The sequence below is a fragment of the Inquilinus sp. genome (assembly GCF_057815775.1).
Window position 1 is genome coordinate 1 of sequence record NZ_JBYRFX010001170.1, and the last position, 45,197, is coordinate 45,197.

Below are 45,197 nucleotides of genomic sequence, written 5' to 3' on the forward strand. Positions count from 1 at the left end.
GCCAGATCGAGATCAGCGACCACGATTATGAGTGGCCCGGTATCGGCGTGGTTTCGGTTACGGGCACGACGCTGATCGGGCTTCCGCTGGGCGTCGATTATTACCCTTACGCGGACATCAGCGCGCGGGGCGACACCGCGCCGACGTTCGGCGCGACCGACACCTATGCCGACGCGATCAACAGCGCGGCAAATCCGCTGCGCATCTACTTGAACCAGAAAGTCCTCGTCCCCGCCTTGGGCAATCCGGACCAGACCGGCGAGGCCGGCGGCGGTGGCTTCGGCGGCGGCTTTGGAGACGTACCGGCATGAGCGACTATTACTGGCCCGACGAGGGGCTGACACCCTTCGCGGTCGAGTTCTATCTCCAGCCGCACACCGGACGCTCGCAAAGCCCGTTCACGCGCCAGCAGAAAACATATGGCCTCTCCGGCCCGCTCTGGGTGGCGAGCTTCCAAGTCCGTGGCGGCTATGACGGAGCGCCCGGGCTTACCGGTGTCGGGCGGGCGATGGATGCCCTGCTTGCACGGCTTCAGGGCGGGCAACACCGCTGCGGGCTTTGGGATTTCCGCCGGCCAGAGATGTACGGGCTGAACGTCGAGGCCATGGGCAATGTCGCCGCTTCGAAGGGCGCGGTGACGATGACGCTCACCGGCCTTGTCGCTGGCGAGACGGTTCTGGCCGGCGACTATATCGGCGGGGACGGCAGGCCGCACATCATCACCGAAGACGTCGAGGTCGCGGTGGACGGAACCGCTGTGGTCGGTTTCGAGCCCGCGATCAATATCGACATGGGGACGGACTCAGTGATCCCCGGCAAGCCCGTCGGCTGGTTCCGGCTCACCTCCGATGAGGCCGGGGCCAATGCCGTGCAGGTCGGCGATGCCGTGGTCTACAGCCTCGAATTTATCGAGGACCCGCTTTTCGCGCCGCCCGAAGAACCCCTGACCACCCTGCTGATCGGCGGGATCGCGATCCTTATCGGCGATACTCTGGAGATTCCGTAATGCCGCAAGAGCTTTACTCCGCGACCATCGCCGGGAACCTAGACGGGACCGAGCGGCTGTGGCTGGGCGACGATACGCTCCCTTATTATCTGACCCTCAACCGGCTGGTCTACAAGAACACGTCCAATCGCTATTTCCTGACCGGCCCGCTGCACATCGACAGCGGGGCGGGCGGCGTGATCTACCTTGGCGACATCGCAGCGCCGTTCTCGATTACGTTTGATGACGCGGGTGGGGAGGTCCTATTTAAGAGCCCATCCTCGTTCATCTTGCAGGCGGACAGCGGCTCTATGCTGTCGAGCAACGGGGTCACGGAATACGTGGGCTGGGATAGCTCTGGTATCAGGGTAAGAGGGCTCAAAATTGCCGACACCAATTTCTCCCACTATTTGACCGTCGCAGTCGGCTCCAACCTCACCGCCAATCGCACCTTCACCCTGACGACCGGCAACGCTGACCGGACGCTGGACATGTCGATCGGGAGCATCACGTTCAGCATCGACGGGACGCTCGCCGGCAATAGCGACGCCATCGTTCCGACCCAGAAGGCGGTCAAGACCTACGTCGATGCGGCCGTCACCGGGCTCATGGATTTCAAAGGCAGCACGGACTGTTCCGGCAATCCGAACTATCCTGCCGCCTCCAAGGGCGATGCCTATGTGGTCAGCGTGGCAGGCAAGATCGGCGGCGCATCCGGCACCTCGGTCGACGTCGGCGATGTCTATGTCGCCTCTGCTGACAATGCGGGCGGCACGCAGGCTTCGGTCGGCACGTCGTGGTTTGTCCTCGAACACAACCTCGCGGGCGTGCTGCTGGCGAGCGGGCTTGGCTCGGTCACTCAAGCGTGGGACGCTGACCTTGACGCGGCGGCGGCGAGCGGGCTTGCCGCGGCATGGTCCGCCACAACTCCGACGCCGACCGCATTCTCCGGCACCTTCACCACCGTCTCGGCCAACGTGCACGCGGTGAAGATCGGCAAGATCGTCCACTTCAACGCCACCGTGACGATCACCACCAACGGAACGGCGGCCGGTTTCATCGACGTTGCGTTGCCCTATGCGTCGGCCAACACCACATTCCCCCATGCGTTCGGGGGCAAGGAGGTCGGCGTGACCGGCACCATGATCTCAGGCGCCATCCTGAACAACAGCACGACGCTTCGGATCAGCAAATATGACGGCACCTATCCGGGCGCGACCGGGCACATCCTCGTCATCAGCGGCACCTACGAGGCCGCCTAGCAACAAGGCCCGCGCTTCGCTATTCAACTCCGATGAAGGTCGCACTCTCAATCCCCTGCCACGGCGACCCGAAACACGACTTCGCGCTCTGCCTCGCCCGCCTCATCAACTTCACGAAGGACAAAGCGCCGCCGCTTCAACTGGAAATCTTCACCTCGCGGTCGGCCAACATATTCCAGTCCCGGCAATGGCTTGTCGACTGGGCGCGGAAATGGGGCGCGGACTACATGCTCTGGATGGACGCTGACCACACGTTCCACCCAGGCTCGTTGCTCAAGCTGCTGAACCGACAAGTGGATGTCGTCGGGGCGATCTTCCGGCGACGGCAAGAGGCGATCATGTCGAACGCCGCGCTGCTTACTGACACGGGCTGGGTGCCTGTTTTCCCAAGCGCAGAGAAAGCGCGGGCGGACGAGATGGAGGAAGTCCACCGCCTCGGGCTTGGCTTCGTGCTGATGCGAATGGACGCGCTGGCGAAAGCTGCTCCGCCGCTGTTCGAGGGCGGGTCCGAGATGAGTGAGGATGTCTCGCTGTGCGACAAGCTACGCGCGGCCGGCGTCAAGATCTACGTCGACCACTGGCTTTCGATGGACATGGGCCATGTTCATGAAACTGTGCTAAGATTTCCGGCCAAGACCATCGCGGTCCCGATACCCAACTAGCTCACCCTCACCGTCCAATTCCAACAGGCTGCTTCGGCGGCCTTTCTGCCGTGAAAGGAGACTGACCATGCGTACCGTATCCGACCGCGAGCGCTTTGCCGACATGGGCGTCGAGCTGGGCGAGGTGAGCCTCGGCTTGCAGGCATCGTCCGCACCGCCTCAAGGGCCGCAGCCCCCGCCTCCCCCGCCGGGGCCGGGCACGCCAACTCCTCCATCTCCACCGCCCAGCCCGCCTGAAGTTCCTGGCGGCCCGTGACATGCAGACCGAGGAAGTCCTCTACTTCGCCGCGATCCTTGTGATCGGCGTCCCGGCTGCTCTGCGGCTCGGGGCATGGCGGCTGCACGTCCGCAATCCCACGGCCTTAGCGATGGTCGTGACGTGGTTCATCGGCCGGGCGATCTATGAAGAGATGGGCTTCGTGACGATGAAGGCGAGAGTCGGTTTCGACATCATCGTCATCGCGGCCATGTTCGTGAAAAACGACTGGCATAAAGGCAGCTACAAGACGGCGCTGTGCCAGTTTGTCGCGTTCGTCTGGTTTGAACGCAGCCCGTGGGACCGGGCCATCCTCGCCATGTTCCCGGCGGTGTGGATCTTCTATTTCCCGATGATCGATCCCAAGCCGCAATACTGGATTCTCTACGGTCTGAGCTTCGCGCAATTAGCGCTCGCCGGATGGGAGAGCCTTTCCACTATGGGACGGACGGCCAACCGCTCCCATGCTGACACGCCGGAGCATCCACCGCCCCGGCTTGATTTTAGCATGGGGCGAGGGGCGTATGGATGAACTCGCACGCTTCCTTGCATCGCTTTGGTCCGTCGAGACGCCCGCGTTCGCGGTGGCGGTTGGCGGAGCGGTGTGGCTTTTCAAGACGTGGCCCTACTGGAAACAGCGGATCAACGATGCGCGCAAGATCGAGCTGGACGCGCACGCGGGCATCCGGGGCGATTTGCTTGAGCGCATCCGTTCGCTCGAAACCCGATGCGATGCTGAGCCCGCGCGCCTTGACGCCGCGATCATGGCTGAGCGTCATCGGTGTGAAGGTGAAATGACAGACATGCGCCGCGACTTTGAAAAGCGGATCGAGGAGCTGATGCGGATCATCACGCAGAACAGCCAGTCCACCGCGCAATATCTCGGGCTTGGTCCGCACGAGCCAGATGGGGAGCGGGACAGATGACGGCCGACCGGCATGGGAAGGGTGGGAACGGGTCGTGAGCGAGAGCTGGACGCTCGAAACGCTGAAGACCCACTTCGACGGGTTGCGCGAGGCCGACCAGAAGGCGGTGAACACTGCGCTGGCGTCCGCGAAGGAGGCTGTGCAGGCGGCCCTCACGGCTTCGGAAAAAGCCATCCTGAAAGCCGAGAATGCCGCCGACAAGCGGGCCGAGGCATCGAACGAAATCCGCGCCGCGATGATCGACCAGCAAAAGAACTTCTCGAACAAGGCCCAGACCGATCTGCAGTTCGCCGCCGTGACGCAGCGACTGGAGGTGATCGAGAAGGCCAGCGCTTCCGACCGGGGCAAGTCAGCGGGCTTTGGTCAGCTCGCGGGGATCATCACCATCATCATCGCCGCCGTGGGATCGCTGCTCGGCATGTTTTTCCTCATCCGTGGAGCAGCGCAATGACCCGCCCTCGTCAAGCTGGAGCGGTGTGGTCAGGCGGCGATCTGGTCGGCGCGAATGTAGATCGGCGGGGGCGGAAGCTTGGCAAGCGTGCGGGCGTAGATTTCCGTGATCGCCATGCACTCTTCTCGACAGGCCCGACACAGACGGTCGATCTCAAGAGGGTGTCGAGCCCCATCAATCAGGGACTTATACTTCTCACCGACGGCCTTCGTGTAGCGACGCGCGTTCGCCAGCAGCTCTTCGCGGATTCCGGCGCAGGGATCGGTCAGTTCGATCTTGGGCAAGTCGCTCGCAACCATCCCCCATCCTTACCCGAAAACCCCTCCCTTTTTCAAGCCGCAAACCGGAGTGAACTGATATGCTGCCCATCGTGAACCTGACAATTCATTGCGCCGCAACACGCGAAGGCCAGAACGTCACTGCCGCCCAGCTCAATGCGGTGGCGGCGCAGCGCTTTGGTCCGGGCTCAAAGTCCTACCACTGGATCGTGCTGCTCGACGGCACGAAGGTCCGCAACATCCCGGACAACGTCCGCGGCATTCACGTCGCTGGTGGCAACACCGGAAATGTGGGCGTCGTTTATGTCGGCGGCGTCGCGACCGATGGCAAGACGCCGAAGGACACGCGGACCGATGCGCAGAAGAAGTCCCTGCGCGAACTGGTGGACGAGTACCGGGCGAAATATCCTGGCATCACCGTTCGCGGGCATCGCGACTGGCCGGGGGTGAACAAAGCTTGTCCCAGCTTCAGCGTAGCCGACTGGCTCGCCGGAACCGCGACATCTGCCCCGTCTACCCATTCCCGCCCGCGCACCCTTCGCAAAGGCGACAGCGGCGAGGATGTGAAGGCGCTCCAGCGCGAGCTTAACATCCCTGACGACGGCATTTTTGGCCCGGCAACGGAGGCAAAGCTGAAGGCTGTTCAGCTCGTCAAGGGGCTGGTTGCGGACGGCATCGCGGGGCCGGCAACATATGCGGCGTTGGGGCTATGAGAAAGCAGGGCTGGCTCGCCGACCTGTTCGCAGGCCCAAACAACGAAAGCTGGGATCTGGGCCGCATCCTGTCCTTCCTCGCCATGCTCCCGCTGTTCGCGTCGGCGGCGTCGAATTTCTGGCGCGGCGAGACGATCGACGTTTCATCGCTCGGTGTCGGCATCGCCGCTGTGGTGACGGCCTGCGCCGTGCTGATCGCGGCCAAGGACTTCACGAACACAAACGCCATTTCGCAGGCCAAGCAGGACGAGACGGCGGCTGTCACGGCGGACAAGAAGCCAGCGCCTGCCTCAAACGTGACGGTGAATATCGAGCCGCCTGACGGAGAAGGGCCATGACCGCCTTCATCGCATTCGCAATGCGCAACTGGAAGCTGGTCGGCATCGGCCTGCTCGTCATCGCGTTCGGTATCACGCTGGCGATCAAGAACGGGCAGATTAGCTCCCGCGACCGGACAATCGAGAAGCAGGGCGGGCAGATCGTCGCTCTGCAACGCGACCTCACGCAATGCCGCGCCAACAAAGTGGCGCTGGAAAACGGGATCAGGGCCCAGAATGAGGCCGTAGAGGCCGCCAGAGCCGCAGGGGCGTCACGGCTCGCCGAACTGGAAAGAAGCGCTGTGGCGGCCCGCGCAGCCGCCCAGGCGGCCAATGCGAGGGCTGCGGCGATCCTCGCGCGTCGGCCTGGTGCCAATCAGTGCGCGGATGCTTTGGATTTAATACGGGAGCAATGACAATGACACAGCCTCAAATCGGCAAGCACCTCGCCACGTTCAATCTGTTCCGCGAGGCCGACGGCTCCCTCTGGATCACATGCGCGGAGGCTCGCGGCGTTCGGGAGGAACTCGGCGCCAGTGGCGCGCCTCTGTACCTTTGCACCATGCAGGCGCTTTACGCCGCCGTTGACGCGATGCGCACCCGAGAGCGTGAAGGAATTGCAGCATGATCCGCTTCACCCCCCTCCTGTTGCTGGCAGCCTGTGGATCGACCACGCTTCCCGAGCCAGTCATAAGAACTATTGAGGTCCGCGTGCCGTTCGACGACCCCGCTTGCGCCCGTGCCGCTGTCGAGCGCCTTGGGCCGTCACCCGCTTATCCGGATACCGACGAAGCGCTGCGGACGGCGCCCAACGTGTTCTCGGGCGTGCAGCTTCTAAAGGCAGGGCGGATACTCAGGATCGCCCGTGAGGCTGCGCTGGGCGGTGCGATTGCCGCTTGTGCTACGCGGCCAGCTCAGCCGTAGTTCAATCGTGGGGGAGGGTGGACAGCCTCGAAAATCTGTGATAGCGCCCATCCATCGCTTATTGCATTTTGGCGAGAAGATGGAGGCGACCATGCACCCCGGCGGCTAAAGCCCGCTCTTCCCGTTGCTTGTGACTAGCGGCCCCTCTTCGCTTCGGTGGACGGGGCCGCCTTCGTGTGTGGCCTCCCCCATCGTGGAAGCGTGCCGTCAGCCTTTGGGGGTGGGGAGGCTCTAGGACGACCAAGCCGCGAAAAGCACGAACGCCACCAACAGCGCCAGCCCGCCCAGCAGGAACGGCCACAACCCTAGCAGCCCGCCAAGGACTGCGCCGATGGCGGGCAGGACGGCCAGCGCCCCGAGATAGCCGAGGATGAAGATCGCGGGCAGAACGACGGCGAGGCGTAGCGCGATATAGGGTCCGTCACTCATCTTCATCTCACCTCGGCTATTTGGGTGGCTGTGCTCGTTGAGCAGCGTCGCGCATCCGACTGCTGACCCACTCTCGAATACTCAAATACTGTTGCGGCAGATGACCCGGCAAGGGCGGCTCGTCAGCGTCCAGGCGCATGAGCCTGATTTCCTCCTCGATGCCCGCGAGGGTGGGCTGCGACTTGCTCACCCCTCCCCTCCATCACCCGGCCCGCTCATCTCAACTCCGCGCGCGGCGATCCAGCCATTCGCGCGTCACCCACGAGGAACCACCTCCCCGTCATGCGGGAGGGTTGCACGCTCAACGATGTCGTCAAAGTCGATGTCCACCACGAAGCCGCCGCCGGGGATGTCGCGGGTTGAGACGTTCGGACCAGTGACGCCGAGCATCTTCTTTGTCACGGCATCCATACGCGCGGCCGCCTCCTCTCCCGTGTACCAATCGTCCGGATTGTCCTCCATCATTTTCTGAATGTAGGCGAAGTCTACTGGCTTTCCCATTTCAGCCTCTCCTTGGCGGCTCGGATACGCGAGTCGAGCGTGTTGCGGTGTATCTTCGATGCCCTCGAAGCGGCGCCAACCGTCCCATGCACGGCCAGCAAATGAAGCGCCTCGACTAGGACCGACAGGGGGCGCTCTTTGGCTTTGCGACCGAGCGGAGTCAGGGGGCCAGTGTGCGGCTTCTTCGCCCTCTGCGCCCGCAATTGCTCAACGCATTCGGCGCGCCGGGCATCCTTACTTCGCCTTTCATGGAACGCCCGCCCCGTGATCGGATATTTCCATGGGATGTTGAAGCGCTGGCGATACTCAATCTCGCCCATGTCGTGGGTACGGCGGGCATGGAGCAAGACCGCCTCATAAGACTTTCCGCATAGCAGGCAGACGACACGCTCGCCGCCAAGATGCGCCTCCATATCCTCTAGCGTCTCGAACGGCTGCGCGGGAAAGCCCGGCAACACGCGCGCGATCATGGCCCGGCGCCTGATTTCACTCGGGCTCACTAGATGCGCTCCCAAACGTTGTGATCGTCGGCCAGCGTGTCGATGAGGCGGAAGCCTTCCGTGCCGGGGATCTCCGCATCGAGTGAAAGCGGCCCGTACTTGGTCGGAAACATCTTCTGTACGCGCTTCGTCATCTCCTTGGCCGGCAACGTTAGATCGTCCTCGCTAAAGTCGCCGCACAGGATGCCGACGATCAAATCCTGGCAGATGTCAGCACGAAGCTCGGGATCGAGATACTTGGGCACCGCAGCGTTGACGCGCCTCATCAGCGCATGTTCCTCGCGCCCGGCGTCGTGGATCAGGAAGGGGTAGCAAATCGCGCCTGTTGGCTGCTGTGCTGGCTTGGGGGCGAAATACTGCCTGACAACGCCGGTTTCATCGCGCCACCTTTTGATGACGGGATAGGACACACCAAAGCGCTCGCTAAGGCGCGCGTTCGTCTCGCGGCCAGCCCACCGGGAAAAGCTTTCCGGAAGCGCCTTGATCTTGCCGCTGACCGGCGTGAAGCCAGCCTCGACGAACCAGCGCATGGCATGGTAGCGGCTGCAATCATAGCGCCCCATTGCCCACGCAATCGTCTTGCCCCCGGCCTCCTCTGCGAACCCGTCCGGCATGGGCTTTGGCGGCTCGCGCAGGCTTTCAAAAATGCGCCATCCGCCAGCGCCCATGTTGCGGCGGCGGTGCGTCACTTCCTGAACGCGCTCCAACATGATCGGGCGCTTGTAAGGAGGCATAAGCTCCCTGACATATTCGCGCAGGCCGGGCATCTCGTCCGTCACCTTCGGGTTGCCCAGAAGGCGCCCGGCGAACGACATAAGTGTTAGATGGGCAGGTGCTTTTTCCGGCCCGCAAAGCTGCGAATAATCAGGGTTCATGGCAAGGCGCTGAGTCATATCGGAGAACGTCGCCTCATGCTCCATGCCGGAAATCATGAAGTTCCACAGACGGTGCACTCGCCCAATCGAGAGGTTGCCACGGTAGAAAAGGAGCGGCCTCAGATACTCCTCGAAGCCGGGGCGGACGATCTTATCGGCAAGCTTGGCGAGCGGAACATGTTTCATCGGGAAATCTCTTCTGCGACATAGCGAACGACATGCTTAGCGGCGCGAACATTGGACGGCTTCACCGTCGAATATCGCGACCCCGGCATTCCCGTTGGCTCATCCCACCGACAGACATTCTCGAAAATCTCCCATGCGTACCGAGGAACGCGCGCTTTAAGACAGGCGAGGACGGCCAGTGATCGACTGTGATCGCGCCCGCCTCCGTCAACGGCGTGCGGCCTATAGCACCGGCTCCACAGGTCTGCACAGCGCGCGATGGCCTTGACATGCTGTGCCTCGAAAAAGCTCTCTGGGTCGTCCAGCCAAGTGTCGATCACATTGTGGTCGATATTCCGGCTGACTCGGAAGTGTCCGTATTCGTCATTGTCGTTGCCCGACATAGGAAGGTAAGCGCTGGTCGTGCGATAGCGGGCGTGCTGCTGTGCCTCACGCTGGACCGTGCCGCGCTCGACGGCGCGCACCTTCACTTTGAGCCTAGCGGCCATCGGTCAATTTGCCCCTTCAGAGTTAGCCATCAGATCACGCGGCATGAGAGCGCCTTTCACTGGTTTTCGAGGCCTGGAGCCAAACTAAGCCCTTGGCCGAAACCGCTTTATGCACTCCTTCCGGGCGCGCCACAACCTCTATAAAACCTAGCATAATCAATGCACCACCGGCGGGTTAGCCAAACGGGGTAGCCAAACACCTTCCTCTACCGCGTCCATCGCCTGATCGGCGCGCCGCGCTTGGTCCGCGTTCTTCGTATAGTGCGCCACCTCCGAATCGGTGCTGTGCCCGGTGATCGACTTGATGAGCTGGTTCGACAGGCCAAGCTCGGCCATCCTGCGCGATGCGGCCTTTCTGAGCCCGTGCGCGGCACAGTGCGGCAGGCCCGCCTTATTGCACTGCCTCCCGAACCAGTTGCCGAAGCTCTCCTTGGTGTAGGGCTTCCCGCGCTCGGACACGATGAAGGTCGGCTTTCCGGACGGGCAGGCCGCCGCCGCCTCCTTCAGCTTCGGGTGCATCCTGATCGACAGGAGCGCATCGGTCTTTAGCTGGCGCACCCTGACATAGCCGGGCTTCTCCGGATCTTCGCCCATGGCGGCCGCATCCGAGCGGCGCTGTGCGGTGTAGAGGAAGATCGCCAGCGCGAGGCGGGCTTTCGAACCTATTTTGTGAAAACGTTCGAACTGCGCGATTTCGGGCTCGGTCCATTCGTGGAAGCCGGACCCTGACACCTTCGGCCCCCTCACCGCCTTGGCCGGATTGTCGCGCCGCATCCCCATGAGGATCGCATAGTCGAACAGGGTCCGCAGCCGCTTCAGCAGGTTGCGGGCTGCCGATGGCGTGTCGCCCATCTTCTCCATGAGCTTCGCGATGTTCTTGGCCGTCATGGTCGCGACGCGCCGCTTGCCGTAGACATTGCGGAACCGCTCCAGCTCGCCTTTATAGGTGCGCCTGGTGCTTTCCTTCGGGATATTGCGCCATGCCGTCGAGCGGTAGAACTGGCTTATCAGGTCGTCGAATGTGCCCGGCGTGATTCGGTCGGCGCCGATGACGAGGTTGCCCGCCTTCCACGCCAGATACTCGGCCATGAACGCGTCCGTGCCCGGCTGCTCGGTGGCGTAGAGCGTCGGCAAGTCCTTCCGGCGGAAGCGGATGCGCAGGCCGCCGTGGCGGTCGCTGAAGCTGCTCGCATAGGGTGGCAGTTCCCGGTTCATTCGAGGGCGAGCCAAGTCAAGCACACCCAATTTGCGCCTTGGCGTCAGTGGCAGCGAAAACGCCGTGAAGGTCGGCTGCTGCGGATTTCCGCGCTGCCAGCGCTTCGTCCTTCGTGGCGAACATTCCTAGATAGAATTGCCTTCCGCCTTTTCCGATGTAGGCTTTCCATCTGCTCGACCGCGCATAGAATTTGACCCCCACCGCCATGGTGTTCATGCGATTTTCTGACCACGTAGCCTCGCGGAGGTTCGAAAACCGATTGTCGTCTCTCTGGCGATTTTTGTGGTCAAGGCACTCATCTGGCCAACACCCTGTCATATAGAACCAAGCGAGGCGGTGAGCGGAATACCTGTTCTGCCCGATCTTGATGAAACGGTAGCCCTTAGCGTGAATGATGCCAGCGACATCGCCTGCTCTACACCCGCCACGGCGACCAACCTTCCACCGGAAAACGCCGGTTTCGGGGCAGTAGTCCAAAAGCTCGCGGAGTTTTTCGGTTGTCAGCATGTCTGCCCTCATTCCAAATCGGCCCATTCGTCATTGTCATGCACCGGCTTTCCGGACTTGGGCAATATCTCGATTTCGCCGTTCGCCCGAATGACGACACGGCCAAGCACCTGCCCCGTGGCGAGGAAGCCAGAGACGGCGCGCTTGATGTCCGCCTGAGTGAACCGAGCGGGCCTACCCACCGCCCACCCCCTGCAGCGCGGCGTCTTGGTCCAACCCCGGCTTGGCGGATTTCTTCCGTGCCGCCTCAAGGACGAGCGTCATCGTGTCCGGGCCAGCCTCGCAGACCAGCCATCCCCAATTCATGATCCGGCGGAGCAATTCGGCGCGCGGCATTTTCTCGGCCTTGGCGAAGGCTGTCACGCGGGCAAACGTCCTCGGCGTGACGTGCATCACCATTTGACGCGAGCGCGCTTCACCGGGCGGCTTGGGCTTTGCGCCGCTCATTGGGTCGCCCCTCGCTTTTGCTGGGCCGGGAAGCCGTGTGCCTGTCCCCAGATGTCCACCATTTGCTGCATGAGCGTTTCCAGCAATCCTTCGGGGTCGTTTGCCTCGCATTTTTCGGACACCGCCTTGTGCACTTCGACGACCGCCGTGCAGGCTCCGCAAAGCACGCCGTAGAAGGTGCCGAGCGTGCCAAGAACCTGATCGTCCTCTTCCTCGGCAAGGTCGATATAGATGTCGCGCAGGATGAAGCGCGCTTTGTTGGTGAGCGCATGGAAACGAGCGCTGTGTTCGATGTCGTCCATCACCCCCGCCCCCTGCTGCTCGCAAAGTCGAGCTGTTCGCGCACCTGCTCAGCCGTCAGAAACACCCTGAACCCGTTGGCGATCGACCACGTTCTGCTGAACGCCCGCTCCTTTGCGTCCAGAGCTGCGAGCCTCGATACCAGGGACGCGCGTTCAGCAGCCCAGCGGTCCAGCCTCGCGGACGCCATGTCGGCGATTGGTGAGGGGATCATGCTGCCCTCGCGCGCAATGCTGCGGCTGTCAGGGCAAGGGCGGGAGTGGCTGCGACTGCCTCCGAATACTGGCCCACCAAAATGTCAGTGATCCAAGTTTCGCCTTTGCCGTATGTGACAGAATCGAAGTCAGGGCTTTCCACGCGAACGAAGCAAAGGCCCGGTACGCGCTCCACCTTTTTGCGAGGACCGCGCACCATCCATTCCCAGCCCTCCGGCACGAGCGACATGGCGGCGTCGAGAGAGGCGGTGTAATGCAGGACGGAATAAGCATTCGCCATTTCGGCGGTCTGGTCGGGCCACCGTTCCAGCCACTCCGGCAGGGTCAGTCCGACCGATTCCTTGTGCGCCGGGCGAGGGCGGTTTTGGTGCCAGTCGTCGGCCGTGTACTCGGCATCGGGCGGGCAGACTGCGCACCAGATCAGGGCATCAATCTCCCGATCCGCCCCAGAAGCAGCCTCAACCCTCTCGGCCAGTGCAAGCAGTTCCGTCACGATTTCTCTCCTCCACACTGCAGTTCGATATTAACCCCATCATGATCGTCGAGCGGTGTCCCGGCTGCGCTGGCGAGGGTGTGGGGGTCGGTGAGGGCTTCATCGATCGCGCTCAGGGCGTCGTCATAAGCCGCGATGTATGCGAGCACTTCTGCATCATCGACCGTGCCGACATTCGGGCCGCTGAAATTGGTGTACGAGGACACCATGACATCCCGGTCATCGGCGATCACCTCGCGGCATTTGCGCAACGCCGCTCGCAGCCGCTCGATCCGGGCTTGGGATGGGTGGTCTGGTGCGGGCCCTTCGGACGGGATGTGCGTGGCGCCACGTTTCGCCAAATCCAACAGCGATTGAGCATCGGCGACAAAGGACGCTCCCAACATCTCCTTGCCCTTATTGATGAAGCGCTCCCAGCGCATGATCAGATCAGCATCGAGCTGCGCCAAAGCCCTCGCCGCAATCTCAACAGCAGCCATCATCGTCTCTCCTGACAAACCAGAGGAAGCCCTTCACGGCGAGGAAGCCGACGATCAGGATCAGTGCGATTGTGCCAGTGCTCATTTGCTCAGTTCTTTCAGGACGGCTAAGAGCTTCGCGCGCTCATCTGGTGTTATGTGTCTTATACTCCTCCGCGTCTGGATTCCGCGCCACCAATCGGCCACGATGCGCTTCCAGGCGATGGGGCCGTACAGGCAGTTCAGGCACCAGCGCACCCCTCGCCAACCGCCTGAGGTTCGGTACACGAAGCGCCAATAGGCCGGGCCGTGCTTCATGTGATCAAATCCTCCTTTGCGTCCGTGACACGGATGTGGGCGGGCTCAATCCTGATGCCGACATACAGACCGGCAGTAGGGGCCAGCGTGAAGATGCGGTTAATCAGTTCGCCGATATCGGCAGCCGCCCTGTTCCGCTTCGCCAAGTCCCTGGGGACCGGGATCATGATGACACCGCCACTACGACAAGAACGACCAGCACCACTACGAAGAGGCAGCCGTAAGTCGGGGCTGACGTATAGCCCTCCGGGTTCCAGCCATATTTCTCCCAGCCGCTCATCGCCCCGCGTCCGACCGCACCACATCAACCGGCTGGGGCTGGAGGGCGGCTTGAAACGTGTCGCGGTAGTTCTGCCAGCCGTCCGCCATCGCGACGGAATCAATGCCGCGCCAGGCTTCGGCTTCTTCATCGGGAGGGCCTTCGGGAAACCGGGCGTCCACGAAGCCGTCGCGATAGCCCTGTCGATATGCCTCACTTCCGGCATCTTCGACGCTCGATGATGGCATTTTGGTGAGGGCCTTGGCATCATTGATTGCGCAAAACAGGAAGTCCCCTCGCTCGCATAGGCGGACTCGGACGACATCAATAATTGCTTGATCCAGCAGCTTCCATGCTGCGTCCAGATTCTCAGCCTCCGGGGCGGCGAGACGCGTGAGGAGGGCGGCTGCTTCGTGGCAATCCGCTGCCGTGATGCCTCTAGGAATGTAGTTTGCGGGGTCCTCACTTCCCAGCCCGCGAGTGCTGGACCGCAGCTTAGCGATCAGCCGCATCACGTCCTCGGCCATAGCGGCGGGGGGTGCTGCGTCGTGCATTGCGCGAACACGGCGCATAAGTTCGTTGCGGCTCGCTCCGTCAACATCGTGAGCGAAGGCCCATGCGGTAATTTCCTGCTCAATCGCATCTACGCTCGGCATCACCCTTGCTCCTCATCCGCCCGCCGAGCTGCCTCGTTGAGCCGTGCTTTGGCGATGGCGGCGAGCGCACGCGCATTGTTCTTGCGAAAGAATTCCTGCGCCTGGGAATCGCTGCCATAGCGGGTGCTTTCGCGCTTCATTTCGCGTTCCAGCGCCTCCAGCAGATCAGGAGCGGCGGATATCAGGGCGGCGTTGGCCTGCAATTCTTCACCGCTGGTCCGGTCGCCAGAAGCGCCCAAGGTGCCAGCAGACCGGTACGTCCACCCGCCTTCGATCATGACGGAAAACCGATTGTTGCTGCCGGTCTCGTCGAGCGCGTAGACCGTGCGGCCTGAGAGGCTCCAAGGCCCCGGTGTATGCTCGCTCACGGCTCTTTCCTTTCGTGCAGATTGATTGCCTCATCGACGCGGCGGGAAAACGCCGCATGATCCTGGCTCAGCCGTCGCGCCGACACGTCGAACAGGACGAGGCCGACAAGGGCTGAAACAGCGGCGGGCGGGTTGTTGGTTGGGCGGTTCACAGCTTCCACCGCGGATGTCCGATTTGCGCGCATTCCTCGCGCGACAGCTTGAAGGTGCGGCCGTTTTGGAGGGTGTAGTATCCGCCCTCACCGCCTTTGCCGATTGCTGTGCCGCTCACCACCGGAGACGCCTTGTTGGCAGCAATGAATGCCTCGGCGCCGGTTTCGACCGATTTGTCGCTCATCTCGTCATCTCCAAAATCAGCGCCCAGACCGAGACCCCAGCCACCAGGCCGAGCGCGATCAACGAGCAGAAAAGCATCCTCGGGCTGGTCATTTCGCCACCCTTTCTGCCCGGCGCTTGGCCCGGTATCTAATGTCGCGCGCGACGCGCAGAGCGTTGTTGCAGGTTCTGCATTCTCGGGTTGGCACCCACGGGATGAGGTTGTCGCCTGAAAGGACGTGGCCGCGCGGACAGTGGGTTTTGCGAGTGTTGAAAAATCGCCTTTTGCTGATCGCGTCTCGGATGTTTTCCGATTGCGTCCCCCACCAAAGATGAGCCGGATTGCAGCAGATCGGATTGTCGCAGGAGTGGCAGGCGAAGTGCTGATCGGATGGGCGATCGCGCCCCGCTATGGTAAGCGAAACCCTTGTGGCGAGAATCTTGACGCGGTTGATCATAGCCGAGCCATATCCCTCGCGGCTCGTCGACCCAGTCCACGGCCAGCATTCATCATCTCCACGCTTGTCGACGCGAGACCAAAATCCCTCGATGACGGCTTGACTAAGCGACCCGCTCACGGCGTCACCAGCCACGCGCCGTAGAACGCGACCCCGTACAGAAGGATGAGGAACGCCCAGGCATAGGGTCGAAGCGCTTCACGCAGACTTGCGCGGGGCACCGGCTCATCGAGATGGACGGGCGGATTGATGCCGCGGTCACCGTTGCGCTTCATGCTGCTCGCCTTTTCTGCTGGCTGTAAATCGCTGGCCGATCCCGCTCCCATTCGTAGACCGGCATCACCTCGCCGCAGGACGCGCAGTACCGATCCGGGCCGAGCGGGGTGTCGCAGCCGTGACAAAGCGTCTCGATCATGTCTTCGAGACTGGCTTTGTGGGCGCTCAACAGCTTGAAGGCCGGGTTGGGGGAGGAGGGGGTCTTAATCATCGCCCCGCGCCTCCTGATACGCGAGCGACCTCAGGGCGGCTGACAGCAGTGCCAGCGTACGCGTGGCTCCGGTTCCGGTAGCCCCCAGACGGTTCTCGTCGAAAAATGCGGCGCGCACCCCAGTCTCACCAACGGCGAAGCGCAGGGTCCGCATCCTCTCTTCAGGGACGAGCGTTATCGCGGCATCCAGTGACGCCGTGAAAGACCTGAGCGGCCCGACATACCCATCCTTATCCGCTGGCCCGAGACGGCCTTTGTAGGGGCTGTCGTCGCAAAGCTTGCGGAAGCGCTCATCACGCTCACCGGGATAGATCGCATCCCAAATCTCGCATTCGAGAGCATAGGATGGCCCGCTCGCCGCCTCGACTTTGGCAGCCAGTTCGAGAAGCCCGTACGCCATTACTCCCTCTCCCCCGCATTGGGGTGGGCGGGTGCGTTCTGTGCGATGCCTTCGGCCCGCGCCCTAGTCGCTGCGCTCCCGGAGCCCTGCGGTCTCCGCCCATTCGGGTGACGGTCGCTATCGCTGGCGCGCATCAGAACGGCGCCTCGAAATGCTCGACCGTCTCACCTGCGATCTGCGGCTCGTCGGCGATGTTGGTTTTCAGGCCAAAGAACTCGGCGAAATACTCGTCGATTTCCTCGTCGGTCGCCGGGCGGACGCTGTGCTGCTGGAAGTGGTTCTGGTGCAGTTCGCCGTTCGACTTGCGAAGGCCAGCATTGCCCGACTGCGACAGTTTCACGACCAAGCCGGGCCGCGCGTCATACTGGACAGGGACCAGAGCGCTGCCGATCACGAAGGGCTCGCGGGCGAGATAGTCCACGCTCACCGCGCGTTTCGGCACGGGGATGCGTTCATCCAGAAGCGCCTCCATCAGGGCGTGAACGTGGCGCTCCTGACAGCCAAAGTCGGCCACCGCCAGAACGCGGCGAACATCGTTGGCGCGCTTGCTCAGCAGCGTGCCATCGTCCGGGAGCGGCTTCTTGTAGCCGGCCTTCTCCGCCCATTCTGCGGTCAGGCGCTTCACGGTGGCGATGCGCTCGGTTACGTCAATTTTCACGGTCGCTCTCCTTGCGCGATGGGATTGAAGCGGGAACCGGCGAGACGCGGCACGCGGCTCGATGCCGTAGGCACGAAAGCCCGGTCGGCTTGCCGACGCGCCGAAATAGTGTGGGACTTCATGATGGTAAGCCGGTGAGACGTGCGTGGAGCCGGTCGCTATCGCGTCTCCCGGTGGCCATCCACGGCAGATGCTTGATGGAAACCACCCGCAGGGCTGGCATATCGATTGTGATCGTGCTGTTCCGGGGCCCGACGATGATTGTGACCGGCGCGGTTGCCCCAAAGAAAGCACTGTCGTTCTCATTGAGCAGCCGGATTGCGTTGCCCGGCGGCACGCCAAGGTGAGCCAATTCCATCGCGACCAGCAGCCGCCGAACCTCGGCGCATCCAAAATAGTGGGTCTTGCCCACTCCGGGCTTTGAGGTTGCGCCCAGCCTGATCAGATGCCTGACCTGCGCGATCAGCGCCGTCACCCGCGTCAGGCTTGGGTCGTAAAGCTCTACGAACACAGGGACCAATTCGGCGAACGTGCAGCGCGGGTTATCGGTCATCTCATCTTCTCCTTCGACCCCGGACGCGGGGAGGAAATGCGGGGGGTGTTGCTGTCGTTCTGGCTCAGTTGAACAGGGCCTCCACGACCTTGCGCAGCTTCCAAGAGTCGGTGAGGTTTTTCGCCAGATGGGCCTGCATCGCCTTGCCGATCTCGACCGGCGCCCCGCGAACCATGTCGGTCGCAGCGGTCACGAACGCTTCCTTGTTCGCTTCCAGTTCGGCCTTGATCTCGGGGATGATTTCGTTCGCGACAAACTCCTGCACCGCCTTCTTGACGGCCTCAGGAAGCTCCCATCCGAACTGGCGCTTGACGCCCTCCAGAAGCGCGTCGCGGACGGTCGCGCGCACCGCTTCCTTGTTGTCCTCCAGCACGGAGGTGAAGAACTCTTCGTTGAGGCCGTCCGACATATCGCGCTCCCAATCTGGGGGCGGGGACCGGCGAGGGGACATTAGGGGAAGGGTGCCGGCCCCGCCTTGCCACCGTGTTCAGCTTTTCCGAACGATATGTCAAGCCCCTCGGTTCAAAAAAATTGAACGCAGGGGTTCGCGCCCTCTGAACGAAGGCGTCAGCTCAGAATCGGGGGAGGGTCAGCCGGTCGCTTGGTCGGCGGTCTGATCGGGCTCACCGCTGCCGGCCTCGCCCATGAACGGGATCGCGACCATGGACTTCACGGCCACGCGCATTTGCTTGAGGGCGTTGGCGTCGGCGGGATGCAGGAGTAGCTCAAACGGCTGTAAGTTAAGCGCTTTTGCTACATCGTTCAGGACATCGCGATTGTAGCGCTGCTTGCCGGTCACAAGGTCCGAGACCTTCGCCTTGGGATAGTCGGTCTCGCGCGAGAGGAATGCCTGGGTTTTCCTCAGCGAGGCCAGCCACTCTTTGAGATACCAGTCCTGCATGTCCAGATTGTACGGAACACGCATTCGGAAGGCGTTCCGTAAAAACTGAACCGGACCGGCTTGACAAGCGTTCAGAAATCCTGAACTATGTCCAGCCATGATGACACTCGCCAAATATCGCGACCTGCACAAGCTCACGCTGGAGCAGTTCGGCGCCCTTATCGGCAAGAGCAAGGGCCACATTCACGCGATTGAGCGGAGCAACCAATGCTCGGCAAAGGTCGCTCTGGATATTGAGCGCGTCACCGATAACGCGATCAACGCGGCAACGCTGAACAATGAGATCGCCGCCGCCCGCCGAGTTGCAGCATGACCGCCAACCCCATCGCGAGCGGGCAGGGGGCGTTGTCTCATCAGGCGAGTACGGTGCTGCGCCTCATCACCCTTGCCGCGAATACCGGCGAGCCGTGCCCGTCCAACAACACGCTGGTCGGTGCGCTCGGATGTTCCAGTGTGTCCGGACCCCCGAAGCTCCTCGACCGGCTCGTCAAGTTGGGCTTCATCAAAATTGAGCGAGGGAGCCAAGCGCGCGTGGTCACGATCCTCGCGACCGGCAAGCGGACGGCTGGCGTAATCAAGGCGCCGCACTTCAGCGCTGGCAAGGGTAAGCCGAAGCAGAGGGCTCCTTACCGGCCCCGCTCTCTGGATTGGGTCCCGCCGAAAAACGACGCGCGCGATCTGGTCCACGTCCATCGCGAGCCGTGTCCCCGCTGCGGCACCCGCGCCGATCATGGCTGCGCACACTCCGGTTCGCGCCTTGCGATGGAGATGTCGCTGTGAGTTTGTGGCTCGCCATTCCCCTGACCCTCGCCATCCCGCTCGGCCTCATCGCCGCAGCCATAGCCCTGTCCGGTCCTCATCGCGCTCCCGATGCGGTGGAGGATGCTGACCGTGCAGTCGCCGAGACTGAGCGGCCGGCACCTCAGCAAGTCCGCGTCCTGCATCCCGACGGCCACTGGCTGGCATACGAGCAAGGTCCCGCCGATCTGGTCCGTGATGATGCCTCTGTCCATGCGGGGAGGCTGTAATGGCGAGCCCGGACACTGTCGTTCCGAAACCGCAGGCGCTCACGGAAGATCAATTCCACGCGCGCTTCCTGCAGGCCCTGTCGCGGCTCATCTCCAATCATGGGGACGGGCAGGTGGCCTTGTGGCTCGGCGTCACCCGTCGCCAGCTCGCCAACATCAAGGGCGGAAGCCTGCCGACAGCCGACAAGATATGGAACCTGCTCGTTCACGACGACAGCGCCCACGACGAGATAGACCGCAGCTACGGCCATCGCAAGGTGCCCGAGAACGCCATCTGCAGCACGGACACCATCGCCGCGCGCATGGCCTCCCTGCTCACCCGGGCGATCGAGGCGGAGCATCCTGACAGCCCGGGCGGACCCGAAGTCATCCTGCAGGAAATCCTCGGCATGGACGAGCCCGTGATGCGCGACGTTCACCGCCGGCTCGGCAACTGGCTGGCGCGGATCGAGGACTATCGCGCGCCGACGATGAGGAGCGTGGCATGAAGTACACCCCCCTCGACCAGCGCCCGCCGAAAGAGCGCCGCGACTTCCTCATCTACTATGCCCGCGTGATGCTGCGCGAGGCCCATGCCCGCCGTGGCTCCAAGGGCAACGACTGGATGCTGCGCGGGGCCGCCCGGGCGCGTCGTGAAGCCGCTGCCATCGATGTGCGGCCGGCACAGGGGGCGTTGTTCACAGCAGAGAGCCACACCCCCGCGCGGATCAGGGGAGGGGGTGAGGGGTGAGTGAGCATGTCATCATTGGGCGCGCCACGCTCCTTTGCGGTGATGCGCTCGAACTCATCCCGACGATTGCGCCGATTGACCACGTCATCAGCGATCCGCCCTACGAGGATGAATTGCACAAGGCGATTGGCCGCATCCGCCGGAACGATGGCCAAGCGATGATCGAGGATCTTGGCTTCGAGGGCATCAACGCCGTTCGCGGCGAGGTCGCACGGCTCTGCGTGGAGGCATCGCAAGGCTGGCTCATCCTGTTCACGCTGGCGGAAGGCGTGCGGGCATGGCGCGATGATATTCAGGCGGCGGGCGGCAAATACGATACCTGCTTGGCATGGGTGAAGCCGGACTCCGCACCGCGCTTCAACGGGCAGGGTGCCGCGAGGGGCTTTGAATGCGCCGTCACGGCATGGTGCAACACCGGCTACCGCTCATGGCGCGGTGGCGGAAAGCGCGGCGTCTACACCCATTGCGTCAACGGCCCAGAGCGCACCGGCCTGCATCCAACTGAGAAGCCGCGCCGCCTGATGGCCGAGATCGTCAACGATTTCACGTTCCCAGAGCAGACGATTTTGGACCCGTTCATGGGGAGCGGCACGACCGGAGTCGCAGCCGTCATGGCTGGCCGTAGCTTCTGGGGCATCGAGAAAGACCCGGCTCATTTCGCGCTCGCCTGCCGTCGCATCGAGGACGCCCAGCGCCAAGGCTCTCTGTTCGGAGCAGCAGCATGATCCACCAGCCCCCGCCCGACGCCGATTTGATCGAGCCGACCTTCAACCACGGCCAAGAGTGGCCCGACGACATCGAGGAAGCCTTCGTCGTGCTCGGCATGGAAAACGCCGCACCGACCTATCGCGTCCAGTTTTATGTTGAGGGGCTGCTGGCGACGATCCGGGCCTTCGAGGCCGAGCGTGACGAGATGCTGGTCCGCGAAGTTCTGCAAGGCTTGGCAGCATGAACGCCCCTCCCGCCGACATGATCGAATATATCAACCGCCGCATCGCGCTCGTGGACGGGCTTAGCGACGCCCTCGCCGCACGCAAGGCTCGCCGTCCCGCAAACCATGCTCGATCGATCAAAGCAGCTCAGACCAGACGGGTGAATGGGATGGCGCATATCCGAGGAGAATTATCGTGACCGACCGACTGGCCGCATTCGAGGCAGCCAAGCGCGACCTCAAGGCCCGCTTCTACGATCAATGGCAAGCCATGTGTGCCGACATGCAAAGCGATCTGAACGAGATCGACCGGCGCTATTGGGCCGGCGAGACCGAACCGTTCGCGCCCATGAAGAAGGCCGCCTGACATGGAGCGCTTGGATCTGACGCGCATCCAGATCGAGGCCATCGCCGCGCATCTGCGTGACGCCTTGGACGATGACGAGCGCGCCTATCTCGATACGCTGGAGGGTGAATCGGACCTGTTCGAGTGGGTCCGCCGCCTGCTCGGCAAGATCGAGGATGACGAGGGCCATGCCGCCGCATTGAGCGAGCAGATCGCGGATCGGACAGCGAGAAAGAACCGGGCCGGCGAGCGCATCAAATCGTCCCGCGAGGCCATCACGGCTCTACTGGAATGCGCCAAGCTGGACAAGCTCGTCCTGCCAGAGGCCACCCTTTCGGTTCGCGACACCGCCGACAAGCTGGTGGTCAACGATCCCGCCGCCGTGCCCGACGAATATGTCGAGCAAATCCCCAAGCCCGTCATGGAAAAGATCAAGGCCGACTTCACCACGACAACCCCCGATTTGCCCAACTGGCTTCGCGTCGAGCCGGGCAGAACCTCCCTGACAATCCGGAGGAAGTAGCGACGCTTTGAACCATGAAACCAATGAAGGAATGAACCATGTCCACCTACGCATCTGACACTGGCGGCAAAGATTTTGCCCCCGTCCCGGAAGGCTCGCATCTCGCGGTCTGCGATATGTTCGTCGATCTCGGCCTGCAAGACTCCAACTATAACGGCCAGAGCAAGACCCAGCACAAAATCTACCTGCGCTGGCAGATTCCGGCCCTGCGGCTGTCCTACGAAAAGGACGGCGTCCAGCATGAAGGCCCGATGGCGATCGGCTCCAAATTCACGCTGTCGCTGCACGAGAAGGCGGCGCTGCGGAAGATCTTGCAATCCTGGCGGGGGAGGGCGTTCACGCCGGACGAGCTGAAGAAGTTCGACGTGACGACGATCCTCGGCAAGCCCTGCCTCATCACCGTGACCCATGCTCCGAAGGAAGGCGGCGGCGTCTACGCCAATGTCGGCGCGGTCGCCAAACTTCCGCCCGGCGTCACGCCCCCGGCGCTGGAAGGTGAAACCCTCCTGTACGACGCCGACAACCTCGGCTCATGGGATCAGCTTCGCCCGTGGCTGCAGGACGCGATCAAGGCGCAGAAGCGGGAAGAGGACCCGCCGGAGGAGCGCGGAACGTCGCAGCCGGCTTATGCGGATGATCTCGATGACGACCTGTCGGACGTTCCTTTCTGATGTTCCGGGCCTGCACCAAATGCGCCGTCACCAAGCCGTTGGGGGACTATTATCGTCATCCCTTCGGCAAGGACGGACATCAGGCAAAGTGCATCGAGTGCGCCAAGGCTGACGTGCGCGCAAATCGTGCGGCCCGGATCGAGTATTATCGTGCCTATGACCGGCGCCGGGCAAAGGACCCGGCGCGGGTCGAGGCCAATGTCGCCTATGCCAAGGCAAATCCTAAGCCCCGCACCGAAAGCGATCCGGTCAAGCGTGCCGCCAGGGTGGCGCTAGGCAATGCGGTTCGGGACGGCAAGGTCAGCCGCCCGCCCGAATGTGAAGTCTGCACCGCTCCCTGTGACGTGCACGGGCACCACGACGACTATAGCAAGCCCCTGGATGTCATCTGGGTCTGCACGGCCTGCCACGCGCTCATTCATGCCTACTGGCGAGCCCAGATGCGGAGCGCCGCCTGATGCCCACCGCCGCCGTCTCTCGCTATTGGGATTGGCTGACGGACGAATGCGTCTGCGGCGCGCCGTCCGAGCAGGTTCACCACATCATCCATGTGAGCTACCAGCGGATCACCAAGGACGATTGGCTCGTCGTGAAGCTTTGCGGGAAATGCCATGCGGAGCTCCACGCGTGCGGCGGCGACCGCGAGTTCGGGCATCTAATGGATGTCGAAATGGTCCACCTCGCGACCCTGCGCCGCCACAATTACGAAGTGAGGGCGCGATGATCGGCCAGACCGTCATCCTCGCCAGCGAGCGCTCCCGTTCAACCGCTCATGGTCTGATCGAGCGCGCCCCGCTTGGCGCCGTCGTCAACATCCGCCCGGCGACCCGTACCACATCCCAGAATAACATGCTCTGGGCCATGCTCAGCGACGTGTCGCGCGCAAAGCCCGATGGACGGACGCACACGCCGGAAATCTGGAAAACGCTGTTCATGGCCGCCTGTGGCCACGCTGTGCAATTCGAGAACGGGCTGAACGGCCAGCCCTTCCCGGTCGGTTTCAGATCGTCGCGCCTCACCAAGGCCCAGATGGGCGAACTTATCGACTTCATTGATGCCTGGGGCACGGAACACGGCGTCCAGTGGTCAGACGAAAGGGCAGCGGCATGATCGTCGAACTGCCTTGGCCTCCCCGCGAGCTCAGCCCGAACGCCCGGGTGCATTATCTCGCCAAGTCCCGCGTGACCAAAGCCTATCGCGAGCAGGCTTACTGGATCACCCGGAACAGCGCCGCGCAGGGCGTTGCGCCCGAAGGCCCGATCACGCTCAGTTTCGCGTTCCAGCCCCCCGACCGGCGCCGCCGCGACCTCGATACGATGCTGTCCAGCGTCAAGGCAGGGATCGACGGCATCGCCGACGCCCTTGGGGTGAACGACGTTCGCTTTGAATACGCCCTGAAGCGCTCCGATCCGGTCAAGAACGGTCGCGTCGTCATCGTCATAGGGGAGGGGTGATGGTCACGACCAGGACCTACCGCCAGAGCTGGATCGACAAGGTTGGCTTCTACGGCCCCGCAGACCGCTGGCCACCGGAGGCCGTGGCTTTGGCCTTCGCTATGCGCGCGGACAACAAGTCCTACGGGCAAATCGCGATAGCCGTTGGCCGCACACCTGATGCGGTGGCGGCCAGATTGAGAGGACGTAGCATGAAGCCATACCAACGTGCCGTGCAGCGAGAAGAGAAGGCGCCGCCTGTCGAGCGGCTTGCGATCATGGGCGATAATGAGCGCTTCGTTTCCGCCCTTCGCCGTGCCGGGGCACATGTCAGCGAGCGCCCTGTGGAGATGTCTTCATTCGAGTGCCAGCTTGAACGCGTGAAGGCCGGCGCCGCGATTATCGAGATCCGCCCTATCCGCCGCCCTGATCCCACCTACACCCTTGGCGGAGTGTCGGACCTGTGAGCAACTCAAAGGAGGAAGCACCAATGGTCAGCAAGAAGAAGCCCAGCCTTCACGCCGTTCCTTCTGCTGGAGCCCCACCCAAGGTGGAGCAGATGCTGGCCGAGGCTGCGGAAAGCGAAGCGCAGCGCTTCGTCGAAGGCTTTTCCTCAATCCAGTCCCGTTGTGAGAGTCCGATAGAAGAGATGCTCATGGTGGCTCTCTACATCGCCAATGGCATTAGCGAACACGAGCTTGTGTTCATGGGCAGCCTTCCCGTGCGCGAGCCGTTTGTCGACGAAACTGCCTATGTCTACCAGCAGGCGTCCATCGGCCCATATCGGGCAGATATTCTTATTGTCGATCAGACGCTCCCGTTCGAGTTCGGGCCGGCGCGAATGATGATCGTCGAGTGTGACGGGCATGACTTCCACGAGCGTACGAAAGCCCAGGCGAGGCGTGACAAGCAGCGTGATCGCTTCTTCCAATCGAAGGGTTTCAAGGTGCTTCGCTTCACCGGCAGCGAGATTTGGGCCGATCCGGATAAGTGCGCCGATGAGATCATCAACGAGCTGTGCTGCAACGACGATTGGCGGAACCGGGAAAAGTGAGCGCCGAGCTTCTCCAAAAGCTGATCGAGGCAGGAACACCCGCTGCGCTTGTCGCAGAGGTCGCGTTGCTTGTCGGCGAGGTCGGCGCACTGGAGCGGCGCAGAGCAAGCGACAGAGAGAGGCAGGCGGCCCGGCGTCACGTGACATCACGTGACAGCGCGGATGTCACAGACAGTCACGATCCGGCCCCTTCCTTTGATAAAAGCCCCCCAGACCCCCAAAAATTAAATCCAACCCCGTGTGTGAGACCCGCACGCGAGGCGGCCTACCACCGGTTGCCCGAGAACTGGGTTCCGAGCCGGGCTCTGCCTCCGAAAACCCAAGCCAAAGCCGACCAGTGGCCGCCCGGCACGCTGGAGGATGAGCTGGCGGCCTTCCACCGATGGGCCGCGAACGCCAGCAACGAGAAGGGCAAGGGCCGCAAGCTGGACTGGGACAAAGCCTGGGTAAACTGGATCGAGAGACGCCATGACGAACGACATTCCAGACCCCTCAACGGCTCTCACGCCGTGGGAAGAAATCAACCCTCCGACGGCCTCAGCGCCACGACCCGCGCCGCCCTCGCCGTCTTTGGCCCCGGCGACGAGCAACCAGTTCCGCGACGAGCTGACAGCGTGCCTCGTCTTGGTGGCGCTGTCTGGGATGGATGAGGCGGCGCGCCGCGAATGGCTGGCGGTCGCGTGGCAAACCATCGGTCATCTGCCCGCCGACTTGCTCCGCATCGGCTGCGCAAAGGCCCGCCGCACCGCTGACCACCCCTCCAAGATCGTCCCCGCCATTCTGGACGAGGTAAGCGAATTGCTCGCCCATCGCCGCCGCAACGCCAAGCCTGATCGCAGGGACGCGCCGCAGCTCGAAATGCGCCGCTGCGAACCCAAGCAAGCCGAGGATATTCTGCGCGAATTTGGCCTGCTCGATGCAGTGAGGCGGGCATAAAGTGAGGGGCGAGATGATCGAAGCATGGTGCATTTTGCGGACGGCGGGAGTGGTGTAATGGCAAGCAGGACCAAGCGGCGGATCGAGGCGGACATCATGGCGCCGCCTGTCGAGCAGTTGCGCGATGGAGCCTTTACCGTAGAGACCGTTCACGATCGCACCGCGAACGGCGCGCTATGCCTCAAAGGGGTAGCATATCGCCGCAAGCCAATGATCGACATTCTCGCGGCCGTCGGGTTGATTACGGAAGCCCAGCACAAGGCGCTCCAGCATTATCGCCACCATGCCGACATAGCCGACCGGTCATTGATCCGGGACAGCCTGTGCCTGCAACGCGGCGGACATGGCGATGGCGTGGCGGTGACGACGCTGAACGCTCTTAGGCTGGTTGGTGACGTGGAAGCCGCCTGCGGTACGCTCAGGGACATATTGCGCGCCGTGGTCGTCGAGGATCGGTCGCTGAGTCAGTGGGCGATTGATCGTGCCGGCGCACTGGAGACACGTCGCGAGCGCAAGGGGCGCGTGGTCTATTCGCTGGAGCCGAGACAGATGGCCCTGAAGGTTGCCCGGCAGGAGATCAGGATGGCGGCGATTAGGGTAGAGGCCGAGCTGGCAGGAGGATCGAGATGCGGATAGTTGATCGAAAGACATTCCTCACTCTTCCCGCAGGAACGGTCTATGCGAAATGGGGTAGCGCTGGTGAATTGGCACCCAAGGATCAAGACCTCACCCATGAAGAGGTTGCGGTGAAGGGCGATACGGTTGTCGGCGTCGATTGGGTCGAGGAGCCCTTATTCGCATGGCCGGAAGATTGTCACGACAGCATGGAATGGGCCGACTCCGCAGTCGCAGCCATTCGCGGGACGCCGACGGCTCCGCTCCGGATCGGCGACTGCGGGTGCAGGGACGGCCTGTTTGACGAAGACCAGCTATTCGCCGTGTTTGAGCGGATTGAGGTTGAGAGGCTGATCGCGCTGTTTCAGCGGAGCCTAGAAGCAGCCTATGTGGAGGATCGAGATGAACACGCTTGACGCTTTTACGGTTACATGGCAAAGAAACCAAATGTTGGCAAAATGCGCCAACCGAAGGCTGGGTTATCACCCGGCCTTTTCAGTTTCCGGCTCTGCTTGGCATCCGGTCCGAGTGGGTAGGCCGACCGTAAATCGGCCAGTAGAGCTTGATGAGGATGCCCGGCCACCTAGGCTCTGTCGGACAAACAAGACTTCAGGCAAGAGCGGGGAATATGGCCCGGCTCACCCAGCGTATCAGCATTCCGGCCAGACCGGACCCGCTGCCTGCCAAGCCAACCTCTCACCCCTTTCGAGCGTTGAGCATTCGCATGGTGACGGGATAGATCGGAGCCCACGATGACTCGCCTGTTCATCCTGTTCGCAATCCTCACCGCCTCCGTCCGCATTACCGAGACATGCGCCTTCCTGCCCAAGGGTGCAGCAACGGCACAGTGCAGGGGTGGTTGAGCGCCTTCGAGGCAGGCGAGGCGTAGAGCAGCGCAAGCGCAGGCTGGGGCGAACGAATTTCCTCTGCGAGATGTGCGCGGCCGAGGGCAAGACGACCATCGCAACGATAGTGGATCATAAGCTGGCCCTGGCCCTAGGCGGCAGCGATGACGACGATAACACACAGAACCTTTGTGCCGATCACGATGCGGTTAAGACCGCCTATGAGAGCGCGTCCAGCGAGGCGGCCTGCTTCCATCCGGACTGGTTACGATCATCATCCGTACCGATCACCATAGTCAGCGGCCCGCCCTGTTCCGGCAAGACAACGCATGTGGTCAAGCTCGCATCGCCCGATGACATGATCGTCGATCTCGATACGATCATGATGACCATTGACCCAACCTATCGGCACTGGTCGGGTGGTCTGGACATGGCGCTGCTGCATCGGGCAGTCAGGGTAAGGAACGCGCTGCTCGGCTCGTTGGAGCGCAGAACGACTGGTCGAGCGTGGTTCATTGTCTCCGCACCGACCGAGACGGAACGCAACTGGTGGCACGGCAAGCTAGGCGGGGAGTTGCTGCTGCTCCATCCGGGCGCAGCGGAGTGCAAGCGCAGGGCAATCAACCGTGGAACACCAATGGCAGTAGACGGGGTGGACAAGTGGGAACGAGCCGCCCGCTCGCCGTGGGCACCGAAGGAAAGCAAGCCCCGGATCAAGCAGATCGGCATTGACGGCTGGCCCGAGGAATGACGCACCGCAATACATAATGATGCGATGCAACAAGCGGGGGGAGTGGAAAAGGCTGTGTTAGTCCGATAGGACACCTGCGGGCCCACACAAAAACTATAATCGCCCCTTTTTTCAGTTTTGCGACTGGCTCGCATGTTGCAGCGCAATAGGAGTTTTTCGATGGAAGGTCGCGGACGCCGTTCAGCGGCCAGCCTCGCCGTCGTCTCGTCGAGTGTGGTCGAGATCACCGAAAGGCCGGCACCGCCGGCTGATTTGAGCCCGGAGCAAAAGGCCGAATGGGTCTCGGTCATCAACCGGATGCCCGCCGACTGGTTTCCTCGCGAAACGCACGGGATGCTCGCCCAATATTGCCGGCATGTCGTCGCGGCCCGTCGGGTGGCACAGCTCGTCGCGGCGATGGAGGCGGACGCGGCTGAGGATGATGCCGAGCCGTTCAGCATCAAGGATTATGATCGCCTGCTGAAAATGCAGGAGCGCGAAGGCCGGGCGATCTCGTCGCTGGCCACGAAGATGCGGCTCTCGCAGCAGTCTACCTACGACAAGTCGAAGCGGAAGCCGACTGGTTCGCGGAAGCCGTGGGAAGGCTGACCCGGGCCGGGCGAAACATCCGGTGGATCGAGACTCACGCCAGAATCCCCGAGGGGATGGATGCCGGGAAACCCGTCCGCCTTCGTGATTGGCAGCGGGCCGAGATATGCAAGATCTACGACAACCCGCACGGCACGCGCCGAGCCATCGTTTCCTTTGGACGAAAGAACGCCAAGACCACCCTGGCCGCGTTTCTGCTGCTGCTGCATTTGTGCGGGCCGGAAGCGAGGGCTAATTCTCAGCTCAACAGCGCGGCGCAATCGAAGGACCAGGCCGCGATCCTGTTCAAGCTTGCGGCCAAGGTGGTTCGATTGTCGCCGACGCTTAACCCGGTCGTGGTCATCCGGGACACGATCAAGGAGCTGGCCTGCCCTGAATTGGGGACACTTTACAAGGCATTGTCGGCGGAGGCGTCGACGGCTTATGGATTGTCTCCCGTCTTCATCGTGCACGACGAGCTCGGGCAAGTTCGCGGTCCCCGTTCAGAATTGTACGATGCTCTCGAAACGGCGGTGGGAGCCCACGACTCTCCCCTGTCTATCATTATCTCAACTCAGGCACCTACAGACGCGGACCTTCTATCGGTCCTGATCGACGACGCGAAGGCCGGGAACGATCCTCGCGTCGTGCTGTCGCTCTACACGGCGGAGACTGGCGACGACCCGTTCGACGAAAAGACGATCCGCAAGGCGAACCCGGCGTTCGGGGATTTCCTCAATGCCAAGGAAGTGCTGGCGATGGCGGAAGACGCCCGCCGGATGCCGAGCCGGGAAAACGAGTACAGGAATCTTATTCTCAACCAAAGGATCGACGTCAACAGCCCCTTCATTTCGCGGGCGGTCTGGCAGGCGAACGGCGGCGCAATTTCGGAATGGGGCGATGCGCCGGTCTATGCCGGGCTCGATCTATCCTCGTCCGCCGATCTTACCGCGTTCGTGCCGATGGCATGGATGGACGATGCGTGGGAGGTCAAGCCGACCTTCTGGCTGCCCAAGGACGGGCTGGCGGAGAAGTCGCGCACCGACCGCGTGCCCTACGACCAATGGGCGCAGGCCGGACATCTGGAGACGACCGAGGGCCGGGCAATCGAATACGAGTTCGTGGCCCATTGGCTGTTCGGGTTCGTGGCGAACCACAATGTCCAGAAGATCGCGTTTGATCGCTGGGGGATGAAGCACCTGAAGCCGTGGCTCATCAAGGCCGGGTTCACGGAAACCAATATCGAGGCGCTGTTCGTCGAGTTCGGGCAGGGCTTCCAGTCCATGTCGCCGGCATTGCGGGATCTGGAAACGGCGCTGCTGGGGGGCAAGGTCCGCCATGGCGATCACCCGGTCCTGACCATGTGCGCTGCGAATGCCGTTGTGACGATGGACCCGGCTGGATCGAGAAAGTTGAATAAAGCAAAGGCCGCCGGTCGAATCGACGGAATGATTTCATTGACCATGGCTTTTGGCGTTGCCCCGATAATTGAAGAGACAAAGTTCGATGTTTTTTCTATGGTCGGCTGATGAAAACGTGCTCCCTGTGCGGAGAAATCTTTCCAATCACGGCGGAGTTTTTCGTCAGGAAAAGGGGTTCATTTTCGGCTCGCTGCAAACCCTGCCTCCAATCCATCAAGCGGGCAGAGTGGTCTAAGAGGGCGGTCGAGATTAACGCTGTTCGACGTAGCAAGCGGGACGATGGCACCCGGGACAGGGAAAGGGCTAGATACCGCGCGGACCCAGCTCAAAAACGAGCCAGCGTCTCGGCTTGGAGGGCGGCTAATCCCGACAAAGCGCGGGCCATTGATCGTCAGCAATACGAGAAGAATTCCGCAAGGCGAAAACGTCAGGCCGCCGAGTGGGCGGCGGCAAATCCGGAGGCGAGAAAGCGCGCTGGGCGTGAGTTCCATCGCCGCAGGCGCGAGGCCGATCCGGGGTATCGTTTGCGGGCGGCCACCTCTGCGCTGATTTATTGGCACCTGAAGTCTGGCAAGGGAGGCCGGAGAACTGAAGATTTGCTCGGCTACACCATTGCCAAGCTCAAGGATCATCTACAGCGCCAATTTTTGGAGGGGATGTCGTGGGCGAACTATGGCGAGTGGCACGTCGACCACATTCTTCCGATTGCTGGTTTTGAGTTCACATCTCCCGACGACGACGGCTTCCGCGCCTGCTGGGCGCTGACCAATCTGCGACCTCTGTGGGCCGCAGACAATGTCCGCAAGAGCGACGAGCGGCTTCACCTAATCTAGCGTCCCGAAAGGGGTAAATCGAAAATGACGACGATCCGCAAGGAAGTCGCCGGCAACGGCGATGGCCTCGACTTCGTGCTGTCTGACGGCATGGTCGACCGCTATGGCGACGTGGTTGAGCCCGATGGATGGGACCTGAAATGGTTCAAGAAAAACCCCATCGCCCTGTTCGGCCACTCCAGCCGCGACCCTATCGGGACATGGGAGAACATCCGGGTCGAGGGCGGGAAGCTTTTGGCCAGTCTCGCCTTCGCGGCGGCCGGCACAAGTGCCCGGATCGATGAGCTGCGGAGCCTGGTCGAACAGAAGATTCTCCGCGCGATCTCTGTCGGATTTCGTCCGCTGGAAGCTGACCCGATCGACGCAAGCCGGCCTTATGGCCCGCAACGCTACACCAAGCAGGAATTGCTTGAGGCCTCGCTGGTCTCAGTTCCCGCGAACCCGGCGGCGCTGGCGCTCGCCAAGTCGCTGAACATTTCCACTGAAACATTGTCCCTGGCCTTTGGCGAGCAAGCCGAAGCTAGGTCGCGGGACATGTCGACCGGCGAGCATGCCGCGAAAACCGCCCTGATTGAAAGGCGACCCATCATGACCACGCTTGCCCAGCGCATCGAGAATGCGCAGACCGATCTGAACGCGAAGCGCGACAAGCTCGTTGAGCTGAACGGCGCCGACGATCTCGACCTCGACGCCATCGAGGAACTGACCGACCAGGTCGAAACCGCCGAGCGCACGATCAACGTGCTGAAGGCGTCCGAAGCCAAGATCGGCATCGATGCCGGGGCCGAGCGCGGCAAGGTCGCGGCAGAGCCGCGGCGCCCTCTCGGCACCAACGGCAAGGAACTGAGCGGGCTCGACCTTCTCGTCCGCGCCATCGTGGTTCGCGGCTGCTCCAAGTTCGGCGAGCAGTCCCGCGATCAGGTGCTTGAGCAGCGCTATCCGGGGCACGAGGCGACTGCCATTGTCGCCAAGGCCGATCAGACGGTCGGCACGACCACCGTCGCCGGATGGGCTCTGGAACTCGTGCAGACGCAGTATGCCGACTTCCTTCAGGCATTGACTGGCTTCTCGATCTATCCCGCGCTTCGCTCGCGCGGCATCGGTCTGAGCTTCGATGGCCATGGCACGGTCTCCATCCCGAGCCGGACGGCCGGCGGCGCCGGCGGCGGGTTCGTCGCGGAAGGCTCGCCCATCCGGGTCGGCCGGATCACGACGGCGGCGACCACCATGACGCCCAAGAAGCTCGGTGTCATCGTCCCGTTCACTCGCGAACTGGCGAAGCGCAGCACCCCGGCCATTGAGGCGCTGGTCCGTCAGGCCATTTTGGAGGATACCGCCGTGATCCTCGACGCGGCTTTGCTCGACGCCACCGCGTCCAGCACGGCACGTCCGGCCGGCTTGCTGAACGGCGTGTCGGCGGTTGCCTCCGGCTATGGCGGCGGCGATTATCAGGCCGTGGTCGCTGACCTCAAGGCCCTGCTTGCGCCGTTCTACGATGCCAATGCGGCCGACAACATCACCGTTATCATGAACCCGGCGCAGGGCCTCGCCCTGTCGATGATGCCGGGACCGGGTGATGGTGACTTTGGCTGGGCCGCGCCGCTCACCGGTCGACTCAATATCATCGAGTCGACGCATGCCACGGCGGGCCGCCTGATCGCCATTCGCAACTCGGATTTCGCGACCGCCCTCGGCGACGCGCCCGAGTTCGATGTGTCCGAGCAGGCGACGGTCCACATGGAGGATACCACGCCTCTGGAGATCGTCAGCGGCACCGGCCCGACCACGGCCGATCCTGTCCGCAGCTTCTTCCAGACCGCAACCATCGGCGTTCGCATGCTGATGGATGTGAGCTGGAAGATGCGCCGGTCCGGCATGGTCCAGTGGATCGACGGCACCTCCTGGTAATCGAGCTTGGCGGGATGGCCTCGGCTGTCCCGCCGCCCCTTCCCACATCGATAAATAGAGGAATTTCCCATGGGAACTCGTAGGTTCAGCATCTCGGTCACGACCGCCGCCGATGGCAGCTATACCGGCTATTCGCCGTTTCTGTCCGGCAAGCTGTGCGCCATCCACTACGTGAAGACCAACTTCACGGACGGCGTCGACTTCACGATCACCGCGGAAGCCACGGGCGAAACGCTCTGGACCGAGGCCAACGTCAATGCGGCCAAGGTCTGCATGCCTCGCGGCGCTACGCATTCGAACGCCGGTGTTGCCGCGCTTTATGCGGCTGGCGGTGTCGCGGTGAACGATCTGATCCGGCTCAGCCGTGATCGCGTGAAGATCGTGCTGGCGGCGGGCGGCAACGCCACAACCGGCCAGTTCATCATCGTCATCGAGGACTAAACGGGGCGGGGCGGCTTTCGGGCCGCCCCTCAACCTTGAGCGGGCAGGAGAGTAAGAATGACCTATGTGCATCTGACCTGGTATCTGCTCGTTGACGGCACGCACGCCGATCCGAACGATGTCTCGCCCGGAAAGGATGGCGTTCTGCGCCACAAGGGCGGTCTCGCCGTCGCCTTGCACGGAGACGGCACCCCGCAGTCCATCGGGCGAGGCGCGGTCGAGAACAAGAACGTCGAGGCTGCGCAGGTTGGCGTAAGCGACGCGCCGCCACCCGAAAAGGCTGATCCAGCGCCCGCCAAGCTGGTCCCAGATGAGCCGAAGAAGACCCTCAGCCTCAAGACGCCGGCCAAGGAAATGGATCCGGAAAAGGCCAAGCCCGCCTACAAGACCCGCGAAGTCAAGGCGCGCTGACTTGGGCATGCTGAGCCGCATCTTCCCCGGAAGGGCGAAGGCGGCAGAGGGCTCCTACCGCCCTGGTCCATATCTGCTTTCGGATGGCTGGCTTTCGGCGACTGCTGGCCGGTTCATGAACTGGTGGCAGATGGGCTACTCGGTCAGCCCCTATGGGGAGAGCGGCGCGATGGTCGAGGCTTGTGTCTCGGCCTATGCCCAGACGGTCGCGATGTGCCCGGGCGATCACTGGCGCAGGCTCGACAATGGCGGGCGCGAGCGTGTCAAGACGTCGGCACTGTCTCGCATCCTGAAGCGCCCCAACGACTATCAATCCATTTCGGACCTTCTCCTGAACCTCACTCGGCGCCTGTACGAGACAGGGGAGGCGTTCGGGCTGGCAGTCAGGAACAACCGCGGAGAAATCGTCGAGCTTCACCTGATGCGGAACGGCTATGCTCGCGTGGCGACGGACGGCTCGATCTTCTACGATTTGAGCGGCAACGAGATCGTGGAGCAGCGCCTGAACATGGCGGCGCCGGTTCCGGCGCGCGACGTGCTTCATGTCCGCCTTCACACGCCCCGACACCCGCTGAAGGGCGCGAGCCCGATCCTTTCCACGATCCTCGACCGCGCCATGGCCGGCGCCGCGCTCAATCAGCAGGTTTCGTTTTATCTGAATCAGGCTCGTCCGTCCTTCATGCTGGAGACGGACGAAAAGCTGACGAAGGAGCAGACCAACCAGCTCCGTGAACTTTGGAACGCGCAAACGCAGGGCGAGGGCGCGGGTGGTACGCCGATTCTGACATGGGGGCTCAAGGCCAAGCCGGTCGCGACGAACGCGCACGACTCGGCGCTCGCCGAGATGCTGAAAATGACGGACCAGAATGTCGCGCTGGCGTTCCGTATTCCGCTTCAGATCCTCGGTGTCGGCGGCACGCCGTTCGCCTCGACCGAGATGCTGATGCAGTCCTGGGTCGCGAGTGGGCTGGGGTTCGCACTGAACCATATCGAGGAAGCGTTCGGCTTGCTGTTCAAGCTTGGCGGCTATCCCGACGAATATCTTGAGCTGAACACCAAGGCTCTGCTTCGGAGCGCCTTCAAAGAGCTGATCGAAGGGCTCAAGAATGGCGTGATCGGCGGCATCTTCTCGCCTGATGAAGCGCGGAACGAGATGGACTTGCCCACGGTGCCTGACGGTCACGGCGCAATGCCGCGTGTCCAGCAGCAGGTTGTGCCGCTGAGCTACGGAACGGACATGAAGCCGCCAGCAGTGGCGGCGCCCCCTGCCAACGATGTCGAAGAGGATGACGATGCAGAACGGGGCTTCACGGCAGCAGACATCTCGCAAAGGCTCCGTGGCTACGCTCGCCTACAGTGAGGCGCTTGAGCGCTCGCTTGGGGAGATCATCGCCGAGGCCGAAAGCAGGGCGAAGGAGCGTGTCGCGCTGATCGGTGCGCAGGCGGACGCGAAGATTGCCGAGATCGAGGCCCGCGCCGCCACGGCAGAAGGCCGGCTGATCGGCGTTGAGGCGAAGATCGAGGCGCGCCTGATCGAATTGAAAGATGGCGAACCGGGGCGCGATGGCCGGGACGGCGCTGACGGCGTGGCCGGGCGAGATGGAGCCGACGGCAGGGACGGGCGCGATGGCGTTGACGGTAGGGGCATTGAGGATATCGACGCCCGCGCCGACGACGACATTCTCGAACTGTCATTCGTCGTGGGCGATGCAACACACAGGTTTGAAATTCCGCTGGTGGCCGGCAAGAACGGGGCCGATGGCGCCGCGGGCCAGGATGGTCGGGATGGAGTCGACGGGAAAGACGGCACGGATGGCCAGCGAGGCCCAGAGGGCAAGCAGGGCGCCTTGTCCATAGTCCGCGAGTGGATGGACGAGGTTCATTACGAAGGCGCGGTCGTGCGGTTGGAGGGCTCGACATGGCAGGCATCGCGCGACACCGGGCACGCGCCGCCGCATGAAGATTGGGCGCTGATCGCCGGGCGCGGGCGGGACGGGGTCGACGGCAAGTCTTTCCGCATTCGAAAGGTCTATGACGCGGCCTCCGAATATCAGGAACTGGACGTTGTTGTTTTGAACGGGGCCGCCTTCGTGGCACGGCAGGATGACCCCGGACCATGCCCTGGCGATGGCTGGCAGCTTCTTGCGGGACAAGGCAAGCGGGGCGTTCCGGGGGAGCGTGGGCCAGCGGGCGAGAAGGGCGTCAAGGGGGACGCTGGAGACCCGCTGCGGGCTGTCGAGATCGACGGCGAGGGCTTGCTGAAGCTGGTCAATGGCGACGGCTCGGCCGTGACTTGCGACCTCTATCCCCTGCTTTCCAAGATCGGCGGGAAATAGACCATGGCGGAGCCGGTCACCCTTGCGCAGGCTAAGACACAATGTCGAGTTGTGAGCGACAACACTGAGGACGCGCTAATCACGAGCCTCATTATCGCTGCTCGGGAATGGGTTGAAAACACGACCGGGCGCATCATGGTCCAGCGCTCGATTGTCGAGCGCCACGATGAATTCGGTTACTATATCGAGCTTCTCAAGCGCCCCGTCGCTTCGATTGCGAGTGTTGGCTATCTGGACGCAGACGGCGCCGCGCAGACCTACGCGGGCTATGTTGCGCAGATCACTCGCGATCCAGCGAGGATTTACCCGGCGGCCGGGGCGGAATGGCCTGATCTGTTTGAATATGGCGGGGTCACTGTCACCTATACCGCAGGATATGCGGCAGGGGCGGAGCCGCAGGTATTGCTTCAGGCGATGCTCCTGCTGATCGAACACTGGTATCGCAACCGGGGCGCGGTGACACCGAGCCAGCCTTACGAAGTGCCGCTGGCGGTGGAGTCGCTTTGTGCGCAGCTTTGGGCGCCGGTCCTGTGATTAAAGCCACCCGCTTCTTCGTTGGCGAAAAGGGGCCTGAAATTCTCTGTATGGGGCAGCCCCGCAGAGAGTTGATTAGGGATACCGTCATTGCGCTTTCTGCCTTCCTAAGCGGGGGGCTGATCGTGCTGGCGATCTGGGGCTTCGCGCCATGATCGAGGCGGGGCAGCGCAATCGGCAAGTTGCCTTCATGCGGCCCATGACGATCACCGACGATCACGGCGGGGAAGAGCCGGGGACGCCTGCTTATCTGGCGGGAGCTTGGGTCAAGATACTCTACGGGACCGGGCAGGAGAGGCGCGAGGCAGCGCAGGAGAGGGCGCAGCAGATCGCCACGTTCCTCGCCAACTGGACGCCCAGCTTGGCCGAGGTGGTCGTGACCGATCACATCAGTTTTGACGGGTCCGATTGGGACATCACCAACGCAGCGCCCATCGGCCAAAACGACGAAATCCACTTCACCGCAGTTCGAGCGGCATAGGGAGAAGACCATGACCGATATTTCAATCACTGCCGCAAATGTCGTCGCGGGTTCCGACGCCGAGGTTGAAAACGGCACAGCCGGCGCCACGATCACGGCTGGCCAGTGGGTCTATCGTGATTCCGCCACCAACAAGTATCTGTTGGCAGACAGCAATTCGGCGACCGCCGCAGCTCGCGTCCCGCGCGGCGTTGCCCTCCACGGAGCATCGAATAACCAGCCCCTGGCAATTGCGAAGGGCGGGACGGTCACCATCGGCGGCACTCTCACGGCGGGCGTCGCTTACTACATGTCCGACACGCCCGGAGGCATGTGCCCGGTCGCGGATGTGGGCTCTGGTGAGTATGCGACCGTTCTCGGCATCGCGACCACGGCTGCGATCCTGAACATCGAAGTTCAGGCCAGCGGAGTGGCGCTCTGATGCTGGTCCGGGCGATCAGGCCGCACGGCAGCGCCCTCGGCAAATCTTACGAGAAGGCCGAGGGCGCTACCTACGAGGTCACCGACCGCCAAGGCGAAAGCCTCATCAAGTACGGCTACGCGGAGGCGGCTGATGTCGGTGACGTTCAAGCTGGAGGGGCTGGCGCAGACGGTCGCAAATCTGGAGGAACTCGGAAAGGCGACGCGGCGAAACGTCCTGCGGCGGATGCTGACAAGGGCAGCGGAGCCGGTAGCGAATGATGCGGCGCAACTGGCTCCCCACCGCACGGGGCGTCTCGCGTTCAGCATCTCCGTTTCGACCAAGCTGACCCGGCGGCAACGACAAGAGACGCCCAAGGAATATGAGGCCGAGGTCTACATCGGCCCCTCTGGCGGCAATGGTGCCCTGAATTACGCCAGCTTCGAAGAGTTCGGGACAATCGACACGCCGGCCAATCCGTTCATGCGGCCGGCGTGGGAGAGCAATCGCGGCATCGTGCTTGGGCTGATCCATTCGGGACTGGCGGCAGAGGTTGAGCGTGCGGCTGACAGGGCGGCGCGCAAGGTCGCGAGACTGGCGAGGGGATAGGTATGGACTGGATGGCAGCCATGCGCGCCCGCGCTCTTGCCGCTGCTCCGCTCGCTGCCCTTGTTGGAACGCGGGTCACGTGGGTTAGCCGGCCACAGGCATCGATCCTCGACGCGCTCACGTTGCAGAATATCGTTGAGGAAATGCCCCAGCACATGAACGGGTTCGATGGGCTTAACCCCGTGCTTGTTCAAATCGACGCATGGGCGACCAGCCACACAAAGGCCCATGCCATCTTGAGCGCAGCGATCGATGCGCTGGTCCCGGCGAATACCGGCAACGGGATAAAATTCAGCCGGGCCTTTATCCGGCGCATGGGCGACCTGCCCGCAGAGGACGTGCCAAATTCAACCATCTTCCGCGCCAGTGCTGACCTGGCTTCTCACTACACGACCGCCTGAAGGAGGGCATTTCAATGACGACCGCAGTTGAAACCGGCAACGGCAGTGAATTCTGGCTCGACAACGCAGGCGGCACTTTGACGCTGCTCGGCGAAGTGTTCAATCTCCCGATCCCGTCGGGGGCCGCCGATCTGCTCGACGCGAGCCATTACGGGTCCGTTGGGTTCAAGGACTATATCACCTCGCCGCTTCAGGACGGCGAAGAAGCCGATCTGGAGATGAACTGGGTGCCCGGTAGCGCGACGGATGCCCTGTGCGCTGCGGCGAGGGGCGCCACGCGCGACTTCAAGATCGTTGTCCCCGTCGGCGCCGGCACTTGGGAATTCATGGGTCAGCTTCTGGTCAGGGACTACAAGCGGTCGAACCCCAACGAGGAAAAGCGCACCGCCATCCTGACGGTGAAGTGGGTCGGCCAGATCACTGAAGCGGCTGGCGCGTAATGGCCGGCAAGAATACCCTCCGCGCCCAGGCCAAGCTGGGCGACCGCACGCTCCACATGACCTTCCAGAAGTGGATGGATTTCGAGGATGCGAGCGGTCGCGATTGCAACAGCCACTTCACCGACATCGAATTGGGTCTCGGCGCGCACGGCCTTGTGAGGTGGGTCTGCGCCTTTGTCGACGGCGAGATGACGGAAACGGAGGCAATCGAACTGATTTCCAGCGTCGGCCACAAGGAGACGCTGGAGGCGCTGGGTAAGGTGCTGCGCTCCTATCTCGGCTTGCCGGAGGATGGACAGGAAAACCCTCCCAAGGCGGCGTAGGCTGGGACTGGCCCCACCTGCTCCGCATCTGGATTGAAGAAGGGTTTTCGCTGGAGACGTTCGGGGCTCAGTCGGCATTCTCCTACACCAACGCCCTTCGTGCCCAGGCCGATGCGCGCGAGCGGAAGCGCGATCACGAAATGCTGATGCTCTACAATGCCGCCGCGTTCAACGGAGCGGCCTTTGCGGGCGAGCTCAGCAAGATGGAAAAGTTCCTGAAGCGCCCGTCCAAGAGGACGGCCCAGCCAGCCAGCGACCTGCTGACTGCAATGCGGGCCATCGCGGCGAAACAGTCTGGAAAGCCAACAGCGAAAGTGGAGGCGTAGCATGGCGGGTCCAGTCGGCGCACTTCAGGTCCGATTGGGCGCGAACACAGCTCAATACGAGACCGGGATGCGCCGAGCCTCGACGGTCGCCCGCCGAACGGGGCAGGACATTGACCGCGCCATGTCGGGCATGTCGATCCGGACGTCGCAGGCATTTGCCGGGATGCGGGTCGCAGCAACCGGGTTGGGCATTGCGCTGGGCGCCGGCTTCCTCATTCAGCAAATCCGCAGCACGCTGCAATGGGCGTCCAGCCTGTCAGAGACCGCGCAGCAGATCGGCGTGACCGTCGAGCAACTGCAGATCCTCCGCTTCGCCGCCGACCAGAACGGCGCGAGCGTCGAGGGCATGGAGCGGGCGATTGCGATCCTCAACCGGACGCTGGGTCAGGCGCAGGCCGGGCTCCCTGCCGCCATCCAGTCCTTCCGCGCAATCGGCATTACAAAGGAGCAGCTCGACAGTTTCCGGAACGCCGGCGAAGCCTTTCCCCGTGTTGCCGAGGCGATCAGCCGGTTCGGCAGTTCAGCACAGCAAGCCGCCGCTGCACAGCGCTTGTTCGGTCGCGGCGCATCTGAACTTTTGCCGATCCTCGCGCAGGGTCGCGCGGGATGGGATGCCGCCACGCAAGCCGCGATCCGCAACGGCGTGATAACGCAGGAGCAGGCGGACAAGGCAGACCGTGCCGCCGACGCACTATCTGAACTTGGCGCGGCGCTTCGCGTGCAGCTTCTTGGAGCTATCGTTGACGCGCTTCCCGGCCTGATCGAGTTCGCTCGTATTCTGGGGACCATCCTTAGCGCGGTCATTCAGATCGTGGGATGGCTTGGGCGGATGGCGGCCGCGATTATTCGCCCGTTCACCACAAACATGAGCGGCTATCTGACCGATGCCGTTAATTCCGTTCGCGGCCCCCAGATCGGGCGAGGTATTCTCGGCGTAGGGGGTCGTGCCGCCAGCGCTCCGCGCGGTCCTCAGCTCAATCTCGCGTCGACCCGTTCAGGCGGTGGCAGCAACAACGACGCGGAGCAGGCCGCAAGGCGCCGTCACCAGTACGAGCAGGAGCTTCGCGACGCCGAGATCGCGAACTTGCGGGCCATGGAGGAAAACACCTCTAACATCGACGAGATCAACGAAATTCAGGGCAGCATCGTCGTCATCGAAAACCAGAAATGGGAGGCGGAGCAGGCATTTCGTCGGTCACAGAATGAGCTGAACGATACGCAGCTTGCCGAGCTTTATGAGCGCAAGCGCATCCTGATCGCGACCGAGGCGGAGGTTCGCGCCCGCCAGTACAATCTCCGCGTTCAGGAGCAGGAGAATGAGCGGGCCGAGCAGCAGCAGGGATATGCCCGCGACCGGCTCCAGGCAGAAGCCGACATGGCCCGCACGATGGAAGAGCGCCGCCGGATCGAGCTGGATATTCTGAGGATCACGACGGAGCAACGCCGGGACGCTTTGGCCCTTCGTATCCAGCGGGCTCGCGACAACAGAGACGAACATGCGGCCTCTGTCGCCCAGCTCGAACTGGACAATCTTCCGAACCAGACCGCTGCCTCCGAACGCCGGATCAGGCGCGACACGATGGGGCCGCTTGAAGCCTACATGACCGAGCTGCCGCGCACCGCGGAACAGGTTCGTGAATCGCTCCAGTCGATCGCTGTCGACGGCCTCCAGTCGATCACCGATGGGCTGGTCGATGTTGTGACCGGCGCTCGCAAGATGGGCGATGTGTTCAAGAGCGTGGTGACCGGCATCATCGCCGACCTTCTCCGCATCCAGCTTCAGAAGGCGATCATCGGCCCGCTGGCGAACATGCTGGGCGGGCTCCTTGGTGGAGGTGGCGGTGCTTTCGGAGGGGTCGGTGGCGGCGCGTTCGCGGGGATCGGCGCTGGTGGCGCTGGCAGCCTGTTCCCCGGTCGTGCATCCGGCGGCCCCGTTCTACCGGGGCGCACCTATCTGATCGGCGAGAAGGGTCCTGAGCTGCTGCACATGGGCGGCGCGGGGACTGTGATCGCGAACGACAATATGGGCGGTGGCGGGGATATCATCGTCAACCAGCGCTTCACCTTCGAGGGCGTGGCTGTGACCCAGCAAGAGTTTGTGCAGGGGCTCAACGCCACGAAGAACGCGACCATGCAGGCGGTTGGCGAGGCTCGTCGGAGGGCGCGATGAGCCGCGACCTTGAACCAGAACTGATCGCGGCAATCGATGAGCCCGTCGTCAGGCCGTTCATGGCCGTGTTCATTGATTTGCCAGATCCGGTTTATGCGTGGAGCGGGCTTGGCGAGATCACGTTCGACGACAGCGGCGCGGTTTCCCGGGACTGGACCGGCGCCGGCAACATCGGCGCGATCGATAGCGTGGACGAGTCCAGCGGGGGCTCGGCGACCGGCGTAAAGATTACCCTGTTCGGGGAGAGTGCGGCGGGCATCCCGGCGATCTACGCGCAGGACATTGCCGACCAGGCGACGCGCGGGGCCGCCGTTGAAGTCTATGTGGGGGCCATTGAACTAGGCGGCGACTGGCACAGCGTTATTGCGACGAAGCTGCTGTGGCGGGGCCGGATCGACAAATATGAAATTACGGACGCGGGCGCATCGCTGAGCGTCACAATCACAGCCGAGAGCCGGGCAATCGATCAGCGGCGTCCTTCCATAAAACGGTTCACCGACGAAAACCAGCAGCGGGAATTTCCCGGCGATCTCTTCTTTCAATACGTGTCCCAAATGCTCGAGGTCCCCATCCTCTGGGCCAAGGCCGAGCAGAACGCGATGGCGGCGGGGACGGGTGGCGGCTTGGGCTTGGTCACGTCCCGGAACGTAAATGGCTGACTGGCGGACGCGGCACTGTGCTGAGCCCGCCGTCGAGAGGATCACAGAAGCCACGGGGCAAGACGTGTGGGCGCGGCTCGGCGGGTGCCCGCGATCATGGCGTGAGGCGGCTGACCTGTATCGCCGGGCCGGGGTTCGCTCATTGGCCGAGCTGGCGACGAAGGTGCTGGGCGAGCCGATTGAACGCAGACAGGCGCGGCGTGGCGACATCGCAATGGTCAGGGGATCGCTGGGCATCGTCCGCGGTGAAGTGATTGAATGCATGGGTGCGACCGTCCCGCTCAGGGAAGCAAGTGCGATCTGGCAGGTTCGGGGAGGCTAGGGCGTGACCACAACCGAACTTCTCCGCCGGGCTGCGGCTGGAATGTGTGGCCCCGGTGCTTATGATCCGAAGGCAACATCACTCGCTTACCTTGCGGTGATGAAGCCCTACAGCGCTTCGTTGGCGCTCGAACGCGCAAACTGCCGCCTTCGGAGCGGCGCCGCCTATTGCTCTCGTGGCGACGCCTCGACGCTGGAGGAAGCCAAGGCCCGCGTTTGTCGCGTCGTCGGCTTCCCTCATCTCGACTTGTGGGAGTGGATCAAGAAGCCTGACTGGCAAGCTGTCCGGCAGGCCTTTCTGGCGGCGGCGGCATAGGGCATGGGCCGCGTTCTGAAAATCCTCGCCATTGTTGTGCTGGTCGCCGTCGTTGTACTAGCCCCGTATCTGGCGCCGGGCTTGCTGGCGGGGATCGGCATAACCGGGTTCCTCGCCACCGCCATCGTGGCCGTGGCCGTTGTCGGTGCCAGTCTCGCGCTCAGCACATTGCTCGCGCCAAGGCCGACGTCACAAGGCGGGACGCCCCAGGTATTCCGCCAAGCGATTGCGAACAGCTTCATCATCTACGGCCGGCGCAGGGTCGGCGGACTGCTCGTCTTTCTCCATTCCAAGAAGCACACCGACGGGAAGCACTATCGCTATTTCGTGATCGCGGTCGCGGGTCATCGATGTGCGGGCAATGAAGAGTGGATGCTGAACGACGACGTTGTGACGGTGGACGGGTCAGAAAATGTCCTAACCGGTCCCTATGCTTCGGCTTGTTGGCTCTGGTTTCAGCGTGGCGAGGCTGCCGAAACGGCCAACGCTACCTTTGTTGCGGAGTGCGGCGGAAAGTGGACGGTCAATCACAAGGGCAATGGCATCGCCGCGATCTACGCCAAGTTCCGGATGAACGACGACGTGATCGAGGCGGGGATGCCCAATATCACCGCGGTCATCGACGGCTGCGATGAGATTTACGACCCGCGCGACGACACGACCGGATACTCGAACAACGCCGCGCTGGTTTTCTATCACTGGATGGCGCTGGCACGCGAGGCAGGTGGCTTCGGGGCCTATGCGGATGAGATCCCCGACGGCGACTATATCAGCGTGCAGGCGAACGTCTGCGACGAGGTGATCGAGGGAGAGGCCCGGTACGCGCTGGATGGGGTGATAACGACAGGCGCCGCACCCAGCGAGGTCCGCGACATCCTCGTCACGAACTGCGCGGGCTCCTACGTATTCAGCGAGGGTAAGCACGTCCTGCGCGTCGGCTATTGGGTCCCTCCAAGTGAGACGCTGAGCGAGGATGCGCTGACCGCCGGGATTGTAGTCTCTCCCTTCGATGCGGCTGATGCTGCTGCCAATGAGGTTCAGGGCACCTATTACGAGCCGGGCGACAATTATCAGGGCGCGCCGTTCGGGACCAAGACCACGGTCCCCGCGCCGACCGATATCAGGCAGGTCGATCTGGACTTGCCGTTCATTACGTCGCGGCATCGGGCCGAGCGCATCGCGAATATCCTGCTGGGCCGGGCACAGTGCGAAAAGACCGTCACCTGGCCGATGAACATCGAGGGGTTGAAGACCGGCGCGCTCGATGTCGTGCAGCTCGACACGACCCGCTACGGCCTCGATAATTATGCGTTCGTCGTGAAGGACTGGTCGCTGTCTCCGGACTTCGGCGTGGTGGTTTCCCTGCGCGAGGAGAATGAGGAAATCTACGGCGAGCCGACGCCGACCGTTCCCGATGTCATCCCGACCATCGACGTTCCCGACCCGCTGCTGACCGACAGCGAACTGCAGGTAATCATCCGGACCGTCTATCCGACCGGCGTCACGCTGACGGGCAAAGCGGTCGCGGCGGACGGCCAGATCGAGATCAGCGACCACGATTATGAGTGGCCCGGTATCGGCGTGGTTTCGGTTACGGGCACGACGCTGATCGGGCTTCCGCTGGGCGTCGATTATTACCCTTACGCGGACATCAGCGCGCGGGGCGACACCGCGC

The 45,197-nt window shown here is 62.8% G+C and carries 77 protein-coding genes; 53 read left to right on the top strand and 24 right to left on the bottom strand.

Translation table 11 applies throughout. The features are described from left to right. The 7 genes from AC3XYG_RS41320 to AC3XYG_RS41350 form a co-directional block, all read left to right on the top strand. The coding region (locus tag AC3XYG_RS41320) for a hypothetical protein (RefSeq protein ID WP_489145738.1) at positions 1 to 311 on the top strand (311 nt) is incomplete at its 5' end. Continuing rightward, positions 308 to 1,006: a hypothetical protein gene (locus AC3XYG_RS41325; protein WP_489145739.1), complete on the top strand. Its 699-nt coding sequence runs from the start codon at positions 308 to 310 to the stop codon at positions 1,004 to 1,006. The genes AC3XYG_RS41320 and AC3XYG_RS41325, both read left to right, overlap by 4 nt. Then, positions 1,006 to 2,247 (top strand): hypothetical protein, encoded by a 1,242-nt coding sequence (locus tag AC3XYG_RS41330; protein ID WP_489145740.1) that lies wholly within the window; start codon positions 1,006 to 1,008, stop codon positions 2,245 to 2,247. Before AC3XYG_RS41325 ends, AC3XYG_RS41330 begins: the two co-directional genes overlap by 1 nt. Positions 2,248 to 2,279: 32 nt before the next feature. Then, on the top strand, positions 2,280 to 2,909 hold the full coding sequence (locus tag AC3XYG_RS41335) for a glycosyltransferase family protein (RefSeq protein WP_489145741.1): 630 nt from the start codon (positions 2,280 to 2,282) through the stop codon (positions 2,907 to 2,909). A gap of 257 nt (positions 2,910 to 3,166) precedes the next feature. After that, positions 3,167 to 3,697: a hypothetical protein gene (locus AC3XYG_RS41340; protein WP_489145742.1), complete on the top strand. Its 531-nt coding sequence runs from the start codon at positions 3,167 to 3,169 to the stop codon at positions 3,695 to 3,697. Beyond that, entirely contained in the window at positions 3,690 to 4,091 is a 402-nt protein-coding gene (locus AC3XYG_RS41345) for a hypothetical protein (RefSeq protein ID WP_489145743.1), read from the top strand. The genes AC3XYG_RS41340 and AC3XYG_RS41345 overlap by 8 nt, the downstream gene beginning before the upstream one ends. A gap of 34 nt (positions 4,092 to 4,125) precedes the next feature. Then, on the top strand, positions 4,126 to 4,542 hold the full coding sequence (locus AC3XYG_RS41350) for a hypothetical protein (RefSeq protein WP_489145744.1): 417 nt from the start codon (positions 4,126 to 4,128) through the stop codon (positions 4,540 to 4,542). Positions 4,543 to 4,571: 29 nt separating this feature from the next. Here the strand turns inward: AC3XYG_RS41350 and AC3XYG_RS41355 are convergent, their stop codons facing one another. After that, the gene (locus AC3XYG_RS41355; protein ID WP_489145745.1) at positions 4,572 to 4,841 is read right to left on the bottom strand and encodes a hypothetical protein; all 270 of its coding nucleotides are present in this window, start codon (positions 4,839 to 4,841) and stop codon (positions 4,572 to 4,574) included. Positions 4,842 to 4,900: 59 nt separating this feature from the next. Here AC3XYG_RS41355 and AC3XYG_RS41360 point away from each other — a divergent pair, with 59 nt between their 5' ends. The 5 genes from AC3XYG_RS41360 to AC3XYG_RS41380 are packed head-to-tail and all read left to right on the top strand — an operon-like array spanning position 4,901 to position 6,774. Further along, positions 4,901 to 5,533 carry a peptidoglycan recognition protein family protein gene (locus tag AC3XYG_RS41360; protein WP_489145746.1) on the top strand — a complete coding sequence of 211 codons (633 nt, stop codon included), beginning with the start codon at positions 4,901 to 4,903 and terminating at the stop codon, positions 5,531 to 5,533. Then, entirely contained in the window at positions 5,530 to 5,871 is a 342-nt protein-coding gene (locus AC3XYG_RS41365; RefSeq protein WP_489145747.1) for a hypothetical protein, read from the top strand. The genes AC3XYG_RS41360 and AC3XYG_RS41365 overlap by 4 nt, the downstream gene beginning before the upstream one ends. Continuing rightward, positions 5,868 to 6,266 (top strand): hypothetical protein, encoded by a 399-nt coding sequence (locus AC3XYG_RS41370; RefSeq protein WP_489145748.1) that lies wholly within the window; start codon positions 5,868 to 5,870, stop codon positions 6,264 to 6,266. Before AC3XYG_RS41365 ends, AC3XYG_RS41370 begins: the two co-directional genes overlap by 4 nt. Before the next feature lie 2 nt (positions 6,267 to 6,268). Continuing rightward, complete coding sequence (locus AC3XYG_RS41375; RefSeq protein ID WP_489145749.1) at positions 6,269 to 6,478, top strand: hypothetical protein; 210 nt, start codon at positions 6,269 to 6,271, stop codon at positions 6,476 to 6,478. Next, positions 6,475 to 6,774: a hypothetical protein gene (locus AC3XYG_RS41380; protein WP_489145750.1), complete on the top strand. Its 300-nt coding sequence runs from the start codon at positions 6,475 to 6,477 to the stop codon at positions 6,772 to 6,774. The genes AC3XYG_RS41375 and AC3XYG_RS41380 overlap by 4 nt, the downstream gene beginning before the upstream one ends. Positions 6,775 to 7,005: 231 nt before the next feature. Here the strand turns inward: AC3XYG_RS41380 and AC3XYG_RS41385 are convergent, their stop codons facing one another. The 23 genes from AC3XYG_RS41385 to AC3XYG_RS41495 form a co-directional block, all read right to left on the bottom strand. Next, the gene (locus tag AC3XYG_RS41385; RefSeq protein ID WP_489145751.1) at positions 7,006 to 7,203 is read right to left on the bottom strand and encodes a hypothetical protein; all 198 of its coding nucleotides are present in this window, start codon (positions 7,201 to 7,203) and stop codon (positions 7,006 to 7,008) included. Positions 7,204 to 7,219: 16 nt separating this feature from the next. Then, complete coding sequence (locus tag AC3XYG_RS41390; protein WP_489145752.1) at positions 7,220 to 7,393, bottom strand: hypothetical protein; 174 nt, start codon at positions 7,391 to 7,393, stop codon at positions 7,220 to 7,222. A 65-nt stretch (positions 7,394 to 7,458) separates the two neighbouring features. Next, on the bottom strand, positions 7,459 to 7,704 hold the full coding sequence (locus tag AC3XYG_RS41395; protein ID WP_489145753.1) for a hypothetical protein: 246 nt from the start codon (positions 7,702 to 7,704) through the stop codon (positions 7,459 to 7,461). Further along, a complete protein-coding gene (locus AC3XYG_RS41400; RefSeq protein ID WP_489145754.1) occupies positions 7,689 to 8,174 on the bottom strand; it encodes a MucR family transcriptional regulator in 486 nt (161 codons plus the stop codon). The genes AC3XYG_RS41395 and AC3XYG_RS41400 overlap by 16 nt, the downstream gene beginning before the upstream one ends. A 29-nt stretch (positions 8,175 to 8,203) precedes the next feature. Continuing rightward, entirely contained in the window at positions 8,204 to 9,265 is a 1,062-nt protein-coding gene (locus tag AC3XYG_RS41405) for a hypothetical protein (protein WP_489145755.1), read from the bottom strand. After that, positions 9,262 to 9,753: a hypothetical protein gene (locus AC3XYG_RS41410; RefSeq protein ID WP_489145756.1), complete on the bottom strand. Its 492-nt coding sequence runs from the start codon at positions 9,751 to 9,753 to the stop codon at positions 9,262 to 9,264. Before AC3XYG_RS41410 ends, AC3XYG_RS41405 begins: the two co-directional genes overlap by 4 nt. Before the next feature lie 156 nt (positions 9,754 to 9,909). Beyond that, positions 9,910 to 10,968, bottom strand: coding sequence for a tyrosine-type recombinase/integrase (locus AC3XYG_RS41415; RefSeq protein WP_489145757.1), 1,059 nt, complete (start codon positions 10,966 to 10,968; stop codon positions 9,910 to 9,912). A gap of 16 nt (positions 10,969 to 10,984) precedes the next feature. After that, the gene (locus AC3XYG_RS41420; protein ID WP_489145758.1) at positions 10,985 to 11,476 is read right to left on the bottom strand and encodes an HNH endonuclease signature motif containing protein; all 492 of its coding nucleotides are present in this window, start codon (positions 11,474 to 11,476) and stop codon (positions 10,985 to 10,987) included. A 174-nt stretch (positions 11,477 to 11,650) separates the two neighbouring features. Continuing rightward, positions 11,651 to 11,923, bottom strand: coding sequence for a hypothetical protein (locus AC3XYG_RS41425; protein WP_489145759.1), 273 nt, complete (start codon positions 11,921 to 11,923; stop codon positions 11,651 to 11,653). Further along, on the bottom strand, positions 11,920 to 12,225 hold the full coding sequence (locus tag AC3XYG_RS41430) for a hypothetical protein (protein ID WP_489145760.1): 306 nt from the start codon (positions 12,223 to 12,225) through the stop codon (positions 11,920 to 11,922). Before AC3XYG_RS41430 ends, AC3XYG_RS41425 begins: the two co-directional genes overlap by 4 nt. Positions 12,226 to 12,433: 208 nt before the next feature. Next, on the bottom strand, positions 12,434 to 12,931 hold the full coding sequence (locus AC3XYG_RS41435) for a hypothetical protein (RefSeq protein ID WP_489145761.1): 498 nt from the start codon (positions 12,929 to 12,931) through the stop codon (positions 12,434 to 12,436). Further along, positions 12,928 to 13,413, bottom strand: coding sequence for a hypothetical protein (locus AC3XYG_RS41440; protein WP_489145762.1), 486 nt, complete (start codon positions 13,411 to 13,413; stop codon positions 12,928 to 12,930). The genes AC3XYG_RS41435 and AC3XYG_RS41440 overlap by 4 nt, the downstream gene beginning before the upstream one ends. Positions 13,414 to 13,983: 570 nt before the next feature. Next, positions 13,984 to 14,622 (bottom strand): hypothetical protein, encoded by a 639-nt coding sequence (locus AC3XYG_RS41445; RefSeq protein ID WP_489145763.1) that lies wholly within the window; start codon positions 14,620 to 14,622, stop codon positions 13,984 to 13,986. Then, entirely contained in the window at positions 14,622 to 14,990 is a 369-nt protein-coding gene (locus AC3XYG_RS41450; RefSeq protein ID WP_489145764.1) for an XkdD/Y8K6 family phage-associated protein, read from the bottom strand. Before AC3XYG_RS41450 ends, AC3XYG_RS41445 begins: the two co-directional genes overlap by 1 nt. Further along, entirely contained in the window at positions 14,987 to 15,151 is a 165-nt protein-coding gene (locus AC3XYG_RS41455; RefSeq protein WP_489145765.1) for a hypothetical protein, read from the bottom strand. The genes AC3XYG_RS41450 and AC3XYG_RS41455 overlap by 4 nt, the downstream gene beginning before the upstream one ends. Then, positions 15,139 to 15,327: a hypothetical protein gene (locus AC3XYG_RS41460; RefSeq protein ID WP_489145766.1), complete on the bottom strand. Its 189-nt coding sequence runs from the start codon at positions 15,325 to 15,327 to the stop codon at positions 15,139 to 15,141. The genes AC3XYG_RS41455 and AC3XYG_RS41460 overlap by 13 nt, the downstream gene beginning before the upstream one ends. A 552-nt stretch (positions 15,328 to 15,879) precedes the next feature. Continuing rightward, a complete protein-coding gene (locus tag AC3XYG_RS41465) occupies positions 15,880 to 16,038 on the bottom strand; it encodes a hypothetical protein (protein WP_489145767.1) in 159 nt (52 codons plus the stop codon). Beyond that, positions 16,035 to 16,250, bottom strand: a complete 216-nt coding sequence (locus AC3XYG_RS41470) for a hypothetical protein (RefSeq protein ID WP_489145768.1) — start codon at positions 16,248 to 16,250, stop codon at positions 16,035 to 16,037. Before AC3XYG_RS41470 ends, AC3XYG_RS41465 begins: the two co-directional genes overlap by 4 nt. Beyond that, on the bottom strand, positions 16,243 to 16,650 hold the full coding sequence (locus AC3XYG_RS41475; RefSeq protein ID WP_489145769.1) for a hypothetical protein: 408 nt from the start codon (positions 16,648 to 16,650) through the stop codon (positions 16,243 to 16,245). Before AC3XYG_RS41475 ends, AC3XYG_RS41470 begins: the two co-directional genes overlap by 8 nt. 133 nt (positions 16,651 to 16,783) lie before the next feature. Continuing rightward, positions 16,784 to 17,308: a hypothetical protein gene (locus AC3XYG_RS41480; RefSeq protein ID WP_489145770.1), complete on the bottom strand. Its 525-nt coding sequence runs from the start codon at positions 17,306 to 17,308 to the stop codon at positions 16,784 to 16,786. A gap of 118 nt (positions 17,309 to 17,426) precedes the next feature. Further along, a complete protein-coding gene (locus AC3XYG_RS41485) occupies positions 17,427 to 17,861 on the bottom strand; it encodes a hypothetical protein (protein WP_489145771.1) in 435 nt (144 codons plus the stop codon). 64 nt (positions 17,862 to 17,925) lie between these two features. Continuing rightward, positions 17,926 to 18,270: a hypothetical protein gene (locus AC3XYG_RS41490; protein ID WP_489145772.1), complete on the bottom strand. Its 345-nt coding sequence runs from the start codon at positions 18,268 to 18,270 to the stop codon at positions 17,926 to 17,928. Positions 18,271 to 18,450: 180 nt separating this feature from the next. Then, positions 18,451 to 18,786: a helix-turn-helix domain-containing protein gene (locus AC3XYG_RS41495; protein ID WP_489145773.1), complete on the bottom strand. Its 336-nt coding sequence runs from the start codon at positions 18,784 to 18,786 to the stop codon at positions 18,451 to 18,453. Positions 18,787 to 18,859: 73 nt separating this feature from the next. On the opposite strand from AC3XYG_RS41495, the gene AC3XYG_RS41500 reads away from it, so the two are divergent. The 41 genes from AC3XYG_RS41500 to AC3XYG_RS41700 all read left to right on the top strand — a co-directional run. Beyond that, on the top strand, positions 18,860 to 19,075 hold the full coding sequence (locus AC3XYG_RS41500; RefSeq protein WP_489145774.1) for a helix-turn-helix domain-containing protein: 216 nt from the start codon (positions 18,860 to 18,862) through the stop codon (positions 19,073 to 19,075). Next, a complete protein-coding gene (locus tag AC3XYG_RS41505) occupies positions 19,072 to 19,542 on the top strand; it encodes a hypothetical protein (RefSeq protein ID WP_489145775.1) in 471 nt (156 codons plus the stop codon). The genes AC3XYG_RS41500 and AC3XYG_RS41505 overlap by 4 nt, the downstream gene beginning before the upstream one ends. Further along, on the top strand, positions 19,539 to 19,790 hold the full coding sequence (locus tag AC3XYG_RS41510; protein WP_489145776.1) for a class I SAM-dependent methyltransferase: 252 nt from the start codon (positions 19,539 to 19,541) through the stop codon (positions 19,788 to 19,790). The genes AC3XYG_RS41505 and AC3XYG_RS41510 overlap by 4 nt, the downstream gene beginning before the upstream one ends. Further along, positions 19,790 to 20,278: a hypothetical protein gene (locus AC3XYG_RS41515; RefSeq protein WP_489145777.1), complete on the top strand. Its 489-nt coding sequence runs from the start codon at positions 19,790 to 19,792 to the stop codon at positions 20,276 to 20,278. The genes AC3XYG_RS41510 and AC3XYG_RS41515 overlap by 1 nt, the downstream gene beginning before the upstream one ends. Beyond that, a complete protein-coding gene (locus AC3XYG_RS41520; protein WP_489145778.1) occupies positions 20,275 to 20,520 on the top strand; it encodes a hypothetical protein in 246 nt (81 codons plus the stop codon). The genes AC3XYG_RS41515 and AC3XYG_RS41520 overlap by 4 nt, the downstream gene beginning before the upstream one ends. Beyond that, positions 20,517 to 21,245, top strand: a complete 729-nt coding sequence (locus tag AC3XYG_RS41525) for a DNA-methyltransferase (protein ID WP_489145779.1) — start codon at positions 20,517 to 20,519, stop codon at positions 21,243 to 21,245. Before AC3XYG_RS41520 ends, AC3XYG_RS41525 begins: the two co-directional genes overlap by 4 nt. Then, positions 21,242 to 21,472 (top strand): hypothetical protein, encoded by a 231-nt coding sequence (locus AC3XYG_RS41530; RefSeq protein ID WP_489145780.1) that lies wholly within the window; start codon positions 21,242 to 21,244, stop codon positions 21,470 to 21,472. Before AC3XYG_RS41525 ends, AC3XYG_RS41530 begins: the two co-directional genes overlap by 4 nt. A gap of 175 nt (positions 21,473 to 21,647) precedes the next feature. Continuing rightward, positions 21,648 to 21,818 (top strand): hypothetical protein, encoded by a 171-nt coding sequence (locus AC3XYG_RS41535; RefSeq protein ID WP_489145781.1) that lies wholly within the window; start codon positions 21,648 to 21,650, stop codon positions 21,816 to 21,818. A 1-nt stretch (position 21,819) separates the two neighbouring features. Next, a complete protein-coding gene (locus AC3XYG_RS41540; protein ID WP_489145782.1) occupies positions 21,820 to 22,320 on the top strand; it encodes a siphovirus Gp157 family protein in 501 nt (166 codons plus the stop codon). A 38-nt stretch (positions 22,321 to 22,358) separates the two neighbouring features. Then, positions 22,359 to 22,991, top strand: coding sequence for a phage replication initiation protein, NGO0469 family (locus AC3XYG_RS41545; protein ID WP_489145783.1), 633 nt, complete (start codon positions 22,359 to 22,361; stop codon positions 22,989 to 22,991). Continuing rightward, the gene (locus tag AC3XYG_RS41550; RefSeq protein ID WP_489145784.1) at positions 22,991 to 23,449 is read left to right on the top strand and encodes a hypothetical protein; all 459 of its coding nucleotides are present in this window, start codon (positions 22,991 to 22,993) and stop codon (positions 23,447 to 23,449) included. The genes AC3XYG_RS41545 and AC3XYG_RS41550 overlap by 1 nt, the downstream gene beginning before the upstream one ends. Beyond that, a complete protein-coding gene (locus AC3XYG_RS41555) occupies positions 23,449 to 23,715 on the top strand; it encodes a hypothetical protein (RefSeq protein WP_489145785.1) in 267 nt (88 codons plus the stop codon). The genes AC3XYG_RS41550 and AC3XYG_RS41555 overlap by 1 nt, the downstream gene beginning before the upstream one ends. Next, positions 23,712 to 24,101 carry a recombination protein NinB gene (locus tag AC3XYG_RS41560; protein WP_489145786.1) on the top strand — a complete coding sequence of 130 codons (390 nt, stop codon included), beginning with the start codon at positions 23,712 to 23,714 and terminating at the stop codon, positions 24,099 to 24,101. Before AC3XYG_RS41555 ends, AC3XYG_RS41560 begins: the two co-directional genes overlap by 4 nt. Next, on the top strand, positions 24,098 to 24,445 hold the full coding sequence (locus tag AC3XYG_RS41565) for a RusA family crossover junction endodeoxyribonuclease (protein WP_489145787.1): 348 nt from the start codon (positions 24,098 to 24,100) through the stop codon (positions 24,443 to 24,445). Before AC3XYG_RS41560 ends, AC3XYG_RS41565 begins: the two co-directional genes overlap by 4 nt. Next, positions 24,445 to 24,891, top strand: coding sequence for a hypothetical protein (locus AC3XYG_RS41570; protein ID WP_489145788.1), 447 nt, complete (start codon positions 24,445 to 24,447; stop codon positions 24,889 to 24,891). The genes AC3XYG_RS41565 and AC3XYG_RS41570 overlap by 1 nt, the downstream gene beginning before the upstream one ends. 23 nt (positions 24,892 to 24,914) lie before the next feature. Further along, the gene (locus AC3XYG_RS41575) at positions 24,915 to 25,478 is read left to right on the top strand and encodes an endonuclease domain-containing protein (protein WP_489145789.1); all 564 of its coding nucleotides are present in this window, start codon (positions 24,915 to 24,917) and stop codon (positions 25,476 to 25,478) included. Between the two features lie 468 nt (positions 25,479 to 25,946). Then, a complete protein-coding gene (locus tag AC3XYG_RS41580) occupies positions 25,947 to 26,414 on the top strand; it encodes a hypothetical protein (protein ID WP_489145790.1) in 468 nt (155 codons plus the stop codon). Positions 26,415 to 26,471: 57 nt separating this feature from the next. Next, positions 26,472 to 27,050, top strand: coding sequence for a hypothetical protein (locus AC3XYG_RS41585; RefSeq protein WP_489145791.1), 579 nt, complete (start codon positions 26,472 to 26,474; stop codon positions 27,048 to 27,050). Beyond that, positions 27,041 to 27,445: a hypothetical protein gene (locus AC3XYG_RS41590; RefSeq protein ID WP_489145792.1), complete on the top strand. Its 405-nt coding sequence runs from the start codon at positions 27,041 to 27,043 to the stop codon at positions 27,443 to 27,445. The genes AC3XYG_RS41585 and AC3XYG_RS41590 overlap by 10 nt, the downstream gene beginning before the upstream one ends. A gap of 517 nt (positions 27,446 to 27,962) precedes the next feature. Continuing rightward, positions 27,963 to 28,625 carry a hypothetical protein gene (locus AC3XYG_RS41595; protein WP_489145793.1) on the top strand — a complete coding sequence of 221 codons (663 nt, stop codon included), beginning with the start codon at positions 27,963 to 27,965 and terminating at the stop codon, positions 28,623 to 28,625. 159 nt (positions 28,626 to 28,784) lie between these two features. Then, positions 28,785 to 29,213 carry a hypothetical protein gene (locus AC3XYG_RS41600; RefSeq protein ID WP_489145794.1) on the top strand — a complete coding sequence of 143 codons (429 nt, stop codon included), beginning with the start codon at positions 28,785 to 28,787 and terminating at the stop codon, positions 29,211 to 29,213. Continuing rightward, positions 29,201 to 30,721 (top strand): terminase large subunit, encoded by a 1,521-nt coding sequence (locus tag AC3XYG_RS41605; protein WP_489145795.1) that lies wholly within the window; start codon positions 29,201 to 29,203, stop codon positions 30,719 to 30,721. The genes AC3XYG_RS41600 and AC3XYG_RS41605 overlap by 13 nt, the downstream gene beginning before the upstream one ends. 488 nt (positions 30,722 to 31,209) lie before the next feature. Further along, on the top strand, positions 31,210 to 31,446 hold the full coding sequence (locus AC3XYG_RS41610) for a hypothetical protein (RefSeq protein ID WP_489145796.1): 237 nt from the start codon (positions 31,210 to 31,212) through the stop codon (positions 31,444 to 31,446). 24 nt (positions 31,447 to 31,470) lie between these two features. Continuing rightward, positions 31,471 to 33,354 (top strand): phage major capsid protein, encoded by a 1,884-nt coding sequence (locus AC3XYG_RS41615; RefSeq protein ID WP_489145797.1) that lies wholly within the window; start codon positions 31,471 to 31,473, stop codon positions 33,352 to 33,354. Positions 33,355 to 33,423: 69 nt separating this feature from the next. Further along, positions 33,424 to 33,795, top strand: a complete 372-nt coding sequence (locus tag AC3XYG_RS41620; protein ID WP_489145798.1) for a hypothetical protein — start codon at positions 33,424 to 33,426, stop codon at positions 33,793 to 33,795. 57 nt (positions 33,796 to 33,852) lie between these two features. Then, positions 33,853 to 34,206: a hypothetical protein gene (locus AC3XYG_RS41625; RefSeq protein WP_489145799.1), complete on the top strand. Its 354-nt coding sequence runs from the start codon at positions 33,853 to 33,855 to the stop codon at positions 34,204 to 34,206. Between the two features lie 7 nt (positions 34,207 to 34,213). Further along, a complete protein-coding gene (locus AC3XYG_RS41630; RefSeq protein WP_489145800.1) occupies positions 34,214 to 35,566 on the top strand; it encodes a phage portal protein in 1,353 nt (450 codons plus the stop codon). Beyond that, the gene (locus AC3XYG_RS41635; protein WP_489145801.1) at positions 35,544 to 36,542 is read left to right on the top strand and encodes a hypothetical protein; all 999 of its coding nucleotides are present in this window, start codon (positions 35,544 to 35,546) and stop codon (positions 36,540 to 36,542) included. Before AC3XYG_RS41630 ends, AC3XYG_RS41635 begins: the two co-directional genes overlap by 23 nt. A 3-nt stretch (positions 36,543 to 36,545) precedes the next feature. Beyond that, the gene (locus AC3XYG_RS41640; RefSeq protein ID WP_489145802.1) at positions 36,546 to 37,076 is read left to right on the top strand and encodes a head-tail connector protein; all 531 of its coding nucleotides are present in this window, start codon (positions 36,546 to 36,548) and stop codon (positions 37,074 to 37,076) included. 151 nt (positions 37,077 to 37,227) lie between these two features. After that, the gene (locus AC3XYG_RS41645) at positions 37,228 to 37,557 is read left to right on the top strand and encodes a phage head completion protein (protein ID WP_489145803.1); all 330 of its coding nucleotides are present in this window, start codon (positions 37,228 to 37,230) and stop codon (positions 37,555 to 37,557) included. Positions 37,558 to 37,567: 10 nt separating this feature from the next. Next, a complete protein-coding gene (locus AC3XYG_RS41650; RefSeq protein ID WP_489145804.1) occupies positions 37,568 to 37,978 on the top strand; it encodes a hypothetical protein in 411 nt (136 codons plus the stop codon). Positions 37,979 to 38,110: 132 nt separating this feature from the next. Next, positions 38,111 to 38,566 (top strand): HK97-gp10 family putative phage morphogenesis protein, encoded by a 456-nt coding sequence (locus tag AC3XYG_RS41655; protein WP_489145805.1) that lies wholly within the window; start codon positions 38,111 to 38,113, stop codon positions 38,564 to 38,566. Between the two features lie 2 nt (positions 38,567 to 38,568). Then, complete coding sequence (gp17, locus tag AC3XYG_RS41660; protein ID WP_489145806.1) at positions 38,569 to 38,967, top strand: tail completion protein gp17; 399 nt, start codon at positions 38,569 to 38,571, stop codon at positions 38,965 to 38,967. Between the two features lie 14 nt (positions 38,968 to 38,981). Beyond that, positions 38,982 to 39,407 carry a phage tail tube protein gene (locus AC3XYG_RS41665; protein WP_489145807.1) on the top strand — a complete coding sequence of 142 codons (426 nt, stop codon included), beginning with the start codon at positions 38,982 to 38,984 and terminating at the stop codon, positions 39,405 to 39,407. Further along, positions 39,407 to 39,730, top strand: a complete 324-nt coding sequence (locus AC3XYG_RS41670) for a hypothetical protein (RefSeq protein WP_489145808.1) — start codon at positions 39,407 to 39,409, stop codon at positions 39,728 to 39,730. Before AC3XYG_RS41665 ends, AC3XYG_RS41670 begins: the two co-directional genes overlap by 1 nt. 140 nt (positions 39,731 to 39,870) lie before the next feature. Continuing rightward, a complete protein-coding gene (locus AC3XYG_RS41675) occupies positions 39,871 to 40,056 on the top strand; it encodes a hypothetical protein (RefSeq protein WP_489145809.1) in 186 nt (61 codons plus the stop codon). 121 nt (positions 40,057 to 40,177) lie between these two features. After that, positions 40,178 to 42,226: a phage tail tape measure C-terminal domain-containing protein gene (locus AC3XYG_RS41680; protein ID WP_489145810.1), complete on the top strand. Its 2,049-nt coding sequence runs from the start codon at positions 40,178 to 40,180 to the stop codon at positions 42,224 to 42,226. Then, a complete protein-coding gene (locus AC3XYG_RS41685) occupies positions 42,223 to 42,885 on the top strand; it encodes a hypothetical protein (protein WP_489145811.1) in 663 nt (220 codons plus the stop codon). The genes AC3XYG_RS41680 and AC3XYG_RS41685 overlap by 4 nt, the downstream gene beginning before the upstream one ends. Then, the gene (locus AC3XYG_RS41690) at positions 42,878 to 43,207 is read left to right on the top strand and encodes a DUF6950 family protein (protein WP_489145812.1); all 330 of its coding nucleotides are present in this window, start codon (positions 42,878 to 42,880) and stop codon (positions 43,205 to 43,207) included. Before AC3XYG_RS41685 ends, AC3XYG_RS41690 begins: the two co-directional genes overlap by 8 nt. Positions 43,208 to 43,210: 3 nt before the next feature. Beyond that, complete coding sequence (locus AC3XYG_RS41695; RefSeq protein WP_489145813.1) at positions 43,211 to 43,522, top strand: hypothetical protein; 312 nt, start codon at positions 43,211 to 43,213, stop codon at positions 43,520 to 43,522. Positions 43,523 to 43,525: 3 nt separating this feature from the next. Continuing rightward, positions 43,526 to 45,197, top strand: a 1,672-nt coding sequence (locus AC3XYG_RS41700) for a phage tail protein (protein WP_489145814.1), incomplete at its 3' end; no start/stop codon positions are given.

Excerpts from the sequence above, each read along its gene's own strand:
- AC3XYG_RS41325 (WP_489145739.1), top strand. The coding sequence starts at position 308 with ATGAGCGACTATTACTGGCCCGACGAGGGGCTGACACCCTTCGCGGTC.
- AC3XYG_RS41330 (WP_489145740.1), top strand. The coding sequence starts at position 1,006 with ATGCCGCAAGAGCTTTACTCCGCGACCATCGCCGGGAACCTAGACGGG.
- AC3XYG_RS41335 (WP_489145741.1), top strand. The coding sequence starts at position 2,280 with ATGAAGGTCGCACTCTCAATCCCCTGCCACGGCGACCCGAAACACGAC.
- AC3XYG_RS41340 (WP_489145742.1), top strand. The coding sequence starts at position 3,167 with ATGCAGACCGAGGAAGTCCTCTACTTCGCCGCGATCCTTGTGATCGGC.
- AC3XYG_RS41345 (WP_489145743.1), top strand. The coding sequence starts at position 3,690 with ATGGATGAACTCGCACGCTTCCTTGCATCGCTTTGGTCCGTCGAGACG.
- AC3XYG_RS41355 (WP_489145745.1), bottom strand. The coding sequence starts at position 4,841 with ATGGTTGCGAGCGACTTGCCCAAGATCGAACTGACCGATCCCTGCGCC.
- AC3XYG_RS41360 (WP_489145746.1), top strand. The coding sequence starts at position 4,901 with ATGCTGCCCATCGTGAACCTGACAATTCATTGCGCCGCAACACGCGAA.
- AC3XYG_RS41365 (WP_489145747.1), top strand. The coding sequence starts at position 5,530 with ATGAGAAAGCAGGGCTGGCTCGCCGACCTGTTCGCAGGCCCAAACAAC.
- AC3XYG_RS41370 (WP_489145748.1), top strand. The coding sequence starts at position 5,868 with ATGACCGCCTTCATCGCATTCGCAATGCGCAACTGGAAGCTGGTCGGC.
- AC3XYG_RS41375 (WP_489145749.1), top strand. The coding sequence starts at position 6,269 with ATGACACAGCCTCAAATCGGCAAGCACCTCGCCACGTTCAATCTGTTC.
- AC3XYG_RS41380 (WP_489145750.1), top strand. The coding sequence starts at position 6,475 with ATGATCCGCTTCACCCCCCTCCTGTTGCTGGCAGCCTGTGGATCGACC.
- AC3XYG_RS41385 (WP_489145751.1), bottom strand. The coding sequence starts at position 7,203 with ATGAGTGACGGACCCTATATCGCGCTACGCCTCGCCGTCGTTCTGCCC.
- AC3XYG_RS41395 (WP_489145753.1), bottom strand. The coding sequence starts at position 7,704 with ATGGGAAAGCCAGTAGACTTCGCCTACATTCAGAAAATGATGGAGGAC.
- AC3XYG_RS41400 (WP_489145754.1), bottom strand. The coding sequence starts at position 8,174 with ATGATCGCGCGCGTGTTGCCGGGCTTTCCCGCGCAGCCGTTCGAGACG.
- AC3XYG_RS41405 (WP_489145755.1), bottom strand. The coding sequence starts at position 9,265 with ATGAAACATGTTCCGCTCGCCAAGCTTGCCGATAAGATCGTCCGCCCC.
- AC3XYG_RS41410 (WP_489145756.1), bottom strand. The coding sequence starts at position 9,753 with ATGGCCGCTAGGCTCAAAGTGAAGGTGCGCGCCGTCGAGCGCGGCACG.
- AC3XYG_RS41415 (WP_489145757.1), bottom strand. The coding sequence starts at position 10,968 with ATGAACCGGGAACTGCCACCCTATGCGAGCAGCTTCAGCGACCGCCAC.
- AC3XYG_RS41420 (WP_489145758.1), bottom strand. The coding sequence starts at position 11,476 with ATGCTGACAACCGAAAAACTCCGCGAGCTTTTGGACTACTGCCCCGAA.
- AC3XYG_RS41425 (WP_489145759.1), bottom strand. The coding sequence starts at position 11,923 with ATGAGCGGCGCAAAGCCCAAGCCGCCCGGTGAAGCGCGCTCGCGTCAA.
- AC3XYG_RS41430 (WP_489145760.1), bottom strand. The coding sequence starts at position 12,225 with ATGGACGACATCGAACACAGCGCTCGTTTCCATGCGCTCACCAACAAA.
- AC3XYG_RS41440 (WP_489145762.1), bottom strand. The coding sequence starts at position 13,413 with ATGATGGCTGCTGTTGAGATTGCGGCGAGGGCTTTGGCGCAGCTCGAT.
- AC3XYG_RS41445 (WP_489145763.1), bottom strand. The coding sequence starts at position 14,622 with ATGCCGAGCGTAGATGCGATTGAGCAGGAAATTACCGCATGGGCCTTC.
- AC3XYG_RS41460 (WP_489145766.1), bottom strand. The coding sequence starts at position 15,327 with ATGAGCGACAAATCGGTCGAAACCGGCGCCGAGGCATTCATTGCTGCC.
- AC3XYG_RS41465 (WP_489145767.1), bottom strand. The coding sequence starts at position 16,038 with ATGAAGCGCAACGGTGACCGCGGCATCAATCCGCCCGTCCATCTCGAT.
- AC3XYG_RS41470 (WP_489145768.1), bottom strand. The coding sequence starts at position 16,250 with ATGATTAAGACCCCCTCCTCCCCCAACCCGGCCTTCAAGCTGTTGAGC.
- AC3XYG_RS41475 (WP_489145769.1), bottom strand. The coding sequence starts at position 16,650 with ATGGCGTACGGGCTTCTCGAACTGGCTGCCAAAGTCGAGGCGGCGAGC.
- AC3XYG_RS41485 (WP_489145771.1), bottom strand. The coding sequence starts at position 17,861 with ATGACCGATAACCCGCGCTGCACGTTCGCCGAATTGGTCCCTGTGTTC.
- AC3XYG_RS41490 (WP_489145772.1), bottom strand. The coding sequence starts at position 18,270 with ATGTCGGACGGCCTCAACGAAGAGTTCTTCACCTCCGTGCTGGAGGAC.
- AC3XYG_RS41495 (WP_489145773.1), bottom strand. The coding sequence starts at position 18,786 with ATGCGTGTTCCGTACAATCTGGACATGCAGGACTGGTATCTCAAAGAG.
- AC3XYG_RS41500 (WP_489145774.1), top strand. The coding sequence starts at position 18,860 with ATGATGACACTCGCCAAATATCGCGACCTGCACAAGCTCACGCTGGAG.
- AC3XYG_RS41505 (WP_489145775.1), top strand. The coding sequence starts at position 19,072 with ATGACCGCCAACCCCATCGCGAGCGGGCAGGGGGCGTTGTCTCATCAG.
- AC3XYG_RS41515 (WP_489145777.1), top strand. The coding sequence starts at position 19,790 with ATGGCGAGCCCGGACACTGTCGTTCCGAAACCGCAGGCGCTCACGGAA.
- AC3XYG_RS41520 (WP_489145778.1), top strand. The coding sequence starts at position 20,275 with ATGAAGTACACCCCCCTCGACCAGCGCCCGCCGAAAGAGCGCCGCGAC.
- AC3XYG_RS41530 (WP_489145780.1), top strand. The coding sequence starts at position 21,242 with ATGATCCACCAGCCCCCGCCCGACGCCGATTTGATCGAGCCGACCTTC.
- AC3XYG_RS41540 (WP_489145782.1), top strand. The coding sequence starts at position 21,820 with ATGGAGCGCTTGGATCTGACGCGCATCCAGATCGAGGCCATCGCCGCG.
- AC3XYG_RS41545 (WP_489145783.1), top strand. The coding sequence starts at position 22,359 with ATGTCCACCTACGCATCTGACACTGGCGGCAAAGATTTTGCCCCCGTC.
- AC3XYG_RS41550 (WP_489145784.1), top strand. The coding sequence starts at position 22,991 with ATGTTCCGGGCCTGCACCAAATGCGCCGTCACCAAGCCGTTGGGGGAC.
- AC3XYG_RS41555 (WP_489145785.1), top strand. The coding sequence starts at position 23,449 with ATGCCCACCGCCGCCGTCTCTCGCTATTGGGATTGGCTGACGGACGAA.
- AC3XYG_RS41560 (WP_489145786.1), top strand. The coding sequence starts at position 23,712 with ATGATCGGCCAGACCGTCATCCTCGCCAGCGAGCGCTCCCGTTCAACC.
- AC3XYG_RS41565 (WP_489145787.1), top strand. The coding sequence starts at position 24,098 with ATGATCGTCGAACTGCCTTGGCCTCCCCGCGAGCTCAGCCCGAACGCC.
- AC3XYG_RS41570 (WP_489145788.1), top strand. The coding sequence starts at position 24,445 with ATGGTCACGACCAGGACCTACCGCCAGAGCTGGATCGACAAGGTTGGC.
- AC3XYG_RS41575 (WP_489145789.1), top strand. The coding sequence starts at position 24,915 with ATGGTCAGCAAGAAGAAGCCCAGCCTTCACGCCGTTCCTTCTGCTGGA.
- AC3XYG_RS41580 (WP_489145790.1), top strand. The coding sequence starts at position 25,947 with ATGACGAACGACATTCCAGACCCCTCAACGGCTCTCACGCCGTGGGAA.
- AC3XYG_RS41585 (WP_489145791.1), top strand. The coding sequence starts at position 26,472 with ATGGCAAGCAGGACCAAGCGGCGGATCGAGGCGGACATCATGGCGCCG.
- AC3XYG_RS41590 (WP_489145792.1), top strand. The coding sequence starts at position 27,041 with ATGCGGATAGTTGATCGAAAGACATTCCTCACTCTTCCCGCAGGAACG.
- AC3XYG_RS41595 (WP_489145793.1), top strand. The coding sequence starts at position 27,963 with ATGTGCGCGGCCGAGGGCAAGACGACCATCGCAACGATAGTGGATCAT.
- AC3XYG_RS41600 (WP_489145794.1), top strand. The coding sequence starts at position 28,785 with ATGGAAGGTCGCGGACGCCGTTCAGCGGCCAGCCTCGCCGTCGTCTCG.
- AC3XYG_RS41615 (WP_489145797.1), top strand. The coding sequence starts at position 31,471 with ATGACGACGATCCGCAAGGAAGTCGCCGGCAACGGCGATGGCCTCGAC.
- AC3XYG_RS41620 (WP_489145798.1), top strand. The coding sequence starts at position 33,424 with ATGGGAACTCGTAGGTTCAGCATCTCGGTCACGACCGCCGCCGATGGC.
- AC3XYG_RS41625 (WP_489145799.1), top strand. The coding sequence starts at position 33,853 with ATGACCTATGTGCATCTGACCTGGTATCTGCTCGTTGACGGCACGCAC.
- AC3XYG_RS41630 (WP_489145800.1), top strand. The coding sequence starts at position 34,214 with ATGCTGAGCCGCATCTTCCCCGGAAGGGCGAAGGCGGCAGAGGGCTCC.
- AC3XYG_RS41640 (WP_489145802.1), top strand. The coding sequence starts at position 36,546 with ATGGCGGAGCCGGTCACCCTTGCGCAGGCTAAGACACAATGTCGAGTT.
- AC3XYG_RS41645 (WP_489145803.1), top strand. The coding sequence starts at position 37,228 with ATGATCGAGGCGGGGCAGCGCAATCGGCAAGTTGCCTTCATGCGGCCC.
- AC3XYG_RS41650 (WP_489145804.1), top strand. The coding sequence starts at position 37,568 with ATGACCGATATTTCAATCACTGCCGCAAATGTCGTCGCGGGTTCCGAC.
- AC3XYG_RS41655 (WP_489145805.1), top strand. The coding sequence starts at position 38,111 with ATGTCGGTGACGTTCAAGCTGGAGGGGCTGGCGCAGACGGTCGCAAAT.
- gp17 (WP_489145806.1), top strand. The coding sequence starts at position 38,569 with ATGGACTGGATGGCAGCCATGCGCGCCCGCGCTCTTGCCGCTGCTCCG.
- AC3XYG_RS41665 (WP_489145807.1), top strand. The coding sequence starts at position 38,982 with ATGACGACCGCAGTTGAAACCGGCAACGGCAGTGAATTCTGGCTCGAC.
- AC3XYG_RS41670 (WP_489145808.1), top strand. The coding sequence starts at position 39,407 with ATGGCCGGCAAGAATACCCTCCGCGCCCAGGCCAAGCTGGGCGACCGC.
- AC3XYG_RS41675 (WP_489145809.1), top strand. The coding sequence starts at position 39,871 with ATGCTGATGCTCTACAATGCCGCCGCGTTCAACGGAGCGGCCTTTGCG.
- AC3XYG_RS41680 (WP_489145810.1), top strand. The coding sequence starts at position 40,178 with ATGTCGGGCATGTCGATCCGGACGTCGCAGGCATTTGCCGGGATGCGG.
- AC3XYG_RS41685 (WP_489145811.1), top strand. The coding sequence starts at position 42,223 with ATGAGCCGCGACCTTGAACCAGAACTGATCGCGGCAATCGATGAGCCC.
- AC3XYG_RS41690 (WP_489145812.1), top strand. The coding sequence starts at position 42,878 with ATGGCTGACTGGCGGACGCGGCACTGTGCTGAGCCCGCCGTCGAGAGG.